At 44.2% G+C, this 57,671-nt stretch carries 38 protein-coding genes and 1 other annotated feature (2 of these 39 running past the window's edge); of the genes, 19 read left to right on the forward strand and 19 right to left on the reverse strand.

Annotation, left to right across the window (positions count from 1 at the left end; genetic code table 11):
• The 4 genes from FTV88_RS12850 to FTV88_RS12865 form a co-directional block, all read right to left on the reverse strand.
• On the reverse strand, positions 1-954 hold the 5' end (the start) of the coding sequence (locus FTV88_RS12850) for a glycosyltransferase (RefSeq protein ID WP_162008047.1). Its footprint begins 1,587 nt before the window's first position; 954 of the gene's 2,541 nt are visible here — the first part of the coding sequence; it begins with the start codon at positions 952-954; its stop codon lies beyond the left edge, outside the window.
• 10 nt (positions 955-964) lie between these two features.
• Positions 965-2,905: a tetratricopeptide repeat-containing glycosyltransferase family 2 protein gene (locus FTV88_RS12855; RefSeq protein WP_153725981.1), complete on the reverse strand. Its 1,941-nt coding sequence runs from the start codon at positions 2,903-2,905 to the stop codon at positions 965-967.
• Between the two features lie 67 nt (positions 2,906-2,972).
• On the reverse strand, positions 2,973-4,142 hold the full coding sequence (locus FTV88_RS12860; protein WP_153725982.1) for a flagellin N-terminal helical domain-containing protein: 1,170 nt from the start codon (positions 4,140-4,142) through the stop codon (positions 2,973-2,975).
• Positions 4,143-4,478: 336 nt separating this feature from the next.
• The gene (locus FTV88_RS12865) at positions 4,479-4,721 is read right to left on the reverse strand and encodes a hypothetical protein (protein WP_153725983.1); all 243 of its coding nucleotides are present in this window, start codon (positions 4,719-4,721) and stop codon (positions 4,479-4,481) included.
• A gap of 270 nt (positions 4,722-4,991) precedes the next feature.
• Between FTV88_RS12865 and FTV88_RS12870 the strand changes: the two genes are divergently transcribed.
• Both FTV88_RS12870 and FTV88_RS12875 read left to right on the forward strand, forming a co-directional pair.
• A complete protein-coding gene (locus FTV88_RS12870) occupies positions 4,992-5,321 on the forward strand; it encodes a hypothetical protein (RefSeq protein WP_153725984.1) in 330 nt (109 codons plus the stop codon).
• Entirely contained in the window at positions 5,275-5,751 is a 477-nt protein-coding gene (locus FTV88_RS12875) for a DEAD/DEAH box helicase (protein WP_153725985.1), read from the forward strand. Before FTV88_RS12870 ends, FTV88_RS12875 begins: the two co-directional genes overlap by 47 nt.
• A gap of 93 nt (positions 5,752-5,844) precedes the next feature.
• Here the strand turns inward: FTV88_RS12875 and FTV88_RS12880 are convergent, their stop codons facing one another.
• The 7 genes from FTV88_RS12880 to aroF all read right to left on the reverse strand — a co-directional run bounded on the left by FTV88_RS12880 (position 5,845) and on the right by aroF (position 18,360).
• Positions 5,845-6,882 (reverse strand): Rpn family recombination-promoting nuclease/putative transposase, encoded by a 1,038-nt coding sequence (locus FTV88_RS12880; RefSeq protein WP_207707962.1) that lies wholly within the window; start codon positions 6,880-6,882, stop codon positions 5,845-5,847.
• A 167-nt stretch (positions 6,883-7,049) separates the two neighbouring features.
• On the reverse strand, positions 7,050-9,434 hold the full coding sequence (locus FTV88_RS12885) for an ATP-binding protein (protein ID WP_153725987.1): 2,385 nt from the start codon (positions 9,432-9,434) through the stop codon (positions 7,050-7,052).
• 238 nt (positions 9,435-9,672) lie between these two features.
• Positions 9,673-12,261, reverse strand: coding sequence for a heavy metal translocating P-type ATPase (locus FTV88_RS12890; RefSeq protein WP_153725988.1), 2,589 nt, complete (start codon positions 12,259-12,261; stop codon positions 9,673-9,675).
• A gap of 361 nt (positions 12,262-12,622) precedes the next feature.
• Positions 12,623-14,629: a methyl-accepting chemotaxis protein gene (locus tag FTV88_RS12895; RefSeq protein WP_153725989.1), complete on the reverse strand. Its 2,007-nt coding sequence runs from the start codon at positions 14,627-14,629 to the stop codon at positions 12,623-12,625.
• 56 nt (positions 14,630-14,685) lie between these two features.
• On the reverse strand, positions 14,686-16,623 hold the full coding sequence (locus FTV88_RS12900) for a MutS family DNA mismatch repair protein (RefSeq protein ID WP_153725990.1): 1,938 nt from the start codon (positions 16,621-16,623) through the stop codon (positions 14,686-14,688).
• A gap of 247 nt (positions 16,624-16,870) precedes the next feature.
• On the reverse strand, positions 16,871-17,206 hold the full coding sequence (locus tag FTV88_RS12905) for a hypothetical protein (RefSeq protein ID WP_162008048.1): 336 nt from the start codon (positions 17,204-17,206) through the stop codon (positions 16,871-16,873).
• A 134-nt stretch (positions 17,207-17,340) separates the two neighbouring features.
• On the reverse strand, positions 17,341-18,360 hold the full coding sequence (aroF, locus tag FTV88_RS12910; RefSeq protein ID WP_153725992.1) for a 3-deoxy-7-phosphoheptulonate synthase: 1,020 nt from the start codon (positions 18,358-18,360) through the stop codon (positions 17,341-17,343).
• A gap of 413 nt (positions 18,361-18,773) precedes the next feature.
• Positions 18,774-19,056: a binding site (T-box leader), on the reverse strand.
• 178 nt (positions 19,057-19,234) lie between these two features.
• On the opposite strand from aroF, the gene FTV88_RS12915 reads away from it, so the two are divergent.
• Positions 19,235-20,965: a hypothetical protein gene (locus FTV88_RS12915; RefSeq protein ID WP_153725993.1), complete on the forward strand. Its 1,731-nt coding sequence runs from the start codon at positions 19,235-19,237 to the stop codon at positions 20,963-20,965.
• Between the two features lie 235 nt (positions 20,966-21,200).
• Positions 21,201-23,285, forward strand: coding sequence for a methyl-accepting chemotaxis protein (locus FTV88_RS12920; RefSeq protein WP_153725994.1), 2,085 nt, complete (start codon positions 21,201-21,203; stop codon positions 23,283-23,285).
• Between the two features lie 146 nt (positions 23,286-23,431).
• On the opposite strand, the gene FTV88_RS12925 is transcribed toward FTV88_RS12920, so the two are convergent.
• The 4 genes from FTV88_RS12925 to FTV88_RS12940 form a co-directional block, all read right to left on the reverse strand.
• Positions 23,432-24,265 (reverse strand): sirohydrochlorin cobaltochelatase, encoded by an 834-nt coding sequence (locus FTV88_RS12925; RefSeq protein ID WP_153725995.1) that lies wholly within the window; start codon positions 24,263-24,265, stop codon positions 23,432-23,434.
• 44 nt (positions 24,266-24,309) lie between these two features.
• Entirely contained in the window at positions 24,310-25,017 is a 708-nt protein-coding gene (gene cobI, locus FTV88_RS12930; protein WP_153725996.1) for a precorrin-2 C(20)-methyltransferase, read from the reverse strand.
• Between the two features lie 306 nt (positions 25,018-25,323).
• A complete protein-coding gene (locus tag FTV88_RS15930; RefSeq protein WP_243137163.1) occupies positions 25,324-28,524 on the reverse strand; it encodes a DEAD/DEAH box helicase in 3,201 nt (1,066 codons plus the stop codon).
• Positions 28,521-30,071 carry a hypothetical protein gene (locus tag FTV88_RS12940; protein ID WP_153725997.1) on the reverse strand — a complete coding sequence of 517 codons (1,551 nt, stop codon included), beginning with the start codon at positions 30,069-30,071 and terminating at the stop codon, positions 28,521-28,523. Before FTV88_RS12940 ends, FTV88_RS15930 begins: the two co-directional genes overlap by 4 nt.
• A 784-nt stretch (positions 30,072-30,855) precedes the next feature.
• Between FTV88_RS12940 and FTV88_RS12945 the strand changes: the two genes are divergently transcribed.
• From FTV88_RS12945 to FTV88_RS12955, 3 genes are all read left to right on the forward strand, one after another.
• Complete coding sequence (locus FTV88_RS12945) at positions 30,856-32,859, forward strand: methyl-accepting chemotaxis protein (protein ID WP_162008049.1); 2,004 nt, start codon at positions 30,856-30,858, stop codon at positions 32,857-32,859.
• A 197-nt stretch (positions 32,860-33,056) separates the two neighbouring features.
• The gene (locus FTV88_RS12950; protein WP_153725999.1) at positions 33,057-34,832 is read left to right on the forward strand and encodes a ferrous iron transporter B; all 1,776 of its coding nucleotides are present in this window, start codon (positions 33,057-33,059) and stop codon (positions 34,830-34,832) included.
• A gap of 84 nt (positions 34,833-34,916) precedes the next feature.
• Positions 34,917-36,611: a methyl-accepting chemotaxis protein gene (locus FTV88_RS12955; protein ID WP_153726000.1), complete on the forward strand. Its 1,695-nt coding sequence runs from the start codon at positions 34,917-34,919 to the stop codon at positions 36,609-36,611.
• 45 nt (positions 36,612-36,656) lie between these two features.
• On the opposite strand, the gene FTV88_RS12960 is transcribed toward FTV88_RS12955, so the two are convergent.
• Entirely contained in the window at positions 36,657-37,391 is a 735-nt protein-coding gene (locus FTV88_RS12960; RefSeq protein WP_153726001.1) for a Fic family protein, read from the reverse strand.
• Between the two features lie 210 nt (positions 37,392-37,601).
• The gene (locus FTV88_RS12965; protein ID WP_162008050.1) at positions 37,602-39,713 is read right to left on the reverse strand and encodes a methyl-accepting chemotaxis protein; all 2,112 of its coding nucleotides are present in this window, start codon (positions 39,711-39,713) and stop codon (positions 37,602-37,604) included.
• Positions 39,714-40,366: 653 nt separating this feature from the next.
• Here FTV88_RS12965 and trxB point away from each other — a divergent pair.
• From trxB to FTV88_RS13020, 11 genes are all read left to right on the forward strand, one after another.
• The gene (trxB, locus tag FTV88_RS12970) at positions 40,367-41,686 is read left to right on the forward strand and encodes a thioredoxin-disulfide reductase (RefSeq protein WP_153726003.1); all 1,320 of its coding nucleotides are present in this window, start codon (positions 40,367-40,369) and stop codon (positions 41,684-41,686) included.
• A 132-nt stretch (positions 41,687-41,818) separates the two neighbouring features.
• Complete coding sequence (locus FTV88_RS12975; RefSeq protein ID WP_162008051.1) at positions 41,819-42,547, forward strand: tetratricopeptide repeat protein; 729 nt, start codon at positions 41,819-41,821, stop codon at positions 42,545-42,547.
• A gap of 188 nt (positions 42,548-42,735) precedes the next feature.
• On the forward strand, positions 42,736-43,644 hold the full coding sequence (locus FTV88_RS12980) for a hypothetical protein (protein WP_153726005.1): 909 nt from the start codon (positions 42,736-42,738) through the stop codon (positions 43,642-43,644).
• Positions 43,645-43,780: 136 nt separating this feature from the next.
• Positions 43,781-45,043, forward strand: coding sequence for a UDP-N-acetylglucosamine 1-carboxyvinyltransferase (murA, locus tag FTV88_RS12985; protein ID WP_153726006.1), 1,263 nt, complete (start codon positions 43,781-43,783; stop codon positions 45,041-45,043).
• A 39-nt stretch (positions 45,044-45,082) separates the two neighbouring features.
• Entirely contained in the window at positions 45,083-45,709 is a 627-nt protein-coding gene (locus FTV88_RS12990; protein WP_162008052.1) for a class I SAM-dependent methyltransferase, read from the forward strand.
• A gap of 9 nt (positions 45,710-45,718) precedes the next feature.
• Positions 45,719-46,567, forward strand: a complete 849-nt coding sequence (locus FTV88_RS12995) for an MBL fold metallo-hydrolase (protein WP_153726008.1) — start codon at positions 45,719-45,721, stop codon at positions 46,565-46,567.
• Positions 46,568-46,652: 85 nt separating this feature from the next.
• Positions 46,653-47,804, forward strand: coding sequence for a S1C family serine protease (locus tag FTV88_RS13000; RefSeq protein WP_153726009.1), 1,152 nt, complete (start codon positions 46,653-46,655; stop codon positions 47,802-47,804).
• Positions 47,805-47,861: 57 nt separating this feature from the next.
• The gene (locus FTV88_RS13005; RefSeq protein WP_153726010.1) at positions 47,862-48,779 is read left to right on the forward strand and encodes a hypothetical protein; all 918 of its coding nucleotides are present in this window, start codon (positions 47,862-47,864) and stop codon (positions 48,777-48,779) included.
• A 116-nt stretch (positions 48,780-48,895) separates the two neighbouring features.
• Positions 48,896-49,375, forward strand: a complete 480-nt coding sequence (gene rlmH / locus FTV88_RS13010; RefSeq protein ID WP_153726011.1) for a 23S rRNA (pseudouridine(1915)-N(3))-methyltransferase RlmH — start codon at positions 48,896-48,898, stop codon at positions 49,373-49,375.
• Positions 49,376-49,920: 545 nt separating this feature from the next.
• Positions 49,921-53,394 carry a response regulator gene (locus FTV88_RS13015; RefSeq protein ID WP_153726012.1) on the forward strand — a complete coding sequence of 1,158 codons (3,474 nt, stop codon included), beginning with the start codon at positions 49,921-49,923 and terminating at the stop codon, positions 53,392-53,394.
• The gene (locus FTV88_RS13020) at positions 53,391-54,488 is read left to right on the forward strand and encodes a response regulator (protein ID WP_153726013.1); all 1,098 of its coding nucleotides are present in this window, start codon (positions 53,391-53,393) and stop codon (positions 54,486-54,488) included. Before FTV88_RS13015 ends, FTV88_RS13020 begins: the two co-directional genes overlap by 4 nt.
• Before the next feature lie 100 nt (positions 54,489-54,588).
• Here FTV88_RS13020 and FTV88_RS13025 read toward each other — a convergent pair whose 3' ends face one another.
• The gene (locus tag FTV88_RS13025; RefSeq protein WP_153726014.1) at positions 54,589-55,077 is read right to left on the reverse strand and encodes a CarD family transcriptional regulator; all 489 of its coding nucleotides are present in this window, start codon (positions 55,075-55,077) and stop codon (positions 54,589-54,591) included.
• 217 nt (positions 55,078-55,294) lie between these two features.
• On the opposite strand from FTV88_RS13025, the gene FTV88_RS13030 reads away from it, so the two are divergent.
• Complete coding sequence (locus tag FTV88_RS13030) at positions 55,295-57,535, forward strand: DNA topoisomerase III (protein ID WP_153726015.1); 2,241 nt, start codon at positions 55,295-55,297, stop codon at positions 57,533-57,535.
• Between the two features lie 106 nt (positions 57,536-57,641).
• Here FTV88_RS13030 and FTV88_RS13035 read toward each other — a convergent pair whose 3' ends face one another.
• A protein-coding gene (locus tag FTV88_RS13035; protein ID WP_153726016.1) for a hypothetical protein crosses the window boundary here: on the reverse strand, positions 57,642-57,671 show its end. Its footprint extends 195 nt past the window's final position; only the last 30 of its 225 coding nucleotides appear in the window; its start codon lies beyond the right edge, outside the window; the stop codon is at positions 57,642-57,644.

Here is a 57,671-nt window from a genome sequence, read left to right on the forward strand (position 1 = left end):
TAACGCAATTATATAATATTCCTTTGCACTTTTATAATCGAGCTTCAATTTATGTGTATATGCTAAGTTATAAATTAAGTCAAAATTCTTTCTATACAATAGACGTCCTTCTTTAAAAATAGTTATAGCTTCTTCAAGATTACCCTCTACTAGAGAGGTTATTCCTTTAATTAAATATAACCCAACATCATTATCTGTTATCTTTTCAACCTTTTTAATTATTTCCTTAATTTCATCATGCACACCTTGTTCTAGTAATGCATGAATATCGTTCGAAAAATGCTTTTTTATATAATCTATGTCGTAATTATTATTATTCATAGACTTATTATTGTCTTCTGACATTTCTTTTTTATGCTTTTCAAAAATCTCTAATATATTATTTTTAACTTCAACATAGTTTTCTTCTATATATTTTACTTTTTCTAATATTTTTCCTGCATTAAAGCCATCTTTATCTATAAATACATTTTTTAGATTTAATAATTCTAGTGATTGCTCATTTGCAAACAACGATAAAAAAGGCTTTTCTAAAATTAATGAGTACAACAATAACTCCTCATTCATGATAATAGAGATCTCTGATTCACGTAATTTGCAGATAACACCTAGGTCAACTTCTGTATTTTCCATGTACTGTATTGATGTGTCTCTGAATACTTCTACAAATCTTTTACACGATTCTGTGTCTATTGATTGTGAATTAAAAACAAATGTTTTGTATCCTCTATTTGTTAAAATTTGTAGAGCTATTTCTAATTGTTCGATCAATGAATACTTAAGTTCTTTTTCTATATTTTCATTAATACAAAAATTAAGGAAAATTTGTTTTTCTTTAGGAGGATGCTCTTTAATTGATTTATTTAATTCAGTTAATCTATTCTCTAAGTTTTTGGTGTCGACCTTATCGGTTAGTATTTGCGATAAAACCTGTACATTCATTTCCAGTTGCATAAAAACACCCCTAAGCATCCACGTCGTTTTGTTTTTCTTTTTTCAAATTATGAAACTGGTCTATTTGATTTAGTGCTAAACTTTGAATTTCTTTATCATTTGTTTGCTCTTGTGTCCATAGTAAAAAGCTCAGTATATCATTTTCTAAATATCCGCTTTCTAATGCTTCTTCAAAGTTTACTAACGATTTTTCAAAATTTTTATTTTTAAAATAGCAGTATCCTATATTAAAGCAGAGATATTTTCTTTCTTCTTCACTTTCTTTTTCTAACTGTTTCTTATACTGTTCTATCGCTTTTTCGTATAGTCTGTTTTCTTTGAAAATGTTTCCTATTACTGTTTCTAAGTTTCCAATGTTCTCTTTAAACTTATTCTTTAAACTTAAATAGTCACCTATAAAAACTTCTTTTTCAAGGTTCACAATTTCTGTAAAGATATCTAGATAATCTTTAAGATCTTCTTTATATAAGAATGTTTCTTGATCTCGAAATAATAATGCTTCTATAATTCTTTTTTGAGATGGCTTAACTACGTTATTTAGCTTTAGAAGTGCTTCGCTATTATTATTCAAATAACCTGAAATAATCGCCAATCTTGCATAAGAAGTATCGTACTCTGCTAAGTAGGCTTCATAAAAATGCTTAAAAGCATGATCATACTTACCATTTGTTAAAAACATTACTACAAGTGAAAAATCTTGATGATTATATTTATTATACATCCAGCTTACATAATAAGCTAATACTTCCTTGAATCGTTGTTTTGTTAACTCTTCAACTAAATAGCTCATGTTTGTTAAGCTATTTTTATCATAGATTTGATTTAATAGGGCTATGACTTCATTCGCGGACATATTTCTAATTAACTTTAACAAACCTTGCAAGGCCGGTAAATAGTCTTTTTTTCTTTTTAAAGCAGCTATGTAATAACTTAGAGCTTTTTCGTCTTCATTTTTTAGTTCGTATATACATGCCATATGGTGTTCAATCTCATATATTTTACCGGTTATAAAGTTGATTTCAATTCCTTTATACTTTTCTTGAATTGCTAAAGTTTTCTCATATGCTTTTAATGCTTTTTCATACTGGAGTGTAAAATGATATGCTCTAGCTAGATACATATAAAACATAGGGTGATCGGGGAACTTTTCTATTGCCTCGTTTATTGTTACAAATACATCTTCCCAACTGTACTTCGCTTCTACCATGGCTGAGATTAAGTTTTGATATACTTTGCTATTTAATCCTTGCATATCCACTTTTTGTTTTAAGTACAAACGTCCGTAGTAAATAGCATTTTCATAGTCTTTTAGTGTCAGATATGCGTCGGAAAGAAAATGATACGCGGTTGGGTTCACTTGTGGATCTTCAATTTCTCTTAATAGTAAGGACAGATTTCTTTCCGCCTTTTGTTTGATTCGATTGGTTGAATATCCCGTATGATAAATAACCAATTCATTTTCGTCTACATATGCAGCATTTAACTTTTTTTTATTAATTGAATGTAAGCGTTCATGAATAGCATTCACATAAATAACGTTTTTAGAGTTTTTAAATATACGAGCTTGAGTAAAATCGGCTATGTATTCTCCGGAATCTTCATCAATATTAATCATTTTACAAGCAATAATTTCTGTATTACCATGTCCATATTTTTTAATTAATTTAGGTATATTAGCTGCTTTTTTTTCATCGAAATATTCATCAGCATCTAAAAATATAATCCAGTTTCCTTTGGCTTTACTAATAGCATAGTTTTTTGCTTTAGAAAAATCATTAACCCATTCAAAGTAGTATACTTTTGCACCTAACTCCTCTGCTATTTCCACTGTTTTATCTGTTGAGCCTGTATCTACAACAATAATTTCATTGACAATATTTTTGTAGCTCTGTATAGATCTTTCGATATTTTTTTCTTCATTTTTAGTAATCATACAGGCAGATATCTTCATAGCTTCACCTCATAAGATATGCAAAGATGGTTAGAGAAAATATTCCCTAACCATCTTTTTTTACTTTTTAGCCTAACAATTGTAGTACAGATTGTGGTCTTTGATTTGCTTGAGCAAGCATGGCTTGCGAAGCTTGGGATAGAATGTTTGCTTTTGTCATTTCCATTACCTCAGCAGCCATATCTACATCACGTACACGAGATTCTGCTGCTTGTAAGTTTTCTGATGAAGTACCTAAGTTAGAGATAGTATGCTCTAAGCGATTTTGAAATGCTCCTAATTTAGAGCGTTCCGCTGATACTTGTTCTATCGCATTATTAATTGTTGTAATAGCAGCTGTTGCTTTATCGTAATCACCGATATCAAGTGCTTTTCCATCACCGTCTCTTATGCCTAAGTCTTCAGCTTTCATTGAGTTAATACCAATATTGATATTTTGCCCTGAGTTAGCACCTATTTGCATAGAAAAAGCACTTGAAACATCTTTGCTTTCAGCTACAGCAGCTTTAATAGAGATAGTGATACTTTCTCCAACTGCAAGACTTGTCAAATCGCCTCCATCGAAGAAGTTAGCTAATGATGTTGTAGCCCATTCGATGGTATTTGCTGCTGCTAGAGTAATTCCAACTTTTGCTGGATCTCCAACTTGAAAATCACCTGCTTCAAATCCAGTTGATTCAGAAACACGAGTTATTGTAATGGTCCCTCCTGTTGATATTGCAGAGCCAGTTGTGTCTACTGCAGTGGAGACTTGGAGATTCGCATTACTATTGTTTTGGAGGGTTATTTTTGCATCTTGAGGTTCTACAATACCTTTCTTTGTTCCATCCAAAAGTTTTTGAGTGTTAAATTCGGTCGTATTTGCAATGCGGTCTATTTCATTTGTTAGCTGGCCAAGTTCCTTTGCGATTTCATCACGATCTGCTTCTGTGTTTGTGTCGTTTGCAGCTTGAACTGCCAACTCACGCATACGTTGAAGAATGTTATGAGTTTCTTGAAGGGCACCTTCTGCTGTTTGGATTAATGAGATACCATCTTGTGCATTTCGAGACGCTTGGTCTAATCCACGGATTTGTCCCCGCATTTTTTCAGAGATCGCGAGACCTGCTGCATCGTCTCCTGCACGGTTGATTCGAAGACCAGAAGCTAGCTTCTCCATAGAATTTTGTGAAGCATTCTGGTTGATCGTCAACTGACGATAGGTGTTCATAGCCGGAATGTTGTTGTTAATAATCATACTTTATCTTCCTCCTTGATAATTTTAGGGGAATGCAATCCTTTGCCTCCCCTTGTCGCCTGCTGTAAAGCCCCGGGACTTTACTTTGGGCTGAGGTTCCTTTTGGGTTGGATGGTTTGTGTTGGGTTGCGTAATATGTTGAATGTTTGGGGAACCTTTGATTAATGTATCGTGTTTGTTTGTGCTTTGTTTAAGCTTTGCAAAGTGGTATATTTGGTCATTTATGTTGATTAGATGAGATTATGTTATGATTTCTTTTTCTTTTGGCTTTTTTTATGGTTTCTTCCAGAGAAATAAAAAAAGACGATGGTCTATGTGTAGACGATCGTCTTTTCGTTATAAATTGGATTCTTTAATTCTCTCTGCATTACTTTCTAAACGCTTTTTATAGCTATCCGATACTGCTATATAAGTACCAAAAGTCGTGAGTATAAATCCAAAATTTGTAATCAATCGCGAAAGTGTTATTTCATGTCTAGCAGTATCAATTACTGCCATGGCAAGAAGGACGATAACAAGTAGTAGCCAAAGTCCAAACAAAGGATATTTCCGCATTAACTCTAGTTCATTTTTAATCATTTATTGACACTTTTGTCCCCTTTTCTTAAAAAAATTTTGCATATCGCTTTATATATAGTATTGCATAGATTATATAGGGATTTCAAATTTTAGACTGAGACAACCTGTTTTATCCTTTTCTCTTTTCTTTTCTTGGAATTTTCCAAAACCTTCTTTGCTTATCTCTTCTATTGGTAATTAAACCCACCCTCACCTTCCCAAGAAACCCCGCTCTCCCCCCTGCATACTCTGATAATGGACAGACTTTTTTTCGTGAGGGAGGGCTGGACTTTGCCTTTTGAAGATTTTGATTTCCCCAAACCACTCAAGGATGGTAAATACATCGCACGCATTGAACATTGGGAACGGGTCACGCTGAGAGATGGGCGCAGGCCTGTAAAGTGGCAATTGCGTCTGATTGGTGCACTGGAAGGCACTTTGTTAAACAAATTCCATTGGATAGACAAAGAAGGGGGACGTCGACTTTTTTTGAAAGAGTTGCAACGCATTGGGAAGTCACCGACGACAGGTGCTGAAATTGAAAGAGATTTGCAAGCTCTTGTGGGGTCGTTGATTGAATCGCAATCGATTGATTGCGGAAGTGATATTGAGCAATCTTAAAGAGCAAGATGTCGGTCTTGTCATATCAGAGCGAGTCGAACATTGTCATATTCTAATGAAGATGTTGGTAGAGTTACGTCCTTCTATGAAGGTGCTCTTGTTAACGGGGAAAACAAAGCTTCCAGAAAGAGAAGCCTCCGTTGCGAAAGCCAATGATGGCAAAGTTCAGTTAATCATTGCAACACGCCTTGCTGATGAAGGCTTAGACATTCCTCGCTTGAATCGGTTGTTTTTGGTAACGCCATCTAGAGCTTTGGCCAAGGTAAAGCAACAACTTGGTCGAATTATGCGAATTGCTGCTGATAAAAAAGATGCAATTGCTTTTGATTTTGTTGATCATAAAGTACCTCTATTACATAGACAAGCGAAAGAGAGATCGAAGTTGTACCGTCAACTTGAATGCAACGTTGATTCCTTGGACCGGTTCTAGGAAACACAAGGGGACGGTTCTTTTGTGTTCTTTATTGCATAGTAAAAAGCCTGCGAATCCAGCAACGGTGCGGTTCGCAGGCTTTTTAGGCTTTTATTTTTCCTTTTCTTGGAGTTTTTCAATGTCTTCTTTGCTAAGCTCTGTAAGTTCCATGATTTCTTCTATTGAAAATCCTCGTGATATCATTTTTTTAGCAACTTTAAGCTTTTCTTCTAGCTTGCCTTCTAGCTTGCCTTCTAGCTTGCCTTCCAGCTTGCCTTCACTGATCATCTCATCAAGAGCTCGTTCGAGGTTAGTAATCAACACATCCACCTCCTGTTTATCTTGCGATTCAGCTAAGATTGCTTCGACTTTCTCAGGTTCCATATCTTTGAATCTAGATTGTACGATTCGCTTGAGCCAGATGACAAACAATCGGTATTTAATAGGATTAAGCTTTTTTAAGATGGGTTTTAGTTTTTTTAGTTTGCTTATTATAACATTTTTATCAGCTTTTTGATCGAGGTAGAAGATGGCGGCGATAAGATTTTCTAGCTTCAAAAGTTCTTCTTCAGAGTAACGTACCACATCGATTAGTATGTACTGAAAGTTCAAAATTTGATCTCCAAAGGATTCGTGGCCATGCTGGTACTCTTTGAAGCTTTTTACGGCTGTCCAGTTGTATTTACCGTTGTAAAGTACGATTGGAATAATGATTGGCAGGCGATAGCTTTTACGTTTTGCTTCTTCTTGTTCTTGGTTATTTAGCTCAGTTCGCCAGATCTCGACCATGTATTGTAGAAGTCGAAAGGGCATTTGAAAGTCTACCGTAGACTGCATTTCCATAAGAATATAGAAGATAATATCTCGATCTTCAAGCTTTACTCGATAGACAAGATCGGCTTCTTTTTCTTGAAAGTCCTGGGTAATGAATGATTTGTCAATACGTAGAAGTGATGTTTCTTCGATTATCTTGGCCCAAGGTGTTTTGACAAAGCTTTGGATAAGTTCGACAAATACTTCTTTCCTGGCAAGCAGAAATTTGTAGCCTTTATCTTGTGGTTGATGGATTTTGTTTTTTTCTTCAGTAGGGCGGTTCTTGGCTATTTTTAAAGCACCCCCTTTTTTTTGTATTATACCATAATCTGTGATTTAATCGCATATATTTTCCTTGTAAACTATGTTCTGTAAGTTGTTGGTGATAGGTTTGCTGGGACTAGACGAGAAGTTTCAGACGGCTCTTTTGCTTGCACATAGTAAAAAAGCCTGCGAATCTCGCAACAGTGCGGTTCGCAGGCTTTTTTCATGCTTATATCTTCTCACAAAACCCACTTCCGCAAAACTTGCTCTAACTCTTGCAAGGTCACGGGCTTGGTTAGGTAATCATTCATACCTGCTTGTAAACATTGCTCTTCGTAGCCATCAATGGCATGGGCGGTCATGGCAATGATCGGAATGTTGTGCTTGGGGTTATCGAGTTCGCGTATGACGGCGGTGGCTTCGAAGCCGTCCATTTCTGGCATTTGGCAATCCATAAGGATTAATCTGTAGTCATTTTGCAGCAGTGCTTCGACTGCTTCTTGGCCGTTGCTGACAACGTCAGTCTGATAGCCAAGTTTTTTCAGCTGCATAAGGGCGAGTCGCTGGTTTATGGGGTTGTCTTCTGCAAGTAGTAGGCGCGTAGATGCTGCTGCTACTTGTTTTTCGATTGTTTCTTTCTTGGTAATTTCTTTTTCATTATATCCAGCTTGCTCGTATAATCCTTGCTCTTGAATCCCCTCTGGTTGCCTAACAAGTACACCTTGCTTGTTCTCTTCTTGCTTGTTCTCTTCTTCCTTCACCACTTCTAAAGGCAGGCTGAACCAGAAGGTTGATCCTTTGTCGACTTCGCTGGTAAGGCCGATGTGGCCGCCCATTAAGTCTACCAAGCCTTTGCATATGGACAAGCCAAGACCGGTGCCGCCGTATTTTCTGGTCATGGATTCATCAACTTGCGTGAAAGGGCGAAATAGTTTTTCTTGCTTGGCTGAAGGGATGCCAATTCCTGTATCGCTTACTTCAAAGCGTATCCATAAAAGGTTCTGGGATAAACTTGGCGATAAAGAAGACATGGGCAAGGTAGCCGACGTTGCTGGCTCGATCTCAATTTTCAAAGATACATAGCCTTTTTCAGTAAATTTAATAGCATTGGTGAGGAAGTTAAGTAAGATTTGTTGTATTCGATACGCATCGCCACGAAGTGTTTGTGGGATATTCCGATCCCTGTGGCTTTGAATTGTTATGTTTTTTTCTTCTGCTTTTACATTGACAAGGTTCAGTGTTTTTTCTGTAATCGTGGGCAGATGGAAGTTGACTTTTTCTAAGGTCATTTTGCCTGCTTCGATTTTAGATAGGTCGAGAATTTCGTTGACGATGTTGAGCAGTTTGTGACCGGAATCGTCGATGATGGTAAGAAGTTCGCGGTCTTTGGGGTTAAGGTTTCTGTGAAGCAAAAGCTCTGTGATGCCGTTGATGCCGTGCAGGGGTGTGCGGATTTCGTGACTCATGTGAGCTAGAAATTGGCTTTTGGCTTGGTTGGCCTGTTCTGCTTCTTCTTTGGCTTTGCGCAGTTGGTCTTCCATTTGTTGGCGCTGTAGCAACTCTTCTTGGAGGGCTTGTGTTTTATCTTGTATTTCTTCTTCCAGTTCTTTGGCGTGAATGATGACTTTACCGGCTAGGGGGCGGAGCAAGGCGATAATCCCTGAGGTGCCAATGGTGATTAAGGCGATAATGGTTAGGGTGATCCAGGTGATTTGCTTTTTGATTGGAGTGGCGATTTCTTGTGGATCCATTTGTACGACTGCGATCCAATTGCTTTCTGCTAGCGCTTGGTAGGCGATAATCTTTTCATTGAAATTGTTGGAAATTTGAAGTATGGCTGGTTCGCCTGCTTTGGCTGCTTGGAGGCTCTCTAGCGTCTTTTCTGGAATGTTTTCTAAGAAAAATTGATTGTCTGATGGTCTAAAGAGGGGGTGAAACTGTCCCCCCTTTATTTTTCCCAGTATTCCGAAGCCTTGTTGGCCTGTTCTATCGTTGCTATTGTTGCTATTGTTGATGACTTCCTTGAGCTCTGTGGCTTTAAATAGTAGCATGTCTGTGCCTATTCTTTGATTGCTTTCGTTGATCATGATGGGGGCGCTTATGATGAGATAAGGGCCATCGGTAGGGTTAAGCCAGAAAGGCTCGCTTACCGAGGTTTTGCTTTTTTCATTCATTCGTTCCATGGTTTCGATCGTTTCTGGATCGACAGGGATGGCTTTGCCGACTTGAATGACGAGCTTTCCTTGCTGATCTAGGCGACTGATGCCTAAGATCACACCATCACTCTGGTTCATGGCATCTTCTAGCTTGTCGTAGCTAAAGTCAACCAGCTCGTCGAGGGTCACTTCTCTCTTGTTGTATCTTTCTAAGTAGTTACGGATCTGCGTACGACTGACTACTTGCTGTGCGATTTCTTTGCCTCGAATCAAGTATTGATCGGCTGCCATGGCTCTGGCGCTGACATTGAAAAGAAGTTGTTGTTTTTCATAGTGCCAGAGATGCTGATAGAGGGGGTAGATGCTAACGAGGGAGATAAGAAGGCTTATGAAAAAAATGCCAATGGCCACGTAGGCCACTAGCTTCTTTTGCAAATTTCCTGTACCATTTTTTGATGTTGATGGCATGACGCTCACCCACTTTGTCTTTCCATCTTTTCATTTTCTGTCTTGCTGTCTCACTTTCTATTGGTGCATTTCCGAGTTCCCTATGTATATATAAACTTCTATGGAAAAAGCCCGTACAGTGCTACAATGCTTTTCACTGTTCGGGCTGACTTGATGGTTTTTTCTTAGTTCTTTCCTTTTTACGAAAGCTTCTACTAACATTATACACTATATCATGCTTGGAGTGGCAAAAGACCCCCTACTCCACTGCCGTGGGTGTAAACATGCGTAATCGTAAGGTATTCAAAACAACAGAGACGGAGCTAAAGGCCATGGCGGCGGCGGCGAGCATGGGGTTGAGAATAATGCCGAAGAAGGGGTAGAGCACGCCGGCGGCAACGGGGATGAGGGCAACGTTGTAGGCAAAGGCCCAGAATAGGTTCTGCCAAATCATAGACATGGTTGCTTTGGAAAGTTCAATGGCGGAAGGGACACCTTGCAGGTCGCCGGAAATTAAGGTGATGTCGGAAGCTTCAATGGCTACGTCTGTGCCTGTGCCGATGGCAATGCCTACGTTGGCTTGGGCGAGGGCTGGTGCGTCATTGATGCCGTCACCGACCATGGCCACGACTTTTCCTTCTTCTTGTAGCCTTTTTACTTCTTGTGCTTTGTGCTCAGGCAGCACTTCCGCTCGTACGGTGGTTATGCCTACTTGCCGAGCAATGGCTTGGGCTGTTTTTTCATTATCCCCTGTTAGCATGATCACTTCTATGCCAAGGCTTTGTATGCGGGCGATGGCTTTTTGAGACGTCTTTTTGATTGTATCGGCCACAGCGATGAGACCGACAAGCTTGTGATCAATGGCGATGAACATCGGGGTTTTGCCTGCTTCGGCCAATTCGTTGGCTTGTGTGAGAAAAGCTGTCCCTACTTCCTGAGACTTTACCTCTGAGGACTTTACCTCTGAAGACTTTGTCTGTGAAGGCTTGACCTCTAGAAGATCTACATCAGAAAAACCTTCTACCCCTTGCTCACGCATAAGCTTTAGATTGCCGATTAGGATAGACTTGCCTTCGATGGTCGCTTGTAAGCCATGACCGGGAATGGCTTGAAAATCTTTTGGCTCTAGCAAGGAAAGCTTTTTTTCTTGTGCTGCTTGCACAATGGCTTCCCCGAGGGGGTGCTCTGATGCCTGCTCCACCGAAGCGACCCAGGTAAGCACTTTTTCTTCATCGTAACCGGGGGCCACGATAAGGTCTGTTAGCGATGGCTTGCCGACTGTAATGGTGCCTGTTTTATCAAGAACGATGGTATTGAGCCTGCGTGAACTCTCTAGCGCTTCGGCACCTCGAATGAGCAGGCCATTTTCAGCGCCTTTGCCAATGCCAACCATGATGGCCGTCGGCGTGGCCAGTCCTAAAGCGCAAGGGCAAGCAATAATTAAAACAGCGATAAAAATGGTTAAGGCAAAAATCAGGGACGGTTCTGGGCCAAAAAGCCACCACAAAGAGCTGCTTACAATGGCAATGGTGATCACTGCGGGTACAAAGTAAGCAGCCACGAGATCGACCATGTTCTGAATCGGCGCTTTCGAACCTTGCGCGTCTTCGACCATCTTGACGATCTGGGCTAGCATGGAATCTTTGCCCACGCGCGTCGCTTTATATTGGAAGCTTCCCGTTTTGTTAATGGTTGCTCCGATAACGGTGTCTTTTTCTTTTTTCTCTACGGGCATGCTTTCTCCGGTGAGCATGGATTCATCGACGGTAGAGTGCCCGCTAATAACAACGCCGTCTACTGGAATTTTTTCGCCGGGGCGGACGAGAATGATGTCGCCGGGGAGGACTTCTTCAATCGGTCTATCCATGATCTGGCCATCTTCTCGAAGGATGCGCGCTCTTTTGGCTTGCATGCCTAAGATTTTTTTGATCGCTTCTGATGTTTTCCCTTTGGCTCTCATTTCTAGCAGCCTTCCTAAGAGGATCAAGGTGGTGATGACGGTGGCTACATCATAGTAAAGCTGGTAGGGAAAGCCAAGGTTGGTTAAAAAAGTAGGTGCAATGGTCATGGCAGCGCTATAGGCCCAGGCGGTTGTTGTGCCAATGACAACCAAGACATTCATATCGCTGGTGCCATGGGACAAGGCTTTATAAGCGCCTCGATAAAAGCGCCAACCGGATAGAAACTGCACCGGTGTTGTGAGGGCTAGCAAGGTTAACGGAGATGTTAAAAAGCGAGGCACCCATTCTCCCCAGCCGGGCATCATATGAGGCAAGCTACCGATGAGTACGATGATGGTTAAGATAGCAGCGCGGATAAAGTCTTTCATTAAATCATTGAATTCTTGCTCTTTGCGCTCTTCTTCTCGGTTTGTTGCATCTTCTCGCTCTTCTAAGAAAACTTCATAGCCTAGATCGTTAATCTTTCGCTTGATCTGCCCAAAGCCGATGGTTTCGCTTTCGTACTGGATCGTTGCTTTTTCTGTAGCCAAGTTGACTTGTACTTCTACGATGCCTTCTAGCTTAGCTAAGCCTTTTTCCAATCTCCTTACGCAGGCCGCACAAGTCATGCCTTGCACAGGCACAGTAATGCTTTCTACGTGCGCTTTTTCTACTTCAAAGCCGAGGCGCTCAATTCTTTCTACGATTTGCCTTGCGTCGATGCCATCGGAATTATAGTAGATATGGGCTTTTTCTACGGCTAAATTAACGTTGGCATTAATAATCCCACTTTGCTTTTTGAGAACTCGTTCAATACGAGCAACGCAGGCAGCGCAGGTCATGCCTCTTACTTTGAGGACTAGGCTCTGTAACGGGGAGTCTATGCTTTCCTTTTTACTATCTTTCATTAGGTTCTACCTCATTTCTCCGGGAACCTTTAGGCTTTTTGGCGCTTCAATGCATCCGTCTTTCAGTACACAGTTGTGTCATAACCCTGATATCGAAAGATTGCGCTGGCTATCTTTGCTCATTTAATGAAACTCAACTTTCCCTGATTACGTTGGGGGTACTTCATAGAGGGGCCAGGTCACAACAAGCAAAATATATCTGGGTCAGGCCTTATTCCTTCCTGGAGAGAGGACTTCAGACCTCAGCCATCGGCAGCTACGCTGCCGCTCATGGCGTGGGATGAGTCCGTTCGGAAGGAATGAATAAGGCCTGACCCCACCACAAAATAACCGTGACAAACTAAACGTCCCTTTGCCGCTCTTACACCTTATAGCCGGCCAAAACTTTATCTAATTCCTCCGATGTCGATACAAGAAAAGCTGCAGAGTTGGTAATTTCCGTCATGGCAGCTGCTTGCTCTTCTGTCACGGCTGCAATGTTTTCAGCATTACCTACTGTGCGCTTAGAAGACTGTCGTACTGCTTCCACTTGGTTAACCAGATCATCCCAGCGACTCGCTAAAAGTTGGTTCTTTTCCGTGATTGTCATAATACGCCCTACCACTTCTTGGCTAGAAGCATCAATCTGATCGAAAACTTCTTCGACAGTGCCAAAAGATTGGAGGCCTGCTTTGATATCTTCATTATATTTGCTTCTTTTCTCTACAATATTGCCAATCTCACCTTGAATATCTTTAACAATTTTACTAATTTCTTCTGTCGATCCTACGGAGTCTTCGGCCAGTTTGCGCACTTCTTCAGCCACAACGGCAAAGCCTCTTCCTGATTCGCCAGCTCGTGCGGCTTCGATGGCTGCGTTGAGTGCCAAGAGATTGGTTTGGGCAGCAATTTGACTGATCATAATTAAAATATCTTCAATCTGTTTTGATTTGGCGGCGAGGCGATCGATGATCTGGTTATTAGTCTCATTGTTATTGTCAATTTGCTGAATTTTATCATTGGCATCGGCTAAGACGGTGCGGCCTTTTTTGACGATAGCGTTGGCTTTGGCGGTAGAGCTGTTTGTCTCTTCTGCAATTTGAGCCACTTGACTTACAAAAGAAGCCATTTCATTGATTTGTCCGTTCATTTCTTTCAGCTTCTGATCTGATTCTTGTGCATCCATAGATACTTGCTGCGTTTCTTCGGCCACTTGCTGGTTGGCCATAGATACTTCTTCCGTAATCTTCTGCATATTGTGAGAAGCCTCGTTGTACTCCTCTGTAGCCGCTTTTACTTTTTGCAATGTCTTTTGTAATGTCTCGATCATCGCGTTCGTTGAATGAGCCAAGCTGCCAATCTCATCGTTGCTTTTGAATTGCAAACGTTTTGTTAAGTCACCATCACCTTCACGAATCGCTTGCAGGGCCTCATTCAATTGATGTAGCGGTTTCATTTGCTGATTGACGATAAAAAAGAGTGACAAACCACCGAGCAGCAAGCCCGCCAGTGCCGCTATGATCGTGGTATTCCGAATATAGGTTAAGATATCATTCGAGTAAGCAATTACCAGTGTCTTTCCATCTTGCAAGGGCGCCTGATAAAAGGTCGCTTTAATCCCCAGATAATGACCAGAAAGGAAGGCAATATCGGTTCCTTCATAAAAAGTGGCTTTTCCTTGGTCAAAGAGATCGAAGGACGACGCTTCCCCTTTTGTAGCTACTAAAAATGTACCATCTTGATCAAGAAGGCCGGCAAAGAGGACTTCTCCTGTAAGATCTTTTTGCAGTTGTTCCAACAAAAAGTCGACGCCAATGGCCTCTTCTAAGGCTTCTAGCAATAGACCATTGCGACCGACTTGCACAATCCGCTCATCGGACCAACCGGTGACACCCACGTATTTGTACAGATCCGGTGTAATATCTCGGATCATCGCAGGCTGGCTTACTTGATCTCGCAGGCCTGTGATCAGATCCATAAACTCATAGGCTTGCCCCTTCGGATCTGCACCAAAGTCAAAATCGATGTCCGGCCCTACATTGGTTAAAATATTGACGCCACTTCCATCGGTAATCCAAAACTCATCAATGCCGGCTCGTTCCGCGAGTTGCACCAGTTCGTTATGGTTGGTGCCTTTCTCTACGAGCAAAGATAGCAAGGCAGCCTGACCAAGCATTTCTCGCTCCATCACTTCTTCCGCTGTCTGACGGGCCGTCATGGCATTTTCAAAAGAGAGACGCACTGTCTCCGTAAAAACGATGCCTTGTTGCTGCTTGCTCTTCACCGTTTGATTGTAGATAAACAAAGACATCCCTACCATAATCAAGGCAAAGAGAACCAGCACAGGCACCATAATTTTTATTTGCAACGAGTTCGTAGTTTTATCCATTTTTCGTCCCCCTTTTGACTCCTCCAGGTTCTGTGCAACAAAAAGCAACGAAAAGACTACTCCAAGCCGACCATTTTCATCAAGGCCATGGCATTGGTAGTCGTCGACACGCCTTCTCGTAAACGATAGTCAAAGTGTAGTTGATTCTCGATGATGCGATCGGTAAAGTGATAGTTTTTGATCAAGCCTTCCTTCTCTTCGGCCAGTGCGCTCAGCTCTAAATCGTGTGTTGTGACCAGGCCGATGGTATTGTCTTTGCTTAGACGCGTTATTACTTTTTTCGCACCGGCGATGCGATCTTTGGAGTTGGTGCCACGGAAGATTTCATCGATCAAAAAAAGAAGGGGCCTATCTTGTTGTGAAGCATCGACAATGGCTTTGATTCGCTTGAGTTCAGCATAGAAAGTGGAAGTATGGTTTTCTAGATCGTCTTGTATGCGCATGCTTGTATAGATATGCATGGGCGAACACGTAAGGGCGCGAGCACAAACGGGTGCACCTGTGTAGGCTAGGACCAGATTAATCCCGATGGTCCGCAAAAAGGTGCTTTTGCCGGACATGTTGGACCCTGTTATGATCCAGGTCTGATTGTGGGCAAAGATAGCATTATTACATACACGTGTCTTATTGCCAAGTAAGGGGTGGCCCAGTTCTTCTGCTTCTATGCGTAGCCTTTGCTCTGTCTCTACGACTTGTGGGTAGGCCCAGTCGGGGTGATCGTGGGCTAAAATAGCCAGACTGGAAAGCACTTCGAACTGGGAAATCGAATCAAGCCAACTTTGCAAGGCTGTACCGTTTTTTTCTTTCCATTGTTCTAGTCGTTGAAGGACATGAAGATCCCAGAAGAGCAAGTTGTTCAGTATAAAATGAAGTACTGGCGAGTGACGGAAGTAAGACCATTCTACGATTTGGGACAGCTTTTTGAGTTGTTCTGCTGCACCTTCTTGATGGTGTTGAATCGGTTCGCTCATCGCTTTTAGCAAAGGCGCTTGGAAAGATTGTTCTTCTACTTTGCGTAGCAAGGCGGCGTAGCGTTGTAGCTCTTCAACGGCTCCTTCTGTGAGATTGTAGGCGCTATTTGTGCCTCTACCGGTTAGGGCGACGTAGATAATTTGTAGAAGAAGTAGTATGGTGGGGATGGTAGAAGATAGAATTTGAAAGTTGGCGAGAATGAAGGTAGATAGGGTGAGGAGCGGTAGCACGATAATGAGAAGTTTTTGTGCTTTCCCTAGCTTGATCCGTGGACTTTCTAGCCAAGCAATAATTTTTTGGGGATCTTTTATTGTTTGCCTTTCTTGATCTTGCTGTTGCTCTGTCTTTGGTTGACCTTCTAAGCCCGCGATCTGAAACTGTTGCCGCCAGTCTAACAAGTTGGCCAGTTCCTGCACAGCTTGTTGTCTCTCTTCTAAGGTTCGGAGTAGTTCTTGCTTTGCCGATGCTTTTGCGGTTGCCGGCCTTTCTTCAGGCGTCATTGCTCCTGATAGTAGCTGGGCTAGTTTTTTTTCGCCTTCATAGGTTGTTGTTGCGTTAATATGTTGGAATAAGGAACCTCGACCGAAGATATTGAGGTCCCCCGCATAGGGATGTTCTTCTTCTAGATAGGCTGTGCCGTCTTTGGGAAAATGGTACCACTGGTCCTGAAGCCTTTGTATCGCTTGCTTGTTAAGCTGAACCATCTGTTTATAAAAAAGCATGCTTTTTTCTGTTTCACCATGCTTGCGGATAAGAACAAAAAAAGCGACGGCCACAAGAATGGCGCCACCGAAGGCGATAGGTTCATTATAGTAGTAACCATAGCCGAAGAGTGCGATGGTTGTGAAGGCTGCAATGAGGCGTAGCGAGACGATACGATCGAACTTGCTTTTGGCTTCGTTGTACTTTTCTTGAAAGTCTTTTCTTCGTTCTTCATAGAGCGCCTTGATTGGATCTTTCGACTGCCTAGAACCATCTGTCTGAGGCTGGGCCTTGTAGTGTTTTTCCTTTTGAAAAGTCATAGTTTGGTTTATCACTCGTTTCACGATACATTTTCTAGTGCTGGGAGATACATATTTTCCCTGACAAAGCAGCGCTTGTGTTTAGTAATACGACCACAGTTAAAGTTTTCCCTGCTTTTTCTTTCTTCATTTCTTTCTTCATAAGTGATGCAAAGCAAAAAACGCCAGCAGCTATGAATCTGTCATAACTACTGGCGTTTTTTTAACTATCGATAGGATGAGAGGTCTTCTCAGCCTTCCCTAAGATTCAATGTACAGGAAAAAGAAAGCCTTTGAACGCAGGGCTATAGGTTAGATGAATTGTAGAGTCATGTACATGACCTTCTGAAAAAATGGAGGTCCTGACGATGCGCTTTCCTGCTGTTAATGAAATCTGAAGGTGTACAAATTTGTCGATTACCTCCTGCAAACCCTGGGGCGAGATCTCTTCTTCTTCCGAGTCGTCAACCTTTACGATAATACCGGGTGTTTCAGGTGTAAGATTATAAAGCGCATGCTGGAGCATTTCCTGGTCATCGGCGTCAAACAACTTGATCGCTTCTAAGACCTGGCTCATTCTCGTTTCGTGCAAATCATTCATCATAATTGGCCAGCTTCCTTTTCTCATAATATTAAAGGCAAGATATCCAGCCATCTCTAGTTCGAAAACGAGACAAAAATCACTTTTTTCATTATAACAGGTCTAACAAGCTTCGATAAGACCTATAAATAATTCTTTTAGGAAATCTTGCGGTCCACGGCTTGGGCGAGGCGACGTAGGTCTGTTGTAAGGGTGGCGAATTGTTCGGGATCGAGTGATTGTGGTCCATCACAAAGGGCTTTGCATGGTTCGGGGTGAACTTCGATGAGTAAGCCATCGACGCCTGCAGCTACGGCGGCTTTGGCCATGGAGCTAACAAGTTTGGCGCTGCCTGTTGCGTGGCTGGGGTCTACGATAATGGGCAAGTGAGACAAGTCTTTAATCAGTGGAATGGCACTTAGGTCAAGGGTATTGCGTGTGTAGGTCTCGAAGGTACGGATGCCTCGTTCACAAAGAATAACTTGTTCATTGCCTTCAGACATGATATATTCGGCTGCCATTAGCCACTCTTCTATGGTTGCTGATAGACCTCGCTTTAAGATAACAGGCTTGCGTACTTTGCCGACAGCTTGTAAGAGACGGAAGTTTTGCATATTGCGTGTACCGATTTGCACCATATCGACATAGCGACAAGCGAGATCGAGGCTCGGCTGATCGATGACTTCTGTAACGGTGGCCAAGCCATATTCGTGACCGGCTTGCTGTAATATTTCTAAGCCCTTTTCTTCCATGCCCTGAAAGGCGTAAGGCGATGTTCGAGGCTTGTAGGCGCCACCGCGCAAGACTTGACCGCCTGCTGCTTTGATCTTTTCTGCGGCCGTCATGACTTGGTTTATACTTTCAACTGCACAGGGTCCTGCGATAATGGCCAGATGTTCACCACCGAATTTTGCATCTTTTACTTCTATAATCGTTGGCATTTCTTTGGCTTCTCGGCTGACCAGCTTGAAAGGCTTCATAATAGGCACTACTTTTTCAACGGCTGACAAAGCTTCTAGACCAAGAGAAGCAATGACTTGTCTTTCATCGCCTACGGCGCCAATAACAATGCGGTTGACACCGCGAATAAGATGTCCTGATAAACCACCATCTTTTAATCTTTTTTCTACCGCTAAGATTTCTTCTTCTGTTGCATTAAGCTTCATAACCACAATCATTTTGAAAAACCTCCCATAATTCAATACATTCTTTCTTTACCGCTCTTGCTTTTTACCTATGAATCAGCTATGCCCAGTTGGGCACAACCAACGATGAAACGAGTTGCCAAGCGAATCGTACCTGTGCACTGCAAATGCCACCGTACCATTGCATACCACCATAGAATGATCAAAAAAAGCCCACTTTCATCCCCTCTGCAGGGACGAAAGCAAGCTTCCGCGGTACCACCCTCATTGCCCCTGTCTTTTTACCACTAAAAGGTTCTTTACCCCTTTTTCCTCTGGGCAAAGTTTCCTTCCAAGGCGTAAAAATACCAAGGCCACTTCATTGCTAGAGTACTGGAACTTGCCAAGAGGACCTCCATCTCCTTGCCTCTGATTGTTCTAAGAGATCAAAAAAAGCTTTTCATCCCTACAGGGACGAAAAAGCTTTTGCTTATCGCGTTACCACCCTGGTTAATCCATAAAAGGATTCACCTCAATCAAAGAGCACGGGAAAAGAAGGTACCATTCCGATACTCCCTTCCTTGTAACGTCGGAAGATGACGGCATAACCTACTTGCCACCAAGGTGTGGGTTCAGTTAGCAGCTTCAGAGGGAACTTCAGCCAGTCATGCTTTGAAAGCGCTCTCAATCTATGACGCTTCCTCCCTGTAAAGCTGTTTCTTGCTTACTTTTCTCTTTCATTGCTTTTATCATTTTGAAGTTATATCCAATTTAGCATAGTCTCTAGCAAAATTCAAGAAAAAATCACGATGATTTGCAGGAAATTTTCCCTGTCATCAGGAAAATGATCTATGTCCCAAAAGGATCAATTTGCTTGTTACTTTTTTCTGTTTTGAAAGCAGAAGTAGAAAAACTGGAGGTGCTGCTGTTGGAAGGAAAAATGCTGCTCAAAGGATTGATTCGGCTTAAAGGGGAAGATCTGCGCTTACTCTATACCCTCTTTAACGAAGTCACTGTCTGGACAGCCCTGCGCAATCGCATGTTTGACAAAATCAGCTTTGTCGCAAAAACAGAAGATGAAAGTCATCACTTTGAATCATTGAAGGAAAAAGCGGGCGAATTCGTAGTTGAGTCCGATGAAGAACTGCAACTACGTTTGTTGCTGGAAATGGCCCGTACCTTACAGATCAGCAAAGTGAACTGTGCAAGCGAAGAAGATCTCTTAGAACTGACCGATTATATGGCCGACGGTGTCTTACAATTGCTACATGAACAAGAAGAAGACTTTACAGGCCACAGCATGGAGAAAATGGCCCTCTGGCAGCTCCAAAAGCTGTCTCAGGCTTGCAAAAATTGTGACAATGGTGCCACAGAAAGTGAAAAAGAAGGATCAGCCAAAGTAGCGGCTGCCGCTACCTTAGATGCGCTGTCTGAAGCTTTTACGAAAGCCTTGTCAAAGCTCTCAGCCGAAACAGCTTCAAAAGAGGGAGCCTCGAAAGAACCCATCCTGTTCGAAGATAGAAAAGAGGAAGCACCTGTTGATGGGGTTGATGGGGTCGCTGCGGCAACAGCAACAGCCGCAACAACAGCAACAGCCCAAGCGCTGCCTAGCTATAGGCCTGATGAAGGGGCGGAATTCGCAGACCATCAAGAAGCTTCTGTGGTAGATGCCCTAGAAGCGCCTAGCAAAGAAGCCCACCTAGATAGGGGCGATAGGGACTACATCGAACCCATGCCAGCAGCTGTTGTTACAGCGCCACCAAGTCTACCAGCTATCATCGAAGCCCGCGAAGAAGAAAGTCTAATGGATATTGATTTAAAAGAAGCCTTATCTGTAATCGCCAAGCCTTCTTTTTTGCTAAAGCTTTTTGGAGGCAGTACTTCTTGGCTCAGCTTCTCGCAGGGGAACCTTTTCCGCCAACGCCTCTTGCCTTTGCTCATCACCATGATTGTTCTACCTGAAATCAAAAATCCCTCCAGAGGGCTTTTCACAGAACTTCTCGTTGTACGTTGGAATTACTTACAAGGCGATCATCAGAAGCTGCTGAAAACGTTGCAATCCCTCAAGACCAACATCGGTCAGCTCGTAGAACAGACAGAACTAGCCAAAGTAGAGCTATCGAATCTGAAAGAAAAGCTGGCCATCAACCAGAAAAAAGAAGAAATGACACGAGCAAGCCTTCTAGAAAAGATTCGAGAAAGCCAGACCTATGTTCGTGATGGGGCCATCAAAGAAAGCGCTCTTTTCAAAGGTACCGTAGAGGAAGAACCCCTTCATCTTTTGGCTCTCCAATACCTCTATAAGCTCGGTGAAGCTGTTGTAGCCGATCAAAAAGCGAGCTATGAACAACCGAAGTTTTTGCAAAAACTAAAAAACTGGCAAACAGGTTATTCCTACAAAAAAGATCTTGCCAATCTGGAAGAACAGTTAATTCCTGCATTGCTCCAAAGCACCGTTGCTTTTGCTGCCGAAGAAAGAGCTGTCATTGTGGAATGTCAGGGCAAGCAAGAAAGACTGCAATTGCAAATTGAAGAAAGTGTAGCGAAAATCGAAACTATCTTACAAAGTATAAAAGTTGAGAAGAAGCATCAAGAAAAAATCGAAGAAGAGCTTCAGGCGTTAGAACTTCGTTACTACGGTCTTGGTGGACAGGCTTAGAGTATAAGTCTCTCCCCCATGCCCGGTCAGGCACAACCATTTGAAACCACCATGACCATTTTATCATCGGTCTATGGTGGTTTCTATTTTTCTGAATACAATTCATTTGAAAAGGATTTCGAACGAGTTGGGTAGAAAGTATAGGTGTGTTAAAACTCGGGAAAATAGCAGATTGGTACATAATTTTTTAATAGCAGATATAAATCCAAGAAGAAACGAAAAGGAGATTATTTAGATGAACTGGTTACGAAATCAAAAAGTAGGCCAGAAGATCACCTTATTACTCCTACTCATGGCCTTCTCCATCACCATTGTCGGTGGTACGGGGTTTTACTTCATGAAAAATATGTCTGACCGGGCTCATGACATGTATGAAGACCGTACATTGCCTATCCTTTGGCTTAACAGTGGTCGAGGTTTTGCTCGTTTAATTGAAGCTCGCACACTGGAATTAATCATAACCGATGATATCGATCGCATGCAGTACTTAGCGCGAGATATTGAAGAGAGATTGGCTCTTTTGGAACGAGATATTGTCGATTATGAACAAACGCACCTTTTGCCTTATGAAGCGGAGCGCATCGGACCCTTGAAAGAGAGCATGGAAGAGTTCAAGACAGAGTTACTACGAACGTTGGCGCTAGCCATTATCGGAGAAAAAGAAGCTGCCTACGAACATTACCTGCAAACCACAATGGAGCCTGCCACAAGAGCCAATGAGTTGCGCCGAGAGTTGGCCGAATATAATGCCGAGGTGGCACAGCAACTAAATAATGATATTTATCGCGAATTTTCAACAGCTTCTGTGGTGATGACCATTGTTGGATTTGGCGCACTGCTTGGAAGCATTCTGATCGGTGTTGCCATCTCTCGTATGATTGTGAATCCTCTGAAAGATGTCCAACAACTGATGGCTTTAGCCGGTGAAGGAGATCTATCCGTTCAAGGGAAGGTAGAGTCGCGCGATGAGATGGGCGAGATGATGGCCATCTTTAACAAAATGATTGGGCAGCAAGCAGAAATTGTTGATCATGTGCGCAAAGCTTCTATCGAGCTGGCAGCAGGTTCTGAGCAAACAGCCGCTTCTACGGAAGAAGTGTCTACAGCGAGCCAAGAAGTGGCCTATGCCATACAGAAAGTAGCGCAAGAAGCCGATCAAGGAAGTCAGGCTATTGTCAATGTTTCCGAAGTCTTGATAGAGCTTTCTTCTTTAATTCAAATGGCCAAGGATCAAGCTTTAATTGCTGAAAAACACTCTATCAGTACCTTAGAAGCTGCTAAGAAAGGTCAAGAAACAGTCGCTGAGACGATAGATCGCATGGAAATTATCAAAAACAAAACAGTAGAAACGGAAGCCACGATGAAGACCTTAGAAGACTACTCAAAGCAAATTGGCGTTATTACCGAAATGATTACCAACATTGCTAGCCAAACCAATTTGCTCGCTTTGAACGCAGCCATCGAAGCGGCTCGTGCGGGTGAGTCTGGCAAGGGCTTTGCTGTCGTCGCTGAGGAAGTAAGAAAGCTCGCTGAACAATCGAATGAAGGTGCCAAAGAAGTCGCCAATCTTGTTAAGAAAATTGCTACCGCCACCTCAACGGCCATGGAAACGACACACGAAAGCCGCCGGGCCTCAGAACAAGGTGTCCTAGTAGTAGCCCAAGCAGGCCAATCACTGCGTTATATTGTAGAAGCGGTTGATGGAACTGAAAGAGCGATTGGCGATATTGTGACTTTAACAGAAGATGAAGTGGCAGGCTCTGAAAAAATTGTTGAACTGATTAATACTGTCGCCACCGTCATTGAAAATATGGCCAATGATGCGATGCATGTAGCCGCATCGACGGAAGAGACAACAGCAGCCTTAGAAACGGTAGCAGCTAGCACAGAAGAAGCCAGTGCCATGGCGGCTGAGCTGCAATCCTCTATGGAAAGGTTTACAATTCAAGTCAAATCAATCGATCAAATGTCCAGTCTGGAAGTTCTAAATATGGCCAAATCCGATCACTTGATTTGGAAAGTGCGCATTCAAAACCTACTAAAAGGACAGGGGCAGGTTAATTCTGAAGAATTAACTTCCCACCAACAGTGTCGCTTGGGCAAATGGTACTTTAGCGATCGCAACCCTTTCAAGAATGACCCCGACTTTATTGCCATGAATGGCCCGCACGAGCAAGTCCACACTGCCGCTCGAAGCGCCGCAGAAGCTTATGCTGCCGGTAGACAACGTGATGCCGAGAGATATTTCAAGGAGCTTGAAAGCAGTTCAACCCTCGTTCTCATGTATCTTGACCGTTTGATCAAAAAAGCTTCTTCTTAGGATAAGGGGACCTTGTTACTCGGGAACACAGTGCCCTGGCTATGGTTACGCTATGGTTATAAAAAAGAGGCTTCCACAGTTTTTGTGGAGGCCTCTTTTTTGAAGGTTTTGAAGGTCGGGGGGACTCAGCAGAACCGTCCCTTTTATTAGGTAGCTTCGGCTATAAGCGCTTCGATAGTATTTTGTAGCCGCTCCATATACATATCTTGAAACGCTTTATTCTCCCCCAAACCACGCATGTACACATGGACGGCAATGCCTGCTGCTTCTAGCTGGGATTTGGCGGAGTCTTCTTCGTCACCGGCCATGTCGTTATGAGCATGATCGCCTGCTACGAGCATGAAAGGAATGAGTGTGGCTTTGGTGATATCCTTTTGCTGGAGTTCTGCTAGCACTTCTTCTAGCGATGGACCGCCTTCTACCGTATAGAAGTAGAGGTTTTTTAAGCCTCTTTTTTCTGCTTTATATTGTAAGACGATATAGTAAGCATGGGTAGGATGGGGTGAGCCATGGCCCATCAGGACAAGGGCTTCCCCTTCTTCTGTCTTTGGTAACTGTGTTTCGAGCGCGTCCAGTGCTTTGGTGAAGTCATCGGTCATGCCTTCTTGTCCCATGGAATATAGAAGCGGAAGCCCTAAGCCGATTGCTTGGAACGCTTTTTTGTCTTGAAATTGCTTGATGACAGCTTCTACTTCTTCATATTCAATGCCTGGAATGACATGTAGAGACGTTACGGCTACCATGTTGTAGCCTTCTGCTTGCAGGCGCTCTAAGGCTTGCTGTACCGTGTCTACTTGTAATTGATCGCGCTCCTTAAGCACTTTAATAATCTTTTTCGAGGTAAAAGCGCGTCGAACTTCCCAGTCAGGATATTCTTCACGCACTCTATTTTCAATGGCTTCAATCGTTACCTTCCGTGTCTCGGCATAGGAAGTACCGAAAGAAACGACGAGGATGGCTTTTTTCCCTTTTTCATTCACGGCAGTGACTCTCTCCTTTTTTGGTTGATACCATAAAGGGTCTGTTATTTTTGTGGCTTCCGTCGAGCTAGAATCAAGGACAGATAATTGACGGGCTTAGAGCGAATCTCATCGAGGTTGTTGACGATGATTTCTCCATCAAGGCCACAGCGACTGATTAAGGTTGCTTGATCTTTGAGCCCATGCTTTTCCAGTCTATCGATGATCTGATCCTTTTCTTTATAGACCTTCATTAAAACCAGGTTGTCGGCCTGGGCAAAAAGACTGTCTAGATCGTCGCTTTCTGAAATTGCAGGAACGATGGTGAGATGCTCTTTGCCTTCAGCGAGCGGTTGCCCTGTTCGCGCGGCAGCGGCACAGAAAGAAGGAATGCCCGGTATGATTTCGGTAGGATAATTTTGCGCTTGCACAAGCTTGTGCATATATATGTAGGTGCTGTATAACATGGGATCCCCAAGGGTAATAAAGGCTACCGACTGGCCCTGATCCAGCGCTTTCGTGATTGTCTGGATAATCTCCTGCCAGGCCGCATCGAGTGTCTCTTGCTCATAGGTCATCGGAAAGAGCAGAGTATGTACAGTTACTTGTGGTCTTAGATAGGCTTGCACAATCTGCAGAGCCAGGCTCGCTCGATCATCACGACTTTTCGGCGCAATAATCACATCCACCTGCCCTAGAATGCGCGTCGCCTTATGGGTTAACAACTCCGGATCACCCGGTCCTACTCCGATCCCATAAAAAATGGCCGACATGCTTCTCCAACCTCTCTTTTTTTAACAATTAGAGCCACTTTACCTGCTCTCTCCCCCTTTTGTCAAGGGGGCAGACGGCAACGAAAGAGCCCGTCGAACGTGCCTATAAAAATCTTGCCACAGGGGCTCCATATGATCTATCTTAGCTGGCGGAAGAGGCAACGCTTCATAGAAAACACTAGGGCCTGCTTCTTCAAGAGCCTTTTTTTTATTTGAACCACTCTTTTTACGGCCCCTTACTTCCTTTTCATTCACAGGCTCCGCCTTACCTTGCGGTTTTTTTACCATAATACCTCCCTCTGCCAACTACTCCACAAGCTGACTACGCAACGCAAACACATCACGCAACTCTTTGGTAGACAATTCCGTAAGCCATTGTTCGCCGCCACCAATAATCTGGTTGTTCAAAAACTGCTTCCGTTCAATCATATTGTCAATGCGTTCTTCCAAAGTACCGAGGGTAATAAATTTATGAGCTTGCACCCGCCGCGTCTGTCCAATTCGATAGGCCCGATCGGTCGCTTGGTTCTCTACAGCAGGGTTCCACCAACGGTCAAAGTGAAAGACATGATTGGCTGCCGTTAAATTCAAGCCGCTTCCTCCTGCTTTCAGGGAAAGAATCAGAGCCGTACAAGCTTCTTCTGAAGGCCCATCGACTTGTTGAAACTGTTCAATCATTTTCTCGCGCTTTGCTTGTGGCGTTCCACCGTGTAAAAAGAGGACGCCTTCGCCTAAAAGCGCTCGCAAGGCGCGCTCAAGCAAGCGCCCCGTCTCTACATACTGGGTAAAAATAAGACAGCGATCGCCTTCTTGATAAACTTCTTCAACCATCTCTAAGAGTCTCTCTACTTTATTAGAACGGTGGCGAAGGGGAGCCTCTGCACCTTCTTTGAGCAACAAAGCGGGGTGGTTGCATAGTTGTTTGAGTCGAGTCAAGGTGCCTAGAACGATGCCTTTGCGCGCAATGCCCTGGGCTTCTTCGATTTTTTCCATGGCTTCTTGAACGACTGTCTCATAAAGAGCTGCTTGTTCTGCTGTTAGATTCAAATATTCTTTGCTTTCTTGCTTTTCCGGCAGTTCTAACTCAATGGTCTGATCTTTTTTCTCACGGCGAAGTAAAAAGGGACGAATCAAGCGCTGTATTTGCTCTAGCTCTTCCCCTTTCGGATCCCGTTCAATTGCTTGAACAAAGCGGCGGCCAAACTCACGAATGTTGCCTAGATAGCCGGGGTTAAGAAAGTCCATAATCGACCACAATTCAGTCAAGCGATTTTCCATTGGCGTTCCTGTTAAAGCGACACGGTGCCGACTGGGAAAAGCGCGCACAGCCATGGATTGCTTGGCATAGGCATTTTTGATATTTTGCGCTTCATCGAGACAGATGCAGTCCCATTCTAGATTCTTGAGATCTTCTTCATCCATCTGCGCCAATGTATAGGTTGTAATGACCAAGTCCTGGCCTTGAAGGGCTGTTGAAAGTGCTGCATCTCGGGCACGACGACTGCCATAGTGTAGATATACTTTTAACGAAGGGGCAAAGCGCTCCAGTTCTTTCTGCCAGTTCCCGAGTACGGAAGTGGGACAGATGAGCAAGGAGGGGCGGGTCGGCCCTTCTTTTTCTTTGACATGGAGCAAGTAGGTAATCCATTGAATGGTCTTACCCAGTCCCATATCGTCGGCCAGACAACCCCCGAGACCGAATTTGCGGAGAAAAAGAAGCCAGGCGCTGCCGAGTTTTTGGTAGGTCCGCAAAGCACCTTCAAAGGTAGAGGGTGGATCGAGCGGTTGGAGCTGCTGGGCGTTGGTTAAGTCTTTGACCAGCTTTTGCATGGGTTTGTCCCAGAAAAGGGTCAGCTCCATCGATTCGCTTTTGCCTGATTCCTTCTGCGCTCTATCAATAGAATCTTGCGCAGTGAGGGAACTGTTGTTTTCTGTGGAAGCAAGGGCACCGGCATTCTGATCGTTCTCAGCAAGCCCAGGGGCCCTTCGTTCCACCTCATCAGATTTGCCAGCCTCTCCGGGCAAGGGCAACGTATTATCTTGCCCGTCCAGATCGATTTTCCAAGACGGTGGCAAAGCGCCAAAGTAAAGCTGCAGGGCTTCACCAAAGGTAAAGCCTTTTTCTTTTTTCTGCATTTTCTCTAAAATCTTTTGCGCTAGAGCAGGGTCTAGGCGAATCCAACGATCGCGCAAACGAACGAGCCGTCGACCTTCTCGGGCTAAGCGGACAAAATCTTTTTCTTCTAGCTCCAAATCTCCAATGGCCACTTTCCAGTCGAATTGCACAATTTGTTGGAGACCGAAAAAGGTCTCACCCGTTCCCCCTACAGAAGTCGTAGCATGTACATGAAGTCGTGCCTTTTGCTGGGCCAACTCTTCCCACCATTTTGGTAACATCACAGAAAATCCAGCCCCAGCCAATCGCAGGCTATGGTCCGTTAAAAAAGTCCAAGCTTCTTCTTCCGTAAGCCAATCTTTCATGATTGGTGGAGATGAATCTTCTTGCTGATGAAAAAGATCCGGGACCAAACGATGAAGCTTCTGTAAATCCCGATCGAGTTGGCCAAGCTGTTCCATCCAATGAGGCGGCAAAGCTGCTTTAAGAATATGCTCTTTGTTGTAAACTACTTTTTCATCGTCTTTTGACTGTAAGAAAAAGCGCAGCGGCCACTGATCTTCAAGAGGGTAAGGGCCTTCTCCTGGTAGCATGCCTCCATCGAGATTCGGCTCATCCAATTGCAAAAGAGGGCGAAAAGGCGCTGCATTCTGAAGCCAGCCAATCAGTTCTAACCAGTCTTTTTCATCGACAATCGATCCTGCAGAAGATAGGGCGGTTGCAGCAGTTTGTGCAGCAGTTTGTGCAGCAGTTTGGTCACCCTTTTTCTCTACTTTACCCTTTCTTGGCTTACTGGCTCTTTGCAAAGATTCGCTACCTTGTAAGGCAGTGTATTTTTCCGTAAGACATCGCCAAGTCTCGCCAACAGAAGGATCATTGGCCAGAAGTTCTTCCAGAATGCCATGGATCCATGCTTCCATTTGATCGCAAGAGGCAATGCCCTTCCCGAGAGAATGAAGGGCTTCTTTAACGAAAGAAAAAGCTTCTTCTTGCAAACGCCAGCGTCGACGACCTTCCTCCCAGGCTTTGTAGTCAGGAAGCCATAAGCCTTTCTCTAAAGCAGAGGCAATCATTGGCGCAGCGACCGTTAGCGTCAGTGTGTCTTCTGACCAAGACCAAGCAAGATCTTGCATCCACGGTTGATATAGCAATAGTTCTAGCATTGTCAAGGGAGATACTTGCAAGCCCCATCGTTGATCCTGCTTCATAAGAGGGACAAAAGTACCATAAAAAGATCGTTCATGCCAGGTAAAAAGGGCAAACTTTAGTGCCTCAGCGCCCTTTTCTGATTGGTTGTGTATGGAAGTTGTGCTGTTGGCATTGACAAAAAAGAAGCTCTCTTTTTCCATCCATTCAATATGCAGATATATTTTACAATGTAGATCGATCATGATATCAACTTTCCTTTGCGCAACTCCTCTTGAAAGGCTCGTAAACGAAAATGGGTCTGTAGCAGTTGGGCGAAATAAACTTCCCAGCGATCCATCTTTTTCAGCTTTCGATAAAGTGTACGCATTTTCTTGAGCATGCGAGTCGCTTCTTTATAAGCAGGACGATTTTTTTGCGCTATGATATGTATAACTTTTTGATGATAATAGGGCAAAAGGATGGCAGGATCTTCTCTTTCAAGAACCTTTATATAATATAAGGATTCTGAAGAGTAGAAAGAATGGACAAGTCGTAGTTCCATCCAGCGTCGATGCTCTTTTTTCTCTCGCAAGACTCGCTCATAGATAGAAGCGCTTCTAGGCATACCGCTTCGCAGCAGGGCCATCATCTCTTCTTCTACTTCCATCTCTTTCGCTACCCTTAGCCACAATTCATAATATTCTTGGACCATTGGACTCTGCTCTACCGATTGCCTGTTATTGCAAGCCACTGTTTTTTCTAACCAACGAAGCCAGGCTAAGAGTCGCTCCCACTGCTTCCCTTTGACAAAGCCATGGATGTAGATCTGCAATGTTTCCATAAACCAAGATAGATTTTGAATCTTTGACTGCTCGAGTACCTCTTGGGCTTCTTCATCTTCGCGCCAAACAATGGAAAAATGAGCCACCAGTGCATTCAATCGATGATACTGCTGACCTTTGCTTTTTTCAACCTGCTCTAAGATTTGCTCCCTTTCCCTTTCTTCTTGCTCCGTATCCCGTAGAAAGTGGGCTAAGAAAAGGCGATATAGATCGAGCCAGGGATAATAGCCTTCATTGCCAAATTCCAGGGTCAAGCTGCGTAGGGAATCTAGGAAAACTTCTTCTCCTTCTTCCTCATCAGCCCAAGTGCTTTTTTCAAGCTTGCTGGCTCTTTCTAAGAAAAGCGCTGGCAGATCTTGTAGGTAGCCATACATTTTTAATCGAGGATCGTCGCTAACCACTTTTTCCCATGCTTTCATGAAAAATAAAATGGCTGCCAGTTGGAAAAGGGTCTGACGTTTGACCGGCCAATCTTTGCTATGCTTTTCCACCTTTTTACCAAAATTTTGATAACCACTGTGGATCAGGGTTCTAACATAGCTTTCCGCCGAAAGGCCGTAGGTATCTTCATAGTAAAGCTGATAGAGGAGCTCCCAGCTCGTCACGGGGCTTTTGCTCGTTATATCACGAGGTTTTGTTCCTTTATTTTCGCCTTTTGCGCTTCCTCGTGACGCTCTTCTCTCAGCAAGAGCATGCAAAGCGGCTGCCTCGTGTTCACAACAATCCGCATAGAGTGAGCACGTGCAATGATTTTCATAGGGGCGATTGAGATATACGGTTGTTATATGAATTCCACCTGTAAGGCCTTTCACTTGGGCAATGACTTTGTTGCCCTGGCCTAGAAGGTTAACTACATAGCCTTCTTGATAAAGGCGCCATCCCTCTTCATAGTCCTCCGGATGAAGCGATTCAAGATAGGCCTCCACATTCGCTCGTTGTTGTGTCGTTAGTGTTAACAGCGACTGCATTGTATAGCGCCTCCATATAAAAGTGGCCTTAGAAAAAAGGGCCATGTAATTTTTCATTCCCCCATGCCCGGTCGGGCACAACCAGTGATGAAAAAAAGCTTTTCCTGATTACGTTGGGGGTACTTCATAGAGGGGCCAGGTCATCACGCTTTCCTCCGCTCTGGACTGGTCCCACGCTGTTACCGCCAGCAAGCTGGCGACAGCTGAGGTCCCAAGTCCCGCTCCGGAAAGCGTGATGCCCAGGCCCAGAGAGTTTTTACTGATTGTTACTCCCATTGACATTGCTTTGGGCAACTTTCTGCTATGTATACGCAACTGTCTATTGTATTTGCAATAGGCCCAAACCCAGTCTCAACCAGCAAGATGTACCTGGGGCAGGCGTTATGACTTCCTGGAGAGAGGACTTCAGACCTCAGCCATCGGCAGCTTGCTGCCGCTCATGGCGTGGGATGAGTCCGTTCGGAAGGAATTCATAACGCCTGACCCCACCACAAGGTAGCTATTTTCCTGCTATAAACAAGAGATTCGACAGTATATCCTTTTAACCTCGTTATTTTCTCATAGTCTCGTCCCTTAAAACAAGTTGTAATGTAGATTTTTTATGATAGCGGAAAGGTTTTACTGTGATCTTGTATCTTCTATGCTTCTACGACAGGATGTGCGTTATTTAAATCTTATTTATGTTATAATGAATAAGATTAACAGCAACAAACATCAATCTATTTTTCAGCACTCCATGCATCATTTTATAGTTAGAAAGGGATACGTAAGGAGTGAGTACACTATGTTCCAGGGCATCAAGGGCAAGTTTATACTTTCTTTTCTTGTTGTAATTATCGCCGTAACGACAGCCATCGGGACGACTTCCTACTTCTATGCAAAAAAGGCTATCCTCACAGAAATTGAAGATGCAATGGACGCTTTTGCAAGGGAAGGTAGCAAGTTGGTCAACAGTCAGCTCAGCAGACAATTGATATTCCTAGAAGCGCTTGCAGAGCGAAGGATTGTAACTGACGATACATCTTGGGAAGAAAAAGTAAGGATTTTACAAAATGAAGCCCAAAGAATGGGCTATCAAGATTTTTACCTAGCCGATCCTTCTGGAATGGCTCGTCAGTTTACTATTGAAGAAGCATGGCCTGATGTGCGCGATCGACCTTATTTTCATCAAGCTCTAGCAGGAAAGCCTGCGGTTTCTGATGTCATTATCAGTCGCGTAACCGGTCAGCCTGTGATTGTTTTTGCTGTTCCCGTCTTTCGAGATGATCAAGTTGCAGGCGTTTTCTTCGGCACACGAGATGGTACAGGCTTAAGTACCCTTGCTGGTGGCATTACCATTGGTCGAGGTGGTTATGCTTACATAATTAATGAAAAAGGCACATTTATTGCCCATCCCAACGAAGCGCTCGTTCTAGAAACGTTTAATCCCATTGAAGAGGCCCAGACGCAACCTGAATTGAGAGAATTGGCAGCAATCATGGAAAATCATATGATTCAAGGCGAAAGCGGAGTTGCCTATTATTTTTTCGATGGGGCTGAAAGAGTTGTAGCTTATGGGCCCATTGAAGGTACGGGGTGGTCTCTCGCCGTTGCCTCTACGACAGAGGAGTACTTGTCTGGTTTACGGCAGCTTGTGCTCGTAATTGCTGGAGCAACAGGTTTTGTTATGCTGGCTGGTGCGGCTATTGGCACGTTTTTTGGCAATAACTTTGCCAAGCCAATTATAGAAGTAACGAAGCAAGCAGAAGATCTAGCCCAGCTTAATCTGAAGAACGACATTCCTGCAGAGTATTTACAGCGACAAGATGAAGTTGGGAGGCTTGCGCAGTCTTTTCAGCTTATTATGAACAATTTACGGACCATGGTGAAAGAGCTTGGACAAGCTTCTCAGCTAATGGCGGCTACTTCAGAAGAGTTAACCGCCACTTCGGAGCAGGCTTCCAGTTCGGCCGATGAAGTCGCCAGAGCCGTTGGTGATGTGGCCAGTGGTGCTACCAAGCAAGCTGATGATACAAGCCAAGGCACTGAGAAGATGATGGAGTTTTCTACGATGATTGAACGGAATCAGTCTGACTTAGAAGATGTAAACTGCGCTGCTGATAAGGTGCTACAGTTGCAAAAGGATGGCTATCAGACATTGCAACACCTTTTGCGCAAAACAGAAGAAAGTGCACAAGCAGCCGACCACGTTTCTCAGGTGATTGCGTCAAACAACGACAATGCTCAAAAAATTGCTGCCTCTAGTAAAATGATTGAAAGCATTGCCGCGCAAACGAATCTTCTCGCTTTAAATGCCGCCATTGAATCAGCCCGCGCGGGCGAAGCCGGTCGAGGCTTTGCTGTTGTTGCTGAAGAAATACGGAAGCTGGCAGAACAGTCTACGCAGTTCTCCAAAGATATTGAAACTGTGCTGCAAGCGTTACAAAGTGAATCGCAAAAAGCTGTCGAGATCATGGGCTCTGTATCTAAAGTGGTGACCGCCCAGAGTCAACAAGTAAATCGTACAGAACAGACTTTCCAGGATATTGCTACTGCGATGGAGCAGACGAAAGGTCGTATTAATGCGCTAAATCAGTCAGGGCAAGAAATGGAAAGAAAAAAAGAAGAGATTATGGCTATCATAGGCCGGCTTTCTGATATTGCAGGAGAAAATGCTGCGGCCGCGGAAGAGGCTTCTGCTGCAACGGAAGAGCAGTCAGCTTCTATGCATGAAATTGCTCGGGCCAGTGATTCTTTGGCACAGTTGGCGCAGGCATTGCAAGGGGTTATTCAGCGCTTTAAGACGTAGATGCATGATTTTGTGGTGGGAACACAGTAAAAAAACCGCAGTGGCTTTTTAGCCAAGGCGGTTTTTCTTTTTCTACAAATATCGCTTTTTTCAGTGAAAATCATCAATCCAAGACTTGACATTCTTGGGATCGAGATATAATATCATTGATAATGTATTTCAGTTTAATGTTTTATTAAAGTTTGAAGAGGTGAATTATGAGTTGTCATGATTTAGATGGTTCTTCTGAAGAGTCTACTTCTGGAGAACGTAAGTTTCTTCTTGTGGGCAATCCGAATGTAGGAAAAAGTGTTATTTTCTCTAAGCTCACTGGAAAGAATGTGATGGCCTCTAATTATGCAGGTACAACCGTGAGTATGACAGAAGGTACGATTCACTATCAAGGTACGAAAAGTTCACTCGTCGATCTCCCAGGCATCTATTCTTTAGAAGCTTCATCACCGGCAGAAGAAGTGGCTGTCAAAGTGTTAGAAGCCCGTGAAGTAGATGCCATCCTTTTTGTCCTCGATGCCACAGGGTTGGAGAAGAACTTGCCCTTTGCTTATCAGATCTTGGGTTATGGCATCCCTGTTGTCTTTGCCTTGAACTTGCTGGATGTGGCCAAGGCCAAAGGGATACAAATTGATATTAATAGGCTGGAAAAAGAACTCGGTGCTCCTGTGATATCAACGATAGCCGTTCGGCATATTGGGTTGAAGGAGATCCTACAGAAGCTTCATGAAGTTTCCAGCAAAAAGAAGAAGGTAGCGCCTTCTCATAGACCAAAGAGTGTAGAAGAATATTGGTCTGAAGCCAATCGAGTGAGCCAGCAAGTTCAGAAAGTTACGGAACCGCGACAAAGCTCTTTTCTTGATCGCCTTAGCATGCTCAGTCTGCAATTGTTGCCCGGTACGTTGATTGCTTTGATCGTGTTATGTCTTTCAGTGGCTTTTGTTGTCGGTGGAGGAAAAGCACTGCGCAGCTTGATCTTGCTTCCTCTAGTTAACGATCTTTATATCCCTTGGATCACCCAATTTATGTCTCAATTTATGGCTGAAGGCATCTGGCTCAACGTGCTTGTCGGCGAATATGGGATGCTCGTTAAAGGGATTGAATGGCCTTTTGCTTTAATATTGCCTTATGTTTTTCTTTTTTATATCGTCTTATCGGTATTAGAAGATACAGGTTATTTGCCTCATCTTGGTGTTCTTGTTGACGGTTTACTTCGACGAATAGGGATTCAGGGGAGCAATATTGTACCTTTTATCATGGGCTACGGTTGCGCCATTCCAGCTATTTTAGGCTCTCGCGCTGCGACTACTTATAGAGAACGAGTTATCCTAGCGACGATTGTTTCTCTTGCTGTACCTTGCATCGCTCAGACAGGTGCTTTTATTGCTTTACTCGGTGAACATTCTGCCATGGCACTGATCTTTGTCTATTTACTTTCTTTTCTTGCCATTTTGTTTAGCGGCATGCTCTTAAATAAAAGTATATCTGGCAAGTCAGATCCACTGCTTGTAGAAATTCCTCATCTACTTCTTCCTAATGAACAAGCGTTAATGAAGAAAATCTATCTTCGAACCAAATCTTTTATGATAGAAGCGGAGATACCGATGATTTTAGCCATTGGCGTAGCAGCTTTACTCGTAGAAACAGGGCTATTGAATGCTCTCGGCATTTTCCTCCAACCGCTCGTCGTAACTTGGCTAGGTCTGCCTCAAGAGGCGAGCATTGCACTGATCCTGGGGGTTATTCGAAGAGAAATTGCTGTACTACCACTACTTGAGATGAATTTAACGACTTTACAAATGGTGGTGGGATCGGTGGTTGCGCTTTTTTACCTTCCTTGCCTTTCTGCCTTTGCTGTCTTAACAAAGGAATTTCGCTTGAAACTGGCTTTGGCTGTTAGCCTTTCCACCATTGTTGTTGCATTCTTCGTAGGAGGCCTCATTCATCATATTGGAAAAGCCCTTTTGCCTCTTCTTATCTAAGAATACGGAAAAATAGAAAAAACCAACGTTGAAATAGAATTGGATGGATCTATTAAGTTGAGATAGAGGGGATTGGAAAAGAGAATGAAGAATATAAGAATACGAAATAAGTTGATCGTAATTTTTGTGGTAACAACCATTTTACCACTCCTTGCTATGGGGTGGCTTACCTATGAGAAAGCAAAGGAGCATCTTCACGAAAAAACCTTTGCCAACCAATCTTTACAATTGACTCTGGTAAAAGAGCGTGTAGGTCTCTTATCCATAGATAAAGCACTCCAGCCATGGAGTGAAGAGCAATTTATCGACAGTTCTGTCTACATAACCAATAATAAGGGAGCCTTACTTGGGTACAGAGAAAAGGCGAGTCCAGTCTTCCTAACGACAGTTGATAGCCTCGATTCCGCTCAAAAGATATCGCTCCAACTCCCTCCCGAGATTCTTCAGATCCTACAATCAGCACTGGCTCATAAAGACCTTTCTTTTCAAGCCTCTTTGTCTTATAGAAATGCCCTGGGCGAAGAGGTCTACGGTACAATGGGGACTGTGCTATGGCAAGATCAAATTCTAGGAATTCTCATTGAAGAAGAAAAGAAAAAACAACTTGAGGGACTCGGCGAAATTCAGACGATTGTGATGAGCATCTTGGTTTTATTTCCCCTCTATGGCATCATTGCAGCCCTTTACCTAGGGAAAGTGATTACCAACGGTTTAGAAGCTACGACCCTTCATAGCAAAGTCATAGCTGATGGCGATTTCAGCATCGATGTTCCCGATGATTATATAAATAATAAAGATGAAATTGGAGAAATGTCCCGAGCTCTTCATAGCATGCAGCAATCGATTCGTGCTATTTTTCTTCAGATTATGGATGCCAGTCAACGGTTGGGCGCAGCCTCCGAAAAGTTGTCCTCGAGTGCCGATGAAACGAACGATGCTGCTTCTCAAGTCGCTGTTATGATTCAAGAAGTTGCCTCTGGTGCCGAGAAACAGTTACATAGCACCGAAGAAAGCGCTCGTGTCATAGCAGAAATGGCAAGTGGCATCGAGCAGGCTTCTCTAACTTCTAGCAGCATGGCAGAAACATCACAAGAAATGATCGAAAAAGCCAATACAGGAAGCAAAGCTATCGACACCACAATTAAGCAGTTTTATCAAATTCAAGAAGACACAACAGGTATGGAAAAAGTGATCCAGACCTTGCAAAAGGATTCAGAGCAAATTGGCTCTATTCTTCAGATTATCTCTACCATTTCTGATCAGACGAACTTACTCGCCCTGAATGCAGCCATCGAGGCTGCTCGAGCTGGTGAAAAAGGCAGAGGCTTTGCTGTTGTAGCAGAGGAAATTCGTAAGCTATCGATGCAAACTTTAGATGCTGCCAATCAAATCGGACAATTGATCGAAAAGATTCAAAGCAATACGGCACAGGCTGTTTATTCTATGGATAAAAGCAAAGTGCAAGTAGAAAAAGGATTAACGAAAGTTGAAGAACTGCATCAAGTCTTTGACACCATTCTAGGTTCAATCCAAAAAGTAGCCCGTCAAATTGAAGAATTAACGAGCTTTACCAAAGCGATTTCCTCTCGTTCTGATGAAGTAAAGAATTATGTTACAAGTTTTGAGAACATTGCTAAAGACTTTTCTTCTTCTACGCAGAAAATTGCTACTTCTTCAGAAGATCAAGTTAGCAATATAGGAGAAATAAAAAAAGCAGCGAAAAGCTTAGCTGCGATGTCGGAAGAACTGCAGCAATTGGTGCCTAAGTTCAAAGTGTAGCTCCGCTCATCAACAAAAGCGGTCGGTTGCTTTTTTCTTTGCAGTCTATTCGTCAACCATTTGTAACCATAAGCCTAAGCTTTGTTCTACAAAAGTCGCTACAAGTTCTATAAATGGACCATAATCTTTCGTTATATGGCCGTAGTCTAGTCCATCGTAGTAATGCGTACGGGCTGTCTTTGGAATTACTACGGGTGGATACCCCTGCTTCATTAATTCAAAGTTAAGTAATAGTCGAGCTGTTCGGCCATTACCATCGACAAAAGGGTGTATTTTTACAAATTCACCGTGTAGCAGTGCCGCTCTTTCAATGGTATGATAGGTTCTCCAATCCTGTCTGTATTGCTGAATCAGCCATTCCATTTGCTCAGGCACAAGTATATGTTGAGGTGGTCTATGCTTTGCTCCACTAATCAAAACATTTTCTCTTCGATAGATTCCAGCATTGCTATCATCAATAGACTTGAGTACAAGTCGATGTAAATTCTTGATATCCCACTCGCTCAGGTCTTGTTTTTGTGCCACAATGCTTTCTAAATACAAAATGGCTTCTTTGTGGTTAATAACTTCTAGGTGCTCTTTCATCGACTTGCCACCAATGGTAATACCCTCGAGAACAACTTTTGTTTCCGTTAAGGTTAGGGTGTTCCCTTCAATGGCGTTCGAATTGTAGGTCCATTCTAAGAGGACATGATCTCGTAAAGATTTTGCTGTATGAGGCGGCAAAGGTCGCTTTTCATCGAGGCGCTTCTTTTTCTTGTCTATTTCTAGGAAGGCCATATGCTATCACTCCAATAATCATTCCTACGGCGTCCTTGGAACCTTCGTTTTTTCCATTTTACTAAAATTGCCAATAAGATACAAGGGGACGTAAAAAAACCGCAGTGGCTTTTGGTGAGCCAAGGCGGTTTTTCTTTTTCTATAAATATCGCTTTTTTCAGTGGTTAAAGACAATGGAATGGTTTCAACAAAATATTGTCGTGACTGGTTCTAGCTGACCGTAAACTGGCCCACTTGATTTTCTAACTCATTGCCTAAATGGGTTAGTTTTTCGGCTGCATCGTTTATTTCTGTTAAGCCATGGCTGGTGCGTTGACTGCGCTGATCAATGTCATTCATACTTGTATTGACTTCAGAAATGGTTCCTGCCACCGATTCGATGGCGCCTGTCACTTCTACAACTGCTTGTTGTACTTGTCCTGTCATTTCATTAAATTGCTTGGCCATAGCGAGAAATTGGTCTGCATCCCCTTTATACTTGCGGCTGACAGTAGCAAAGTCTTGATAGTCTCCCATGACTTGTTGATTTACAAATCGAAGCATACGATTGGAACTTTCCACGAGTTCATTCATAGCTTGTTGAACTTGGCCAATTACTTTTCGAATATCGACAACTGCCTCGGAGGAGTTTGCCGCTAGCTTACGCACTTCTTCTGCCACTACAGCAAAGCCTCGACCATTGTCACCTGCTTGGGCTGCTTCAATGGCTGCATTCAGCGCGAGAAGATTTGTTTGGTCTGCAATTTGATGGATCGTTTCTACAAGCACAGAGATTTGCTGGACTACTTTGGCTTCTTCAATCGAACGTACTAGAATCGGTTCAATTTCTTCATAGATTTTTTCTGCTTCTTTTTTTGATTTTAGGGTACGCTTTTCTAACTCTAAGGCTGCTTTTCCAATCTTTTCAGCTTCTTTTTGCCCACCTTCTGCCTCCGTACTTAAATGGGTTAAAAAAGAAGCCATCTCTTCACTAGAAGCCGTAATTTGCTCCGTGGCAGCTGAAGCACTTTCTGTTCCAAGCGCAATGCGTCTTGTTGAAGAAGCCACTTCTTCCATATCCTGTGCTGCTGTTTCGGTGGTCGCTGACAGTTGCTCACTTGAAGCGGCCAATTCACTAGCGGCAGTCCCGATTTTTTGCCAGCTATGACGCAACTTATTTTGCATCTGATCAAGGGCTCTTGCCATATCTCCCAATTCATCGGTCAGAGCCAACTGTTCCGGCGGCAAGCTTTGTGAAAAATCACCAGCAGCAATGCGGGCCAAGTGTTCTTTTGTTGCATTAATTTTGCCTGTGATTCTAGAGACAGAAAAGGCAATCACCAAAGCAATTACGATTATGCCTGCTAGGGCAATACCGATTGTAATCAACATGGTCTTTTGAATGGGTGCTGTAATTTCTGAGTGATGAACGACGGTGCCATAGCTCCAAGGACTTTCTGTTTCTCCTATTATAATCGGAACATAGGTCCGTGAAACGACTTGGTCCATGACCTGGGAATAGGATTGGTTAATAAAAATTTGTCCACTTTGAATTTTTTCCAAAATCTCTCCATCGCTATCCAGTGTTAGTTCTCCAGCAAGCTCTCCAATTCTCTCACTATGCGGGTGAGCCGCAATGATTCCTTCATGGGATAGCAAGCGACCAAAACCACTTTCGTAGAGGACCATATCATTATTAATTTCATTTATTTGATCGAGTGTGACATCTACACCGACAACACCAACAGTTTGGCCTTCCTTTTTCACAGGAACAATGAGAGAAGTCATCATAACATCTTGTCCCATAATGGAATAGCTGTAAGGCTCCAGTATAACTTCTTGTCCCTTCTCTAGCGGTAAAAGATAATAGTCACCGATTCCAGGCTGATCATAGCCTTGCAATATATCACGAATGATTACATCATTACTGCGGTGCCAATAGGGAATAAATCGCCCTGTCTGATCGTGATCAGGCTGATTGACAAAGTCACTATCTTTCCCATCAAAAGCATTAGGTTCCCAACAAGTCCAGACCGCCAGGAATTCTTCATTGTATCGAAGTACGTTGGCAAGCATGGTATCTACCACGTCTCGATGTACCTGTCCTTTTTCTTGCATTCCTTCTATGGACTGCGCCAATATTCGTGCACCATCCATGGCGCCATTTAAAATATTTTTGATCTCGTTGGCGTATTCGTGGGACACATGCAGAGTTATTTGAGCAGCCTGCTCTAAAGCCTGTTGCTGATTCATGTATGTAGTGACTCCAATGACCAAGCTAAAAAGAGCAATCACCGTTCCAAGGGTCAGTGTAATAATCTTTTTCTGCAAAGTACTTCTCATGAAAAAACTCCTTTGAAACTTTCTCTGGTTGTTTTTCATTATAATACCATTGTTTCCGAAAAGCACTAACCGCTTTTTGTTTTTATATTATATATTTTAGCTTGTAATCCGATTCCAAGCAATTACTGCTCTCTATTGAAAAAACCCTCGGTCACTGAATCCGAGGGTTTTGATTTCTCTATACTAACTCGCCATGGCACGGACGATAGAGTAACCTTGTAGAGGGGACTGGGCATCACGCTTTCCTCCGCTCTGGACTGGTCCCACGCTGTTACCGCCAGCAAGCTGGCGACAGCTGAGGTCCCAAGTCCCGCTGCGGAAAGCGTGATGCCCAGTCCCAGAAGGTTTTTGCTGATTGTTACTTCCGTTGGAATAGCTTGGCGAAACTTTCTTCTATACGCAACTACCTATTGTATGTGCATCTGGAATAGGCTCAAACCCAGTCACAACCAGCAAGATGTATCTGGGTCAGGCGTTATGACTTCCTGGAGAGAGGACTTCAGACCTCAGCCATCGGCAGCTTGCTGCCGCTCATGGCGTGGGATGAGTCCGTTCGGAAGGAAATCATAACGCCTGACCCCACCACAGAGTAGCTATTTTCGTATTAGCCCCCTATGCCCGGTACAATAGAAAAAATATAAGGAAGTGACAAAATGATTTACTACCCCTCGCTACGCACCATCGCCATTGTAGGCATCTCAGACAAAAAAGAACGCCCCAGCTACCAGGTTGCTCAATACCTCCAGTCACAAGGCTATCGAATCATACCTGTCAACCCAAGAGTCACAGAAGTCTTGGGAGAAAAATCCTATCCCGACCTACTATCCATTCCTGAAGAAATAAAAATTGACGTAGTAGATGTTTTTCGTCGTTCCGAAGAAGTGCTACCTATAGCACAGCAAGCCATCCAAAGAAGTGCATCGGTTTTGTGGCTCCAAGAAGGCGTTATCAACGAAGAAGCAGAAGCACTCGCAGCCTCCGCAGGCCTTACTGTAATCATGGATCGGTGCCTAAAAAAAGAATACACCGCCTGGCTCCATAGCGATCCGAAAGAAATATACGATGTCATCATCATAGGCGCTGGACCGGCGGGCTTAACAGCAGCACTTTATGCCGCTCGCTCAGGCCTAAAGACAGCCATTTTCGAAGGGCAAACACCGGGTGGGCAAGCTTCTACCACAGAAATGCTAGAAAATTACCCTGGCTTTGAAGAACCCGTATCAGGGCCCGAGCTCATGATGCGCTTTTTAAGCCAGGCCACAGGCTTTGGAGCGACTTTAATCACCGAAGAAGTCCAACGATGCGAACTAGAAGGACACCTCAAAGTCATAGAGACAGCTTTTGATAACAGATTTTTTGCTCGCGCCGTCATCATAGCAGCAGGTGCGCAGTCGAAAAAGCTCGGTGTAAAAGGCGAAGCTACCTTTCATGGTCGAGGCGTATCGTACTGCGCCACTTGCGATGGAGCTTTCTTTCGAGATCGCCACGTTGTCGTAGTCGGTGGCGGTGACTCTGCTGTAGAAGAAGCTCTCTACCTGACCAAATTCGCATCGCAAGTCACCATCGTGCATCGTCGCGATCAACTACGAGCCACAAAAGTCCTCCAAGATAGAGCCAAGAAAAACCCCAAGATCAAGTTTCTCTGGAATAGCGTCGTGGAAGAAATAACAGGCGATACAGCGGTAGAAAAAGTAGTCGCCAAAAATGTAACAACCGGCGAAGCTTCTGATCTATCCTGCGAAGGTATCTTTGTCTATGTCGGTCATGCGCCTTCTCTAGACTTTCTCGGCGGCGCTGTCGCTTTATCGCCCGATGGCTATATTGCTACCGACAGCCAGTTAGCGACCAATATTGCCGGTGTCTTTGCTTGCGGTGACGTAAGAAACACACCTCTGCGGCAAGTAGCCACCGCCGTTGGGGATGGTGCCATTGCTGCCATGGCAGTGGAAAAATATTTATCTTATCATGAATAAGTAGCTATGTTATAATGTCATTTATGCTGTGCCCAAGACCCTATCACCCTATCATTGGCGCGGGATTACAAGATTCTGCTTGATAGTCATTGCAGATAAAAGAAATCATTCACCATAGAAAGGATGAAGAACGTGTTCAACAAGAATCGTACTTTTGTTACCGTAACAGCTATCATCCTCGCCATTGGTCTGATTGGGAGTACCATGGCTTTCACCTTATTTTCCCTCCCCATTGGATCAGACCCAACCATCAATCCAGAAGTCTATGAAGAAAGCTTGCGACAAGATATTGCCATCATGGAAGCAGAAGTAGAAAATGATCCCGACTACTTGCCAGGTTGGGTAGCTTTGGGCAACTATCGCTACGACATGGGACGCTTTTTATCACTGAACGGCAACCTTGAAGAAGGGGAAGATTTTTACCGACAAGCTGTTGAAGCGTACAGCAAAGCTTTAGAAATGGACCCCGATGACACCAATGTTCGTGTTGATATGGCAACAGCTGCTTTTTACAGCGGGATTAGCGATCTAGCGGAAGAAAACTTTCAAATCGCCATGGAAAAAGATCCACAGCACGTTATTGCGCCTTTAAACTATGGCATCTTTCTAATAGAAGTGCGTCAAGACTACGAAAAAGCCAGAGACGTCTGGACGAAAGCACAATCCTTAAACCCCACAAAAGAACAAGCCGACTTCTTAAAAGAGTTGGTCGCTTTTGCGACATCTGTGATCGAAAGTGCACCGCCGGGCGCTCCAGCAGGATTGCAGTCACCTGATCTAACAGGCCTTTTTGAACTAGAAGGCGAGGAAGAGATTACCCTAGAGGCTCTTTTGGAGCTAGATGACACACAGCAAGAATAAAGCACTGAGCTGACTCAAGAGCAATATTGCACAGTCTAGTGCTCCCACTGCCACCAGCACAAAAAGCTGGTGGTCTTTTTTTACTCTTCTCCCACCCCTTTACTAACCAGAAAAAGAAGCAATCCTGATATAATGGTATCGCTTCAAGGGAAAGCTAGTAAGTTTTTTAGGGGAAAGAGGAGAAGCCAATGGGGGCAAAATTTAATATGGGTTACTACCTGATAGCAGCCCCAGTTGCCTACAGGGCACTGATACATTTTTGGCGCTATCATGTAGGAACCCAAACAGGCTTTTCTCTAATAAGACCTATCATACAGTTGCAACAGAAAAGCTACCATCTTTATCGCAACTATAAAATAAAGCAAGCCTTAGGCGAAACAAAAGATTGGCATCACCTTGAAGGTGAAAGTGTGATCTTGCGCTATAAAAGAGGTCAACAGCAAGAAGCGGAGGTCTTATTAGAGAAAACAGAATCTATCTATAACAAGGTTGTTCGGCATATGAATTGCAGACCGGAACAAAAAGCCATCGTACTTTTTTATCAAGATCGTCATAGCTTTAATCAAGTTTTTGGTTGGAACGATGAATCGGCCTTGGGCGTCTACTATGCAGGTGTAGTTCGCCTTCTTTCACCCCGACTGTGGGACCCATCAGCAAAAGGAACGGTTGAATCGAAAGAATCTGTCGCTGTCGCTGGCCCCATGGCACATGAACTAGCTCATCTTATCTTAGACTATCGAACGAAAGGCAACGTACAACGCTGGTTTACCGAAGCCGTGGCCCAGAATATAGAGAGAGTCGTGACAGGATATACTTTGCAAGATCCAGCCCCGGGATGGTCACAGCGACTGTACCCCTGGGAAGAAATGGACCGACGTTTTGACAGCCTGCCCGATCAAAAGCTAGCCTATCGTCAATCCCTGCTTGCCTATGATACACTTGTAGAAGCACAAAGCGATGCCATGCCTCTGATCTGGGAAGAACTCGCACAAGGTAAAAAGATAGAGCAAGCCCTTTACTTGGCTACTGGCTTGACTTGGGCCGACTTCACCGAGCAAGTAAAGCAAAAAGCTTATGAAGCAGAGAAAAAAGGCTAACCTTTTATTACAAAGGGGCCTTTTTTCTCGCTACAGCAGGAATCCCTAAAGAGTAAGAGAAATATAAATTGTTTAGGTTCATTTTTTTGCAAAATGGCCAAGCTCCTGGTAGCGCAAGAAAGGGGAACGATTATCTTTGGGTAAACTTATCGTTCAAGGGGGCACCCCTTTAGAAGGAACGGTAGCCATAAGTGGAGCAAAAAATGCAGCGCTGGCTCTATTGGCCGCCTCTTTTCTCAGTCGCGGAGAAGTTATTTTAGAGAACATACCAGCTATCACCGATGTCAATGTGATGCTTGATATTGCCAAAGAAATGGGTGGAGAAGGAGAATGGATAGGACCGAATGCTCTCCGTCTCAACCTTCCAGACACTATCTCCTGCAAAACGCCTTATAAGCTAGCCAAGAAGCTGCGAGCTTCCAATCTTCTGCTAGGCCCCCTTGTAAGTCGCTTTGGCTGGGCTGAAGTGGCTTTGCCTGGTGGCGATAACATTGGTACAAGACCAATGGACTTACATATTAAAGGACTATCAGCCATGGGAGCCAGTTTAACCGTAGAACATGGCTACATTTGTGGTGGAGCCCAGGGCAGCAAAAGACTACAAGGTGCCAAGATTTACCTCGATTTTCCATCCGTTGGCGCGACCAAAAATATTGTGATGGCAGCGGCTCTTGCTCGAGGTCAGACACTGATTGAAAACTGTGCCAAAGAGCCAGAGATCGTCGATCTCGCCAACTTTATCAATGCCATGGGTGGTAAAATTCGAGGTGCCGGAACCGATTTGATTCGCGTAGAAGGCGTAGAGCAGCTAGAAGGAACAGCCTACTCTATTATTCCAGATCGTGTTGAAGCAGGTACCTACATGATTGCAGCTGCTGCGACTCGAGGGCGTGTACGGGTCACCAACGTCATTCCAACGCACCTCCACGGCGTCACGGCAAAACTACGAGAGATGGGTGTCCAGATTGAAGAAGATGATGATTCGATTGTCGTCGATGGCCGCGGAGAACTGAACGCCGTTGATATCAAGACCTTACCCTATCCAGGCTTTCCCACCGATATGCAATCGCAAGCCATGGCTCTCTTAACGACTGTACCTGGAACGAGTATGATCGTGGAAAATGTCTATGAGAATCGCCTCCGCGTCGTCGATGAGCTGCAACGCATGGGTGCCCAGATTAAGATTGAAGGGCGCACGGCCATTATTGATGGCGTTGCCTCTCTTTCTAGCGCCCAGGTAAAAGCTTCCGATCTGCGAGCCGGTGCCGCTTTGCTTATCGCAGGGATGACTGCAGATGGGGAAACAGAAGTCTGTGGCCTCTATCATATTGACAGAGGTTATGAAAAGCTAGAAGAAAAACTAACGGCTTTAGGCGCTAAAATTCGGCGCATAGAATAAAAATCAATTCAATGCTAAGCGAAGGAAGTAGTGACATCGTTGCAATACCTACAAGAGAGAATTACCATTCCGCAAGGCCCCACTTTGACTTTTCGCCGTATTGCCAACGTAGAAGAGCTTATTGACCGAGCCGAGGAAGTCGATGATCTGCCTTTCTGGGCTGAACTTTGGCCTTCAGCCCTGGCTTTATCGGCGTATTTGTGGCAAGAAGAAAAACTTCATTTATCGCAACAACCTCTTCTAGAGCTAGGCTGTGGCTTAGGTCTTGCCGGCATTGTAGCCGCTCTCAAAGGTGCTAAAGTAGTTCAGAGCGACTTTGTTTCTGCTGCTCTTTCTGTAGCAGCAGAAAACAGTCGCTTTAACGGCGTTGAAACGCAGCAAGTGCAGGCAGACTGGCGCAATTTTCCCGCTGAACTAGGTACTTTTTCTTACATCATCGGTTCTGATATTCTCTATGAACCAGATGTTCATGAAGCTTTGGAAAAAGTTTTGCACCATCATCTGGCTCCGCAGGGTCAAGTTATCCTCACTGATCCAGGTCGAAAAGGAGCGCAACAATTTCTACAGCGCCTTCCCCAGGGCTATCATATCGAGAAAAGCACACAACGCATTCATCTTGATGGCAAAGACTACAGAATTGACTTGTATCACCTGCGGAGGGATTAAGGAAAAAACATGAGATACACCACCATCGCCAGCGGTTCAAGTGGGAACGCCATTTATGTAGAGCACAAAGAAAGTCGTATTCTCGTCGATGCAGGATTAAGCGGTAAAAAAATAGAAAAAGGCCTGCAAGAAGCAGGGGTAGATCCCTCTTCAATAGATGCCATTGTAGTTACTCACGAACATATTGATCATGTTCGTGGTGTAGGCGTACTGGCTCGCCGCTATGGCTACCCAGTCTATGCAACCGAAGGCACCTGGCAGGGAATGTCGTCTAAGATTGGTGAGGTAAAAGAAGAACAAATCTACACCATTCAAGTCGATGATAAAGTAACAATCAAAGATCTAGAAGTAGAGACCTTTCCAACGCCTCATGATGCCCGCCAATCCATTGGCTTAACCTTTGATGATGGCAACAGCCGCCTTGGCATTGCCACCGATATTGGCTATGTGACGCAGGCTATGGGAAGAAAGCTTCTCGGCTGTGAAGCCTTGATCTTTGAATCAAACCACGATCGACAGATGCTTCTCCAGGGTCCTTATCCAGAAAGGCTAAAAAGGCGAGTTGATAGCAAAGAAGGGCACCTCTCTAATGAAGAAGCGGGAAGAGTTTTGACCAAGCTTTGTGATGGCGGCACCCAACAAATTATGCTCGCCCATCTCAGTGCAGAAAACAATCGACCTGAAATCGCAGTAGATACGGTGAAAGAAGTCTTACAACAAGAAGGCTACTCTGTGAAGGCTTGGAAAAAGCATGAAGAGCAGGGCTGCCTTTTTACCGAAAAAGAGAATAAAAAAGCAGCAGATCTACGCCTAACTGTCGCACCAAGGTATGAAATACACCCTATGGAGGAAATATAATATTGGTGTTGAATAGCTATCTTTAGGAGCCTTTCTGTAAGACCTTTTTCAACATAAATATTATTTGGACAAAGGGGGGCCTTTTGTGGGGCACTTTGAAGAAGAGGAAGTATACCGCAAAAAGCGTCAACCTGGCTTACTTTCATACTTTCTTGTAGCGCTTGTGGCGGCTTTTCTCGGCGGCTACATTTCTCTCTTTTTTTACACATCATCGATGCCAGAGCCAGAAGGAGGCCAGTCACCGCAAAGTGGTTTTGTTATACCTTCGCCAGATTTGAACTTGTCACGCCTTAACAGCGATAGCCAGAGAATTGTAGAAGTGGCACGCCAAGTGGGACCCGCTGTGGTGGGTATTGCCAACCGAGCGCCTGTGCGTGGTGTTTTCTGGAACCAGCGCATTGAGGAAGTAGGAAATGGCTCTGGTGTCATTTATGACCCAGCTGGCTTTATCGTTACGAACCACCATGTCGTTGCTGACGCCACGGAAATCATAGTAACCTTAGCAGATGGGCGAACCGCCAGTGCTACGCTGGTAGGCACCGATCGATTGACCGATCTAGCCGTCCTCAAAATCGATCTAGAGAATTTGCCTGTCGCACGCTTTGGAGACTCTGAAAATGTACAAGTGGGAGAATTGGCCATTGCCATTGGGAACCCAGGTGGTCGAGAGTTTGCCGGCTCTGTTACATCCGGCATTGTATCAGGACTGAATCGCCAATTGAACACACCAGAAGGTTACGCTTTTAACCTGATTCAGACCGATGCAGCCATCAATCCTGGGAACTCCGGCGGTGCCCTTTTGAATGTAACCGGTGAAGTGATCGGAATTAACTCCATCAAGATCGCCATTCCAGGCTTTGAAGGCATGGGCTTTGCCATCCCTTCCAATCAGGTGCAGCAGATTATACAAGACTTACAAAGCCAGGGTAAAGTTACAAGGCCCGCTTTGCAAGTTACTTTGATTATGAATGTAGACAAATGGCTAGCGCGTCAGTATAATCTGCCTGTAGATTATGGTGTGGTCGTTCGTCCTATTCCCGGCGGTGTCGCGCAGCAGGCCGGTATTCAAGATAACGATATCATCATTGCCCTCGGCGAACGACAAGTTCGGAACATGGCAGATCTACAGCGGGAATTATTTCAGCATCGCGTGGGCGATACGATTACGGTAACTTTCCTCCGTAACAATGAAGAAGTCACCGTTTCAATCACATTGGGTGAGCTGCCAGCTCGCTAACAGACTTTTTGCGCACAAGAAATAGGAGAAACAGGAGAAGAAGGGGGCATTTTACCAATGGGACAAGATCATCACGATACCAAAGTTGAAAAGAAAAACCCCCATCCCTGGGGATGGGTACCTTTCCTCATCATTCTAACGCTCTTTGCGACCTTTGCTTTTGGGCCTGTCGTCGCTTATCAAGGACAACCGTATCTGATGGATATGAATGTGGTAGAACCAAAGACAAAAGCTCAAAAAGAAGTCTTGTCAACAGTAGAAAAAGCACTAGACCAGCGTTTTGAGGCGCTTCTCCAAGACGATCCTGCCATTTTAGAAGAAACCTTTGGTTCCTATGGCATTGCGGATGCCTTACAAGAAGAGATAATTCATTTCCCCATCGTGCAAGAAATGCTGCGGGAAGAAGGTTTGCTTGCGGAGAAGCCTGAGATTTTTGTAAAACCGTATGCTATCGATGTAAAAGGTCATCATGCCCATGTTGTCTTTGAATACATTACCCTGTTTGATAGCCGTCAGGTTCAAGGCGCTCACGTCTGGGATCTGGTAAAAACAGAAGAGGGCTGGCAAGTCGTCGGTGACGCTGCCTTTCTAGACAGTGCCATCACGTCCCGAGTAGCCCAAACTGCCCGCTCTTTTCTCACAAGCTTAAAGTTTGGCCACAGCCACTCCTTACAAGGACCTTGGCAGGAAAGCCCGGATCTGCTGGCTCAAATGACCAGTGAAACAGTAACAGCATTGGCTGGACAAGGTGGCTCTTGGGAAGTTCTCAGTGTCTCCCTTTTCGGCAACCATGGCTCTAGCCACATTCCCTACGCCGACATGGCCGATGCCGCTCGCATCATTGTTCGTAACGTTGACAATGATGAACGCTATGTGATGGTTCTTGCACTCATTGATGAAGCCTCTTCCATTATGGGAGCACCAAAGTGGACTGTTATTGGCTTTGTAGCAGAGCAAGAATTGCTAGAGCTGTAAAAAAGCATAGGATTCGAATTATTTCATCATAACGACAAGAAAAGCACAAGAAGGTCTTCAGGGAGATATACCCGAAGACCTTCTGTGTTTTTTACGATAAAAGGGAGATAGAACAATTGCAGATTCAAATCATCTCTGTAGGAAAAATCAAAGAAAAATATCTCAAATTAGGCATAGAAGAGTTTAGCAAGCGCTTACAAGCCTATTGTCGCTTAACTCCTATAGAAGTGAGCGACGAAGAAGCACCTGATACCTTAAGTGCCAAAGAAGTTGAACGAGTCAAAGAAAAAGAAGGCCAGCGAATCTTACAACAACTAAGACCAGATAGCTACGTCATTGCCTTGGCCATCGACGGAACCACCTGGTCTTCTGAAGAACTAGCCCGAGAAATCGATCAACGAGCAACATACGGCCAAAGCCAGATCGCCTTTATCATTGGCGGATCCCACGGCTTGAGCCCCCAAGTGCTACAAAGGGCCAATAAGAAGCTTTCTTTTTCCAAGATGACCTTCCCCCATCAACTGATGAAGCTGATCTTGCTAGAACAGATCTACAGAGCCTTTCGGATTAATCGGGGAGAGCCGTACCACAAGTAACGGCGAAAAAAACCGAAAATCTCCTGCCCAATTACGCAAATTTGACAGGAGATTTCTCTATGTCTAGGGAATGAATGAAAAGATAATTGTGCAGGGGCCAGGTCATCACGCTTTCCTTCGCTCTGGACTGGTCCCACGCTGTTACCGCCAGCAAGCTGGCGACAGCTGAGGTCCCAAGTCCCGCTGCGGAAAGCGTGATGCCCAGGCCCAGAGATTTTTTGCTGATTGTAACTCCCATTGGCACTGCTTTGCATAACTTCCTGCTATGTCTACATAACTGCCTATTGAATTTGCAATAGGCCAAAACTCAGTCACAACCAGCAAAATGTACCTGGGTCAGGCCTTATTCATTCCTGGAGAGAGGACTTCAGACCTCAGCCATCGGCAGCTACGCTGCCGGCTATGGCGTGGGATGAGTCCGTTCGGAAGGAATGAATAAGGCCTGACCCCACCATCAAGCTATTGCCAACCATTATGCTATTTTCGCACAAAAAACAACATACACCTGCTCCAAGCCGAAAGCCAGAAAGGCAGGGAACACCACCATGGAGCCACAAAAGATCCGTCAATCACTTTTTGCACGCCTATCCATGACCATGTTTTTCATTATCCTCTTATTCGCCCTTGCTGTAAAGCAATTTATAATCGATCCTGCCGTAGATCGAGTCGCCGACAGTGAATTTCGCCAGTACACATCAGAAATAAAAGACAATATTGAAGAATTCTTCAACTCAGCAGAAAGACAACTTTTTATCGCCCGAGACTATGCGGCAAAAAGCCTATGGGCCGATGATGACATAGACAGCTTTAGCCAGCTTTTTATGCCTGTACTTCGAAACAATCCAGCCTTATCGGCCATGATCTACGCACGAGAAGACTCCAAAGAATTCATCTTATTCCAAGACGAAGAAGGCTGGCGCAGTCGAGTCACCTTTCCAGAGCGTGATTCAGAAAAGGCACGGTGGCTATACTGGGATAGAAATGGGATGTTTCTTCAAGAGAAACAAGGAACAAGCGGCTATGATTGCCGCCAGAGACCCTGGTTTATCGGTGCCATGAACTCTTTAGAAAGAGACGTATTCTGGACAGAACCTTACATATTTTATACGAAACAAGAACCCGGTATCACAGCATCGCTTCTGTACACCGATCAAGAAGGAACAAACTATGTCATAGGTATGGATGTATCACTACGAGATCTCTCCATGATTACTCGATCTGTCGCTGTCGGTCCAAAAGGCTATGTGGCCCTTTTTGACCAAGGAGGCACTCTAATCGGCTTACCCGTAGGCGAGCGTTCTTTGGCGGAAAATGGTGAATCCCTCGTTATCCAGTCCATATCAACATTGGGCTTGGAATCATTAGAGGCGGGCTTTTCTCGCTGGAGCAATAATAATTGGACGGTCGAAGAAAAGCTGCGTTATACCAGCAATGGTGAGGTCTGGCTAACCATGATCACTCCCATTGTGGTTGGGCAACATGAATTTTTTATAGGCATCTTTGTACCAGAAAGTTACTTTGCACAGGACAGAGAACGGTGGCTTTATGCTTTAGGCATACTCCTTGTTCTCGTGATCGGCCTCTCTTTTGGTTTGGCCAATGAAATCGCTAGACATCTAAGCAGACCACTGCGTCAACTACTAGAGCAAAGTGAACGAATTGGACGACTTGACTTTCGACCTACCCCTTTTTCCAAAACAGAATGGGAAGAGATCAATCGTCTCGCAGAAGCACAAGAGAAAATGCGTCGCTTGGTAAGCCAAGCAGCAGAAGATCTTGAAGAGATAGTTCGCTCTCGAACTTTAGAGCTTCAAGAAGCAACGCAGGCCAAATCAATGTTTCTGGCCAACATGAGCCATGAGATACGGACACCACTTAATGCGATTATCGGCATGGCCTACTTGGCCTTAAAGACGGACCTTACACCCAAACAAAGAGATTACATAGAAAAAATCTATAAATCCGGAACCTCTTTATTGCAAATCATCAATGATATACTCGATTTTTCCAAAATCGAGTCTGACAACCTTAAGATGGAGCAGATCGACTTTCTCTTGACCGATGTAATGCAAGGCGTTGTTGATGTAAATAGTGGCAAAGCCTACGAAAAAGGGCTAGAATTTCTATATCATATCCCACCGGATATCCCTGTGAGCTTGATTGGCGATCCCCTTCGACTGGGTCAAGTCATTACCAACTTGGTCGACAATGCATTGAAATACACTGCCAAAGGGCAAGTTGCCATTGATGTACAATTGCTCCAAAGCACGAACGGCAAAGTACAGCTTCAGTTTAACGTCAGTGACACCGGCATCGGCTTATCTCAACAAGAAGTAGAAAAGCTATTCCAGCCTTTTACACAAGCCGATGGTTCCACAACTCGCAAGTATGGTGGAACCGGTCTTGGTCTTTCCATCTGCAAGCGTTTGGTGGAAATGATGGAAGGCGCCGTCTGGGTAACCAGTGAAGCAGGCAAAGGCAGTCGATTTAGCTTTACCGCTTGGTTTGGCGTTTCAAAGCTAGAACAACAGCAACAGCGCGTCATACCAGATATACTGAACAACATGCGCCTTCTCGTCGTCGACGACAATCCAATGGCTCTTGAAATAATGGTTGAGTATCTACGTTCTATGGGCTTTCGCGTTGATACAGCCACAAGCGGTGAAGAAGCCATCGCAGCAGTTCATCAATCCGATCGCCAAGATCCCTATGCCATGGTCTTTATGGACTGGCAGATGCCAGGCATCAATGGGATTCAGGCAGCTACGAACATTAAGACAAATTCCGATCTAGAACAGACGCCAGCCGTAATTATGGTCAGCGCCTTAGAAAGAGATGAACTGCGCCACCAGGCAGAGCAAGCGAACTTAGAAGCTGTTCTTACGAAGCCCATTAGCCAGTCCCTCTTAATCGACACCATTGTCCATCTTTTTGCACCGGAAAAAGGTGAGAGCCTACGCAGCCCTACTATTATGGATAAAAATTATGGCTTGGCAGGTCTTCGTGTACTTGTGGCTGAAGACAACGACGTGAATCAGCAGATTGTGCAGGAATTGCTGAAAAGCCAAGGCATCCTTGTAGACCTAGTAGACAACGGCAAAAAGGCTGTTGATAAAGTCTTGCTTTCTACTGCCGAAAAGCCTTATGATCTAGTCCTCCTCGACTTAGAAATGCCTGATATGGATGGATTTGAAGCAGCCCGTGTGATACGAAAGACCGATACAGACGTACCCATCATTGCCTTAACAGCGTGGGCTATGAAAAGTGAACGAGAGCGGTGCCTTGATGCAGGCATGAATGCCCATGTGGCCAAGCCAATTGATCCCCATCTACTTTTTACTACCTTGTCGCAGTACCATCCTTCTGCACAACAATCCAGCCTCATCCCTCAAGAAATCACAGCAATAGGCAGAATGATAGAATCCATACCAGGACTTGATGTAGAAGAAGGGTTGACTCGTGTTGCAGGCAATGTCAGCTTGTACAGAAAACTACTGATGCAATTTGCCAGCAATCAACAAAAAGCATCAGAAACGTTGCAAGAAGCACTGCGTCAAGGAGACAAAGCTACAGCGGTAACAAGGGTCCATTCCATCAAAGGCGTGGCAGGAAACCTAGGCGCTCATACACTGTACGAAAGTGCTGCAGCTTTAGAAGCAGCCCTACTCAACTCAGAAAGTGAAAAATCCGAAACAATAGAAAAGCGTTTTGAACAGTTTTCTCAGCAACTGCATAGAGTGATAGAAGGGATTGAAAGCACGCTATACAACGAAGTGATTGCGAACGAGGCGAATCAGTACGATCGCCCGTCTAGTATAGCCAAACTGAAAAGGTTACAAGATCTACTAGAAGAATACGACAGTGAAGCAATTGATTTTTTCGATTCGGTTCGCGAATCTTGGATGGAATACGTAGACCACAACAAGATCGTTCAATTAGAAAAAGAAATAAAAAGCTATCAATATGATAAGGCCTTACAAATACTGAAAGGCCTAGATGTGGGTGATGGAGAAGGATGAAAAGGGGAAAACAAGTCATCCTTGTTGTCGATGATACACCAGAAATTTTAGCCCTAATTAGTGGGTTATTAAAAAACAATTATAGAGTAAAGATTGCTACCAACGGTGAAATGGCGCTAGCAGTCGCCAAAGCGGCACCACCCGATTTGATTTTACTGGATGTCCTGATGCCCAAGATGGATGGGTATGAGACCTGTCGGCGACTCAAGGAAAGCCCTTGCCTGGCTGATATCCCTGTCATATTTCTAACAGCCCTGAGCAAAGTGGAAGATGAACAGAAAGGCTTGGCTTTAGGCGCTGTAGACTATATTGTCAAACCAATCAGCCCACCCATTTTATATTCCCGCATCAAGACCCATCTCACTTTAAAAGAAGCCAGAGATTTTCTGAAAGACAAAAACGCCTATCTAGAAACAGAAGTAGCTCGGCGCACAGAAGAAATCGCTTTAATCCAAGAAGTATCTATCGTTGCCATGGCTTCCTTGGCAGAAACGCGGGACAATGAGACGGGAAATCACCTCCGACGTACGCAACAATATGTATGGGAATTGGCGCGAGATCTTCATCACCATGAACGGTTTCGTCATTTTCTTTCAGCAGAAAATATTCAGTTGCTTGTAAAGTCAGTTCCTTTGCATGATATTGGTAAAGTGGGCATCCCTGACGCTATCTTACAAAAACCTGAAGCGTTGTGCGATAAAGAGTTTGAAATTATGAAAACCCATACCCTTTTAGGGCGAGATGCGATTGTACGAGCTGAAATGTTGCTCAATCAAGGGGAAACTTTTCTTCGCTTTGCCAAAGAAATTGCGCTATCCCATCACGAGAAATGGGATGGCAGTGGCTACCCCGAAGGTCTCCGCGGCGAAGAAATTCCCATTCCAGCGCGTCTCATGGCCGTAGCAGATGTCTATGACGCTTTAATTAGCCGACGAATCTATAAAAAAGCACTTCCACATACAGAAGCCATTAAAATCATAAGAGAAGGTTCGGGAGTGCACTTTGACCCGGCCATCGTAGAAGCCTTTTTGCGATTAGAAAGAAGATTTCAAGAGATCTCAGAAGCTTTTAGTGATGAAGATAAAGCGCAATAAACAATCCGGAGAAAGCACAAAAGCGTCCTCGCAACAGCATGGTATCGCTGTTACGAGGACGCTTTTGCAATCCACAAGAGCTACGTCCCTTCCTAAAAAGTTAGCAACTCTCTGCACAAGGACTTTCTAAGGCTTCTTCCAGTAATTCCTTCGCTTCTTCCTGATCAATACCCATCACAAGAGCCAGTTCGCTAACGAAAATTTGCCGTGCATTGTCTAACATAGAGCGATCGCCTGTGGTCAGAGAACGCTTCGCGGCAATTCGCACCAGATCACGGATCACCTGTGCACCTTCGTAGATATCGCCACTTTTCATGCGGTTCATATTCATCCGATAGCGCTGTGAATGACTCAAAGACGACTCAGATACTTCCTCCTGAAAAGTGCTTGACAGTACATCTTCCACAATAGCTACATCTACAACGGGTCGAATCGAGATTTTCGCCTCTGTCGGAAACATTACTTGCATGTTGCCAATCGTTACAACATAATAGAGTTGCTTGTTGCCTAGAATTTCTTTCTCTTGAATATCTTCAATCACACCGGCTCCATGCATGGGATAGACAATCTTATCACCGACTTGAAACACATGAAGCACCCCCTGCTTGAGTATGATTTCATTATAACAGAAAAAGCAGCAAATATCAAAATCAATTATTCTAACACAATAACAAAAACAGTGTCAATATGGTTTTTGCAACTAAAAAAGTAAAAAGAATCACTGCAAAAGAGACAAAAAGAAAACCATCTAGTTAAAAATACTAGAAAAAAATACAAATTATAGAACAGCAGAAAGGAACTACCTTATGAGCAAAACACTCGTCTTAGCAGAAAAACCGTCCGTAGGCCGCGACCTAGCACGAGTCTTACAATGTCATAAAAAAAACAACGGCTACTTTGAAAGCGAGCGCTACATTGTCACCTGGGCTTTAGGACACCTCGTTACCTTAGCAGACCCAGAAGGATACGATGAAAAGTACAAGGAATGGCGTATGGAAGATCTGCCTCTATTACCACCACAGCTCAAGCTGGTTATCATTCGTGAGAGCAGCAAGCAGTATCATAAAGTCAAAGAACTCCTACAACGCAAAGACGTCAAAGACATCGTCTTAGCCACCGATGCAGGACGAGAAGGAGAACTCGTCGGTCGCTGGATCTTAGAAAAAGCAAATATCAAAAAGCCCCTTAAGCGGCTCTGGATTTCCTCTGTCACCGACAAAGCCATTCGAGAAGGCTTTCAAAAGCTGAAAAATGGAAAAGAGTACGAAAACCTCTACGCCTCAGCCGTAGCTCGCTCGGAAGCCGACTGGCTTGTAGGCATCAATGCCACACGAGCGCTCACCTGTAAGTTTAACGCCCAGCTTTCCTGTGGTCGTGTACAAACACCAACGCTTGCAATCATCGCTCGTCGAGAAGAAGAAATCAAAAACTTCCAACCTCGAAGCTATTACAGCCTAGTCGCTACAGCTCAAACGGCACAAAGCACGGAGCATGGCAACCAGAATAAAGTCACACTCGAGTTACAATGGCAAGACGAGAAAACAAAAGACTATAAAACCTTTGATAAAAACCAAAGCGATCAACTGCTACAAAAGCTACAAGGCCAAAAAGCTCAAATCACAGAAATCAGCAAAAAAGCCAAAAAAACTTATGCACCCCCCCTTTATGACCTTACAGAACTACAAAGAGATGCCAACAAACGCTTCGGTTACTCCGCCAAAGAGACCCTCTCCATTATGCAAAGACTGTACGAACAGCACAAGATCTTGACCTACCCGCGCACAGACTCACGGTACCTATCGAGTGACATGGTCGACACCTTAAAAGAAAGAATCAAAGCCATCAGCATCGGTCCTTACACAGCCAAAGCCGCCAAAATCTTACGAAATCCTATCAAAACAAGCAAAGCCTTCATTGACGACAGCAAAGTCTCCGATCACCATGCCATCATCCCCACCGAAGAAACGATTCTTCTGAATAACCTTACGGACAAAGAAAGAAAAATCTACGATCTCGTTGTGAAACGCTTCCTCGCTGTGCTCTACCCACCTTTTGAATATGAGCAAATAACAATAAAAGCCAAAATCGGCGGAGAAACCTTTCTAGCCAAAGGAAAGCATATCCTTCAGGCTGGCTGGAAAGAAGTTTACGATCATACCAGCGGCGATGAAAAGGACGAAGAAGCCGCAGAAGGCCTATCCGATCAGATCCTGCCAGACTTGCAGCCACAACAAATTCTTACCATCGCCGAACTAAGACAACGACAAGGCCAGACTAAGCCACCGGCTTATTTTAATGAAGGAACATTACTGTCAGCCATGGAAAATCCCATACCCTATATGACAGGAGAAAAGCAAGATCTGATCAAAACAATGGGACAAACAGGCGGCCTCGGCACAGTTGCCACAAGAGCCGACATCATTGAAAAACTTTTTAACAGCTTTTTAATCGAGAAAAAAGGCAAAGACATTCACAGCACCTCAAAAGGCCGCCAACTTCTAGAACTCGTCCCAGAAGAGCTCCAATCACCAGCCCTAACAGCGCAATGGGAACAAAAGCTCAACGCCATAGCCAAAGGCACCTTGCCCAAGCAGGCCTTTGTCAACGAAATGAAAAAGTACGCTCAACAAGTCGTCGCAGAAATCAAAAAAAGCGAAAAAAAATTCCAACACGACAATCTCACAGGCGAAAAATGCCCCCAATGTGGCAAAAAAATGCTTCAAGTAAACAGCAAAAAAGGTGTCCTCCTCGTCTGTCAAGACCGCCAGTGTGGAGAGCGAAAAAACGTAGCCAAAACAACGAACGCACGCTGCCCCGAATGCAAGAAAAAGCTTGAACTACGAGGCGAAGGAGAAGGTCAAATCTTCTACTGTCGCTGCGGCTACCGGGAAAAACTCTCAGCCTTCCAGGAGCGAAGAAAAAAAGATCCCGGCAAGACCTCCAAAAAAGATGTCGCCCAATACATGAAAAGCCAGAAAAAAGAAGACCAAGGGCCGATGAACACCGCCCTTGCCGACGCCTTGGCTAAATTAAAAGGGACATTATAAATAGAAAATAGCTACCTTGTGCTGAGGTCAGGCGTTATGAATTCCTTCCCAGGAATTCATAACGCCTGACCTAGGTACATCTTGCTGGCTGTGCCCGAGATTTGGCCTACGATGAAATCTCTTTTTCCACATTCCG

Origin of the sequence: Heliorestis convoluta (assembly GCF_009649955.1) — a bacterium.
Taxonomy (GTDB): Bacteria; Bacillota; Desulfitobacteriia; order Heliobacteriales; family Heliobacteriaceae; genus Heliorestis; species Heliorestis convoluta.

Excerpts from the sequence above, each read along its gene's own strand:
- FTV88_RS12855 (WP_153725981.1), bottom strand. The coding sequence starts at position 2,905 with ATGAAGATATCTGCCTGTATGATTACTAAAAATGAAGAAAAAAATATC.
- FTV88_RS12860 (WP_153725982.1), bottom strand. The coding sequence starts at position 4,142 with ATGATTATTAACAACAACATTCCGGCTATGAACACCTATCGTCAGTTG.
- FTV88_RS12865 (WP_153725983.1), bottom strand. The coding sequence starts at position 4,721 with ATGATTAAAAATGAACTAGAGTTAATGCGGAAATATCCTTTGTTTGGA.
- FTV88_RS12885 (WP_153725987.1), bottom strand. The coding sequence starts at position 9,434 with ATGCCATCAACATCAAAAAATGGTACAGGAAATTTGCAAAAGAAGCTA.
- FTV88_RS12890 (WP_153725988.1), bottom strand. The coding sequence starts at position 12,261 with ATGAAAGATAGTAAAAAGGAAAGCATAGACTCCCCGTTACAGAGCCTA.
- FTV88_RS12895 (WP_153725989.1), bottom strand. The coding sequence starts at position 14,629 with ATGGATAAAACTACGAACTCGTTGCAAATAAAAATTATGGTGCCTGTG.
- FTV88_RS12900 (WP_153725990.1), bottom strand. The coding sequence starts at position 16,623 with ATGACTTTTCAAAAGGAAAAACACTACAAGGCCCAGCCTCAGACAGAT.
- FTV88_RS12905 (WP_162008048.1), bottom strand. The coding sequence starts at position 17,206 with ATGATGAATGATTTGCACGAAACGAGAATGAGCCAGGTCTTAGAAGCG.
- aroF (WP_153725992.1), bottom strand. The coding sequence starts at position 18,360 with ATGATTGTGGTTATGAAGCTTAATGCAACAGAAGAAGAAATCTTAGCG.
- FTV88_RS12920 (WP_153725994.1), top strand. The coding sequence starts at position 21,201 with ATGAACTGGTTACGAAATCAAAAAGTAGGCCAGAAGATCACCTTATTA.
- cobI (WP_153725996.1), bottom strand. The coding sequence starts at position 25,017 with ATGTCGGCCATTTTTTATGGGATCGGAGTAGGACCGGGTGATCCGGAG.
- FTV88_RS15930 (WP_243137163.1), bottom strand. The coding sequence starts at position 28,524 with ATGATCGATCTACATTGTAAAATATATCTGCATATTGAATGGATGGAA.
- FTV88_RS12940 (WP_153725997.1), bottom strand. The coding sequence starts at position 30,071 with ATGCAGTCGCTGTTAACACTAACGACACAACAACGAGCGAATGTGGAG.
- FTV88_RS12945 (WP_162008049.1), top strand. The coding sequence starts at position 30,856 with ATGTTCCAGGGCATCAAGGGCAAGTTTATACTTTCTTTTCTTGTTGTA.
- FTV88_RS12950 (WP_153725999.1), top strand. The coding sequence starts at position 33,057 with ATGAGTTGTCATGATTTAGATGGTTCTTCTGAAGAGTCTACTTCTGGA.
- FTV88_RS12955 (WP_153726000.1), top strand. The coding sequence starts at position 34,917 with ATGAAGAATATAAGAATACGAAATAAGTTGATCGTAATTTTTGTGGTA.
- FTV88_RS12960 (WP_153726001.1), bottom strand. The coding sequence starts at position 37,391 with ATGGCCTTCCTAGAAATAGACAAGAAAAAGAAGCGCCTCGATGAAAAG.
- FTV88_RS12965 (WP_162008050.1), bottom strand. The coding sequence starts at position 39,713 with ATGAGAAGTACTTTGCAGAAAAAGATTATTACACTGACCCTTGGAACG.
- trxB (WP_153726003.1), top strand. The coding sequence starts at position 40,367 with ATGATTTACTACCCCTCGCTACGCACCATCGCCATTGTAGGCATCTCA.
- FTV88_RS12980 (WP_153726005.1), top strand. The coding sequence starts at position 42,736 with ATGGGGGCAAAATTTAATATGGGTTACTACCTGATAGCAGCCCCAGTT.
- FTV88_RS12995 (WP_153726008.1), top strand. The coding sequence starts at position 45,719 with ATGAGATACACCACCATCGCCAGCGGTTCAAGTGGGAACGCCATTTAT.
- FTV88_RS13005 (WP_153726010.1), top strand. The coding sequence starts at position 47,862 with ATGGGACAAGATCATCACGATACCAAAGTTGAAAAGAAAAACCCCCAT.
- FTV88_RS13015 (WP_153726012.1), top strand. The coding sequence starts at position 49,921 with ATGGAGCCACAAAAGATCCGTCAATCACTTTTTGCACGCCTATCCATG.
- FTV88_RS13020 (WP_153726013.1), top strand. The coding sequence starts at position 53,391 with ATGAAAAGGGGAAAACAAGTCATCCTTGTTGTCGATGATACACCAGAA.
- FTV88_RS13030 (WP_153726015.1), top strand. The coding sequence starts at position 55,295 with ATGAGCAAAACACTCGTCTTAGCAGAAAAACCGTCCGTAGGCCGCGAC.